A 55,378-nucleotide genomic window follows, 5' to 3' on the forward strand; every position below is an offset into this window, starting at 1 on the left:
GCGTTTACATTATCTTACAAGGGGTTCGCTTAATTTTAGCGGAAATCGTGCCAGCCTTTACAGGATTCTCTGAAAAACTGGTTCCCGATGCTCGCCCAGCGTTGGACTGCCCGATTGTGTTCCCTTATGCCCCTAATGCGGTGTTAATCGGCTTCCTTTCTAGCTTTGTGGGCGGTATTGTCGGCTTGGCGTTGTTAGGTCAACTGAATTGGGTGTTGATTTTACCTGGTGTAGTGCCACACTTCTTCTGTGGTGCAACCGCTGGTGTGTTTGGTAATGCCACTGGGGGCAGACGTGGTGCGGTAATTGGGGCATTTGCACACGGTTTATTAATTACGTTCTTGCCTGTATTCTTATTGCCAGTATTAGGCAATCTCGGCTTTGCCAACACCACGTTCAGTGATGCAGACTTCGGTGGGGTCGGTATTTTGTTAGGCTATATGGCACAATATTTGTCTAAAGAAATGATTATGGGCGTGATTGTGGCGATCTTTGTGGCGTTGGTGGCGTACAACTACGCTGTCAAACCCAGCAAAAAAGGGGCGTAAATGAACACGCAAGCAATGCAGGCGTTGGCGAAAGACATTCGCATCGCCTTGCTTAAATCACTCACGCATCTGGGTTTCGGGCATTTCGGCGGTAGTCTATCCATTGCAGATGTGTTAGCAGTACTCTATGGTGGCGTGATGAAAATTGATCCAAAACGCCCTGATTGGCAAGAGCGAGACTATTTCGTGTTATCCAAAGGACACGGCGGTCCTGCCCTTTATGCCATATTGGCACTGAAAGGCTATTTCCCTGAACAGGATTTATTGACCTTAAACCAAAATGGGACAAATTTTCCGAGCCACCCTGATCGCTTAAAAACCCTTGGGGTAGATGCCACCACAGGATCGCTCGGGCAAGGGATTTCCATTGCCACAGGTATTGCCTTATCGCACCAATTACGTCAACTGCCAAACCGCACATTTTGTATTGTGGGGGATGGCGAACTCAACGAAGGGCAATGCTGGGAAGCCTTTCAATTTATTGCTCACCGCAATTTAACCAATTTAACCGTTATTGTGGATTATAACAAACAACAGTTAGATGGTTCGCTTTGTGACATTATCAATCCTTTTGATTTAAGAGCAAAATTCAGTAGTTTTGGGTTTGCCGTGGAAACCGTAAAAGGGACGGATATTGAACGACTTTATCAAGTGCTAACACAAAAAATGGATCGACCATTAGCCTTGATTTTAGACAGCAAAAAAGGGCAAGGGGTACCTTATTTGGAGAATTTGCCAAATTGCCACCATTTGCGTTTAGATCAACAAAGTCGTGCAGAAATTGAAAACGCCATTCAACAGTTGGAGATGAGCCGATGAGTAAGCGAGAAAAAGATCCGCAAGAAATGCGGAAAATTTATGCGGAAACCATGCTCAATGCCATGCAAAACAATCCGAATATCGTGCAATTAGAAGCGGATTTGATGAGTTGTATGACAATGGATAAAGTGCAAAAAATCTTGCCACATCAGGTGATTAACTGCGGTATTATGGAAGCCAATGTAGTCGGTATGGCAGCAGGATTATCCTTAGCAGGTATGATCCCCTTTGTGCATAGCTTTACCGCATTCGCCAGTCGCCGTTGTTTTGATCAATTATTTATGGCAGTGGATTATCAAAAAGCCAATGTCAAAGTGATTGCTTCGGATGCAGGGGTAACCGCGGTGCATAATGGCGGTACACACATGTCTTTTGAAGATATGGGGATTGTGCGTGGTTTGGCTCATTCCACCGTATTGGAAGTGTCAGACGGCACAATGATGAAAGCTATCATTAATCAATTAGTTGATTTAAACGGCTTTTATTGGGTACGTACGATTCGTAAACAAGCAGTCAAACTCTATGCAGATGATGAACAATTTACTATCGGCAAAGCCAAGATATTACGCCAAGGCAAAGACATTACGCTCATTGCTAATGGCATTATGGTCGCCGAAGCCTTAGATGCCGCCGATAAATTGGCAGAACAAGGCATTGAAGCCACGGTGGTGGATATGTTCACCTTAAAACCGCTGGATGTGGATTGCGTGATTGATTGTGCTAAACGTACAGGCAAAATTGTCACTTGCGAAAACCATAGCATTACCAATGGATTAGGTTCAGCGGTCGCAGAAGTGTTGGCAGAACATTGCCCAACACCAATGCGAAGAATCGGGATTCAACAGCGTTATGGGCAAGTGGGAACGCAAGATTTCTTAATGCAAGAATATGGTTTAACGGCGGAGCATATTGTGCAGAAAGCATTAGAATTAATCTAATATGTAATCTTAAAAAGGGATTAAAATTTGATTTTAATCCCTTTTTTACTAACCAGTTTATTTATTATCACTAGGCATTTTTCAAAATATCTTTCAAAAATCTCGCCGTATGGGATTTTTTGTCTTTCACCACTTGCTCTGGTGTCCCCGCAGCGATAATCTCACCGCCACCGCTACCGCCCTCAGGCCCGAGATCCACAATCCAGTCAGCCGTTTTGATCACGTCTAAATTATGCTCAATCACCACAATCGTATTGCCTTGATCACGTAAGCGGTGTAACACTTCCAACAACTGTTTGATGTCAGCAAAATGCAAGCCCGTAGTGGGTTCATCCAAAATATACAAGGTTTTGCCTGTATCTCGCTTAGACAATTCGGTGGCTAACTTCACTCGCTGAGCCTCACCACCTGATAAAGTAGTAGAAGATTGCCCTAAGCGAATGTAAGACAATCCCACATCCATCAACGTTTGCAATTTACGGGCAATCACTGGAATAGCGTCAAAAAATTCCCGAGCCTCTTCCACCGTCATATCTAGCACTTGATGAATGGTTTTGCCTTTATAACGAATTTCCAACGTTTCACGGTTGTAACGTTTGCCTTTGCAATGATCGCATGGCACATAGACATCAGGCAAGAAGTGCATTTCCACTTTTAACACGCCATCTCCTTGACAGGCCTCGCAGCGTCCACCTCGTACGTTGAAACTAAAACGCCCCACGTTATAGCCCCTTGCTCGGGCCTCTGGTACGCCTGCAAAAAGCTCACGAATAGGGGTAAATAACCCCGTATAAGTCGCTGGGTTTGAACGTGGAGTACGTCCAATCGGGCTTTGGTTAATATCGATCACTTTATCGAAATACTGCAAACCATCAATGGATTCATAAGGGGCAAAATGAATATTATCTGCCCGATTTAACGCATTTTGTGCCAATGGGAACAAAGTATCATTAATCAAGGTGGATTTGCCTGAACCTGACACGCCTGTGATACAAGTAAACAAGCCAACGGGAATGTCTAAATTCACCGATTTTAGGTTATTGCCCGTCGCACCGTTTAAACGGAGGAGCTTATCGGGATCAAGTGCGGTGCGTTTTTTCGGAATTTCGATTGTTTCCGTTCCCGATAAATATTTCCCTGTAATGGAGTGGGGGTTCGCCATAATTTCTTGGGCGGAGCCTTGCGCAATGACTTCACCGCCGTGAACACCTGCGCCGGGGCCAATATCAATAATATGATCCGCCGCCCGAATCGCATCTTCGTCATGTTCCACTACGATCACCGTGTTACCTAAATTTCGCAGGTGAATCAAGGTGTTAAGCAAGCGTTCATTATCTCGTTGATGCAAACCGATAGAGGGTTCATCTAACACATACATCACGCCCACTAAACCTGCACCAATTTGACTGGCCAAACGGATCCGTTGGGCCTCACCGCCTGACAGGGTTTCAGCGGAACGGGAAAGGGAAAGATAATTTAAGCCCACATTGACTAAGAAAGACAAGCGTTCTTTGATTTCTTTGAGAATTTTCTCGGCAATTTGGGCTTTTTGCCCGACTAACGCCATTTTCTCGAAAAAGGCCAAGGCCTCGCCAATGCTCATCTCTGACACATCAGGCAAGTTAGTTTGTCCGATATAAACATGACGAGCCTCAGGGCGTAAACGAGATCCGCAACAATCCACACAAGGACGTGTGCTGATATTTTTCGCCAATTCTTCTCGTACTGACATGGATTCCGTTTCTTTATAACGGCGTGCCATATTGTTTAAAATGCCCTCAAAGGCATGACGGCGAACCACCGTATCACCACGATCATTTAAATAGGTGAACTCAACTTCTTCTTTGCCAGAGCCATGCAACACAATATCACGTACTTTTTTAGGCAATTTTTCAAACGGCATTTCCACGTCGAAATGATAATGTTTGGCCAAAGAGGTGAGCATTTGATAATAATAGAAGTTACGGCGATCCCAGCCTTTCACTGCTCCGCCTGCCAAGGAAATAGACGGATTTTGTACGACCCTTTTTTCATCAAAAAATTGTTGTACGCCCAAACCATCACAAGTTGGGCAAGCCCCCGCTGGATTATTGAAAGAAAATAACCGCGGTTCTAATTCTGGTACGGAATAACCACAATGTGTACAGGCAAAATTGGCCGAGAATACCAGTTCTTCAGCGTTATCGTCATCCATACTGGCCACAACGGCAACACCGCCAGATAGCTCCAACGCCGTTTCAAAAGACTCTGCCAAGCGAGTGGCTAAATCTGCTCGGACTTTAAAACGGTCGATAACCACTTCAATCGTATGTTTCTTTTGTAATTCTAAGGTTGGCGGATCCGATAAATCACAAATCTCACCGTCAATTCTGGCTCGAATATAGCCTTGTGCCACAATTTGATCGAGCAATTTAACATGTTCCCCTTTGCGGTTTCGCACCACGGGGGCAAGCAACATCATTTTGCTTTCCTCGGGCAAGCTCAACACCTTGTCCACCATTTGCGAAATAGTTTGCGCTGTCAGCGGTTCGTTATGGGTTGAACAGCGAGGTTCACCGACACGGGCAAATAATAAGCGTAAATAATCGTGAATTTCCGTGACTGTCCCCACCGTAGAACGGGGGTTGTGGGAAGTGGATTTCTGCTCAATAGAAATCGCTGGCGAAAGCCCCTCAATGCTATCTACATCAGGCTTTTCCATTAAGGATAAAAATTGACGGGCATAAGCCGATAGGCTTTCCACATAACGGCGTTGTCCCTCTGCATAAAGCGTATCAAAAGCTAGGGAGGATTTCCCCGAACCAGATAATCCCGTAATGACAATCAGTTTATCCCGTGGAATAGTCAGATTAATATTTTTTAAATTATGGGTTCTCGCCCCTCGGATGTCGATTTTGTTCATTGTGAGTATCAATAAAAAGTGAAATTTTGGAAAGCATATCACAAAATTAAGAATCTGTTAAAATAACCAGTAAAAAATCTAGATTTTTTTTTTATTTTAGGGCAAAATACAGAGTAATTTAATAGTCAATCGAGGAAATTATGGCTGGAGTAAACAAAGTTATTATTGTGGGTCGTTTAGGAAATGACCCTGAAATTCGGACAATGCCAAATGGTGAAGCCGTGGCAAATATCAGCGTCGCCACCAGTGAAAGTTGGAACGATAAAAACACCGGAGAACGCCGTGAAGTTACGGAATGGCACCGTATTGTGTTTTATCGCCGTCAAGCCGAAGTGGTCGGTGAATATTTACGCAAAGGTTCCCAAATTTACGTGGAGGGACGTTTAAAAACCCGTAAATGGCAAGACCAAAACGGGCAAGATCGTTACACCACGGAAATTCAAGGGGATGTCATGCAAATGTTGGATAGCCGTAATGCTAACCAAGGTGGATTTAATCAAGATAATGGCGGGTTTACTGGACAACAATCTGGTGGCTACTCACGCCCAACTCAAACACCACGCCAACCACAACAAATGCAAAAAGCCCCACCAGCCGCAGAGCCACCGTTGGATAGTTTTGATGATGATATTCCATTCTGAGTTACAATAGTGAATAAAGAAACGCTGGTTCGTGCTAGCGTTTCTTTTTTATTTAAACCAATACAATCATATGAACAGATTAGTCAATTTATTAAAATCCGAACAGGTCATTGCTTACCCAACCGAGGCAGTGTTTGGTTTAGGTTGTGATCCCTTAAGCCAAAGTGCGGTGGAGAAGTTGCTAGTTTTAAAGCAACGCCCTGTCGAGAAAGGCTTGATTTTGGTGGCGCCAGAGTTGGATTTTCTTTTGCCATTTATTGAAACCAAAGATTTTACGCCACAACATTGGGCAAGATTACAAGCACAATATGCTCGCCCAACGACTTGGGTTGTGCCGGCTCATGCCGAAGTGCCCGCATTCCTCACGGGGAAATTTGACAGTATTGCTGTGCGTTTATGCCGTCATCCGGCGGTAGTACAATTATGCCAAGCGACGGGCTTTGCTTTAACGTCAACCAGTGCGAATTTAACTGGGTTGCCCCCTTGTAAAACAGCCGAAGAAGTGCGGTCACAATTTGGTGAATATTTTCCTGTGGTCGACATGCCGGTGGGTGGGGCTAAAAATCCGTCAGAAATTCGAGATTTATTGACGAATCAAATTGTTAGACAGGGATAAAATATGCCACAAAATACCGTTATTGCTCCTTATACTACCGCCGTTGATCGCTATGCGGTTTGGGGCAACCCTATTGTCCAAAGTAAGTCACCGCAAATTCACCACTTTTTTGCCCAACAAACGGGACAAATAATGCAATATGATGCGCTACTCGGTGATGAGGTTCAGTTTGAACAACAGCTCCTCGACTTCTTTGCACAAGGGGCGAAAGGCTGTAATATTACCGCCCCTTTTAAACAACGTGCTTATCAGCTTGCTCAGGTTTACAATGAACGAGCATTAACAGCGGGAGCTTGTAATACATTGAAAAAGTTGGAGAATGGCGATCTCTATGCAGATAACACGGACGGGGCGGGGTTAGTCAGTGATTTACAACGTTTAGGTTGGTTAAGACCCCATCAAACGTTATTAATTTTAGGTGCTGGCGGCGCAACCCAAGGGGTATTGTTACCGTTGTTGCAAGCCAAGCAACATATTGTGTTGGCCAACCGAACCTTGGAAAAAGCGCAGGATTTAGCCGATAAATTTGGCCAATATGGTCAAATAAGTGCGGTGCAATTAACCGACATTTCTGTGCAACCGTTTGATGTGATAATTAATGCAACGTCATTGGGCTTACAAGGAAAAACGGCCCCCATTGCACCAGAACTGTTGTCATTAGCGCATGCTGTTTATGATATGCAATATGCAAAACAAGGCGATACGCCCTTTTTGGCATGGGCAAAATCCCTTGGTGTGAAGAACATGAGCGACGGTTTTGGGATGTTAGTGGGACAAGCCGCTCATTCGTTCGCCTTGTGGCGAGGTATCATGCCAGAAATAAATAGATTAATAGAACAAGAGATAATCTAATGGAAAATATACAAGCATTATTTTTAGCGGTGATTAATTCATCACATTTCATTATTTTAATGAAATTATGCGTTGCCATGTGTCTCGGCGGCATTATCGGTTTAGAGCGGGAATTGAAACGTAAACCTGTCGGGGTCAAAACCTGTGTGATTATTTCGATTACCACCTGTATTTTGACCATTGTGTCGATTCAATCGGCGGAATATTATGCGGAAGTGTCACAAAATATTCGTACGGATCCGATGCGATTAGCGGCACAAGTGATTAGTGGTATCGGTTTCCTCGGGGCGGGGGTAATTTTGCGTAAAAGCAATGATGCGATTTCTGGCTTAACGACGGCGGCAATTATTTGGGCAGCGGCGGGGATTGGTATTGCCTCGGGGGCGGGTTTCTTTTTTGATGCAATTTTGGCTACCATGATGATCTTCATTGCGATTCGCTTAAGTCCGATTGTGCAGCGTTATGTACAACGTCATCGTCCTGCTGACATTAAAGCGACCCTCACTGTTCACTTGAATGATATGGCGGGTATTAATAAAATCAAAGCCTTATTTGCACAACAGCATTGTGATATTGAAGATATGAATATCAAAGATTTATATCATGGGGAAATTAAATTGGTGTTACGAGCAGATTTAGAGGATAAAGAAATCTTGCATCATCTTTATGGTGAAATTAAACTGATCCCTGAAGTCTTAGGGGTGGATTTGGAAAGTAAATAAAATACGCCGTGATTATTTTAACGAGGGAACATTATGTCAACACAACTTATTCAGCAACTTCATCAAATTGTCGGTAAACATTATGTGATCACCGATCCGGCCAAAAATGAACAATATCGTAGTGGCTATCGTTTCGGATCTGGCAAAGCCATTGCCGTCGTTCGTCCCGCTACGTTAGTGGAATTTTGGCAGGTACTCAAAGCCTGTGTAGAGGCAGATGTGATCGTGATTTCACAAGCCGCCAATACAGGACTGACAGGCGGTTCAACGCCGAGTGGTGATGATTATGATCGGGATATTGTGATTATCAATGCCATGCGGATTAGTGGCATTCAGTTGATTAATCAGGCAGAACAAGTGGTCTGTTTACCTGGTTCAACCTTGAATGAACTGGAATTATTACTTAAGCCTCATCAACGTGAACCGCATTCCGTGATTGGTTCTTCTTGTATTGGCGCCTCGGTGATCGGGGGAATTTGTAATAATTCTGGTGGGGCGTTGGTGCAACGAGGTCCGGCCTATACTGAAATGTCCCTGTTTGCTCAACTGGATGAAAAGGGTGAGCTAACTTTACATAACCATTTAGGGATTGATCTGGGTAGCACACCAGAAGAAATTTTACAAAATTTACAAACGGGACAATATCAACCTGAACAAGTACATCAAACGGAAAAACGGGGTCATGATCATGCTTATTGCCATCATGTGCGTCAGGTCAATGAAGATAGTCCTGCCCGTTTTAATGCGGATCCTAACCGCCATTATGAAGCCTCGGGTTGTGCGGGCAAATTAGCGATTTTTGCAGTGCGACTTGATACTTTTCCCTTAGAAAAAGACACCGCCGTTTTTTATATTGGCACCAATCAAACCCAAGTGTTAAATGATATTCGTCGCCATATGCTCGCTGAATTTCAACAACTGCCTATTTCGGGCGAATATATCCATCGAGATGCCTTTGATGTGGCAGCAGAATACGGTAAAGATACATTTTGGGTGATTAAAAAATTCGGCACGCATCGTCTCCCAGGGCTATTTGCGCTGAAAGCCAAAGTGGATCGGTTGGCGAAAAAAATAGGATTACAGGACTTTAGCGATAAACTCTTGCAATTCGGCTCAAAATTTATTCCACAGCATTTGCCTGATAGTTTGCGTCAATACCGTGATAAATATGAACATCACTTGATTGTGAAAATGGGCGGCAAGGGGATTCAAGAGGCACAAGAATATTTAGCCCGCTATTTTGCAGAAAGCGACAAAGGCGGTTATTTTGAATGTAATGCACAAGAAACACAAGCCGCTATGTTGCATCGTTTTGCTGTCGCCTCTGCGGCCATTCGTTATCGTGCAATTCATGCGGATGAGGTAGAAGATTTAGTGGCGTTGGATATTGCATTACGTCGTAATGATGAACAATGGTTTGAAACCTTGCCTGAGGAGATGAACCAGAAAATTAGCCATAAGCTCTACTATGGTCATTTTATGTGCCATGTTTTCCATCAAGATTATATTGTGAAAAAAGGCCATGACTGCCATCAATTAGAAGAAGATATGTTAACGCTACTCGATCAACGTGGTGCAAAATATCCAGCGGAGCATAATGTGGGACATTTATATGAGGCCAAACCGGCTCTCCGTCAATTCTATCGTGAGTTAGATCCAACCAATAGTTTCAATCCGGGCTTAGGTAAAACCTCAAAGAAAAAATATTGGGCATAAAGCAAATAGGAAAAAATAAGCAAAAGTGCGGTGAAAAAAATGTCTTTTTTCACCGCACTATTTTTGTTCTATTTTATCAGCAAAGTACATTTCAAATCACTTCAACGGCTAAAAAATAAAAAGCTCACTAAACGTGAGCTTTTTAGGTATTAATTTTAGATTATTCCGCAGCAACTTCAGCTGTTACTTCAGGGCGATCTACTAACTCAATGTATGCCATTGGAGCGTTATCACCTGCACGGAAACCACATTTCAAGATACGGGTGTAACCACCAGCACGTTGAGCAAAACGTGGACCTAATTCATTAAATAATTTTGCAACAGTTTCAATGCTGCGTGTACGAGCGAAAGCTAAACGGCGATTTGCTACGCTGTCTACTTTTGCTAATGTAATTAACGGCTCAACTACACGACGTAATTCTTTTGCTTTTGGCACAGTTGTTTTAATGATCTCGTGACCAATTAATGAACTTGCCATATTGCGGAACATCGCTTGGCGATGACTACTATTACGGTTTAGTTGACGACCACTCTTACGATGGCGCATGACCTTATCCTTCTCAGAAAAATCTTAACCTAACTGACCATTAATCTTCAGCAATACTTGCTGGTGGCCAATTTTCAAGGCGCATACCAAGTGATAAGCCACGTGAAGCGAGGACATCCTTAATTTCGGTAAGTGATTTCTTACCAAGATTAGGTGTTTTTAATAACTCAACTTCGGTACGTTGGACTAAGTCACCGATATAATGAATTGTTTCTGCTTTCAAACAGTTAGCAGAACGAACTGTCAACTCTAAGTCATCAACAGGACGGAGTAAAATCGGATCAAATTCCGGTTTCTCTTCCTTGACTTCTGGCTGACGAACATCTCGCAAATCAACGAATGCATCAAGCTGTTCCGCTAAAATTGTTGCAGCACGACGAATTGCTTCTTCTGGATCAATAGTGCCGTTGGTTTCTAACTCGATAACTAATTTATCTAAGTCAGTACGCTGTTCAACACGTGCAGCTTCTACATTGTAAGCAATACGGTCAACAGGGCTATAACAAGCATCTACTAACAGACGACCAATTGGACGTTCTTCATCCTGAGCATGTACACGAGCGGAAGCAGGCACATAGCCTCGACCACGTTGTACACGAATACGCATATTAACAGACGCATTTTCATCGGTTAAATGACAAATTACATGTTCAGGATTTACGATTTCTACATCACCATCGTGGGTGATGTCAGCTGCAACAACAGGGCCAATTCCAGATTTGTTTAGTGTCAGAAATACATCATCTTTATTCTGAACTGTAACCGCTAGGCCTTTTAAGTTTAGAAGTACTTCAAGAATATCTTCCTGAACCCCTTCTTTACTACTGTACTCATGCAATACGCCTTCAATTTCTACTTCAGTGACAGCACAACCTGGCATTGAAGATAAAAGAATACGACGCAATGCATTACCTAGAGTATGGCCGAAACCACGCTCTAACGGTTCTAAGATCACTTTAGCGTGTGTTGAGCTAATTTGCTCAATATCCACTAAGTGTGGCTTTAAAAATTCTGTAACAGAACCCTGCATTTTATCCTCTCTTTGCTTGTAAGCTTAACTATTATTTAGAGTAAAGCTCAACGATCAGATGTTCGTTAATGTCTGCTGATAAATCAGAACGTTCAGGAACACGTTTGAACACACCTTCCATTTTTGCAGAATCAACTTCTAACCATGTTGGTTTTTCTTTTTGTTCTGCTAATTCCAATGATGCTTTGATACGAGCTTGCTTTTTAGATTTCTCACGCACAGCAATCACATCATCAACGGAAACTTGGAAAGATGGAATGTTTACAACACGACCATTTACTACAATCGCTTTGTGGCTCACTAATTGGCGAGCTTCTGCACGAGTGGCAGCAAATCCCATACGATAAACAACGTTATCCAAGCGACCTTCTAATAATACTAAGAGGTTTTCACCTGTATTACCTTTTAAGCGGTTCGCTTCTTTATAGTAATTACGGAATTGACGTTCTAAAATACCGTAGATACGGCGAACTTTTTGTTTTTCACGTAACTGACTACCATAGTCAGATAAACGTGGTTTGCGAGCACCGTGTTGACCAGGTGCTGTATCAATTTTACATTTAGAATCGATAGCACGCACGCCTGATTTAAGAAATAAATCAGTGCCTTCACGACGGCTTAGCTTGAGTTTTGGACCCAAATATCTTGCCATTTTCTTTCTCCAATTATCCTAACGTCAGATTAAACACGACGTTTTTTCGGTGGACGACAACCGTTATGAGGAATCGGAGTCACATCTGTAATGTTCGTGATTTTAAATCCCGCTGCATTTAATGCACGGATTGTTGATTCACGACCAGGACCCGGACCTTTAACCATAACTTCCAAGTTCTTTAAGCCAAATTCTTTGACGACTTCAGCACAACGTTCAGCAGCGACTTGCGCAGCAAACGGAGTTGATTTACGAGAACCACGGAAACCTGAACCACCTGCGGTTGCCCATGCAAGAGCGTTACCTTGACGGTCAGTAATAGTTACGATTGTGTTATTGAAAGATGCGTGAATGTGAGCTACGCCATCTACAACTTGTTTTTTTACACGTTTACGTGCACGAACTGGTGTTTTAGCCATTAATCTTTACCCCGACTTATTTTTTGATCGGCTTACGTGGACCCTTACGGGTACGCGCATTAGTTTTAGTACGTTGACCACGTACCGGTAAACTACGACGGTGGCGTAAACCACGATAACAACCTAAGTCTAATAGACGTTTGATGTTAAGTGTTACTTCACGGCGTAAGTCACCTTCAACGGTAAATTTACCAACTTCGTCACGCAGTTTATCAATCTGCTCTTCAGACAATTCTCTGATCTTAACGCTTTCAGCAATACCTGTTGCAGCACAAATAGCTTGTGCGCGGGTTTTACCGATACCATAAATTGCTGTTAAAGCGATTACAGTATGTTTATGATCAGGAATGTTAATGCCTGCAATACGGGCCACTATGCACTCCTATTTTTTTAACTAATTGGTATATTGATCTTGAAAAGCCCGTTTCAGGATACTCAAACAATATACCAAGGACATAAATGAGCTGAGCAGTATAACTGCTCAACTGGTTCTTTGCAAGAAAAATTTATCAATTAACCTTGACGTTGTTTATGTTTAGGGTCAGTACATAATACACGTACTACACCTTCACGTTTCACAATTTTACAGTTACGACAAATTCTCTTTACGGAAGCACGAACTTTCATTGCTTATCCTTTCTTTATAAAATGGACAACTTATTGTCCAAAACCTTTAAGGTTTGCCTTTTTCAACGCAGATTCATATTTGGTTGACATTAAATGACTTTGAATCTGCACGATGAAATCCATAATTACCACTACAACGATTAACAAGGATGTCCCACCAAAATAGAATTGGACGTTCCAAGCTGACATCATAATGTAAGGAACTAAACATACGAAGACAATATAAAGACCACCCACTAATGTGAGGCGAGTCATAATTTTATCTATATAACGAGATGTCTGTTCACCTGGTCTAATTCCTGGGATGAATGCTCCAGATTTTTTCAAATTATCGGCTGTATCACGAGGATTAAATTGCATTGCAGCATAGAAAAAGCTAAAGAACATAATTGCTGCCGCATAGACGATCAAATAAATCGGCTGACCTGGTTGTAACATTAACGATAAATTCGTTAACCATTCCAAACTAGAACCCTCACCAAACCAAGATGTAATTGTTGCTGGGAACAAAATAATACTGGAGGCAAAGATAGCTGGAATAACACCGGCCATATTGACTTTTAACGGTAAATGGGATGAACCCCCACCTAATATTTGACGACCTTGCTGGCGTTTAGCATATTCTACTTTCACTCGACGTTGTCCTCGTTCAACGAACACAACGAAATAAGTGACTGCAAACACAATGACGGCAATCAATAAAAGAACTAACGGATGCATCTGCCCTTGACGCGCCTGCTCAATGGTTTGACCAATCGCTGCTGGAAGACCAGCGACGATACCTGCAAAGATAATTAATGAAATACCATTACCAATTCCACGTTCTGTAATTTGTTCACCTAACCACATTAAGAACATGGTTCCTGTGACAAGGCTAATGACTGCTGTGAAATAGAAACCAAAACCTAAGTTAGGTACAAGGCCTGGTAACATACTTGGTAAACCGGTTGAAATCCCAATTGCTTGTAATGTCGCAAGTCCTAACGTTGCATAACGTGTGTACTTACTCATTTTACGGCGACCAGATTCACCTTCTTTCTTTAATTCATTTAATGCAGGATAAACCGTGGTCAATAATTGAATGATAATAGAGGCCGAAATATACGGCATAATACCTAATGCAAAAATTGACGCACGGCTTAATGCACCACCAGAGAACATGTTAAACATCTCAATGATGGTGCCTTTTTGTTGTTCAATTAACTGAGCTAATACGGCAGCATCAATACCAGGAACCGGAATGAAAGAACCAATACGGAAAACGATTAGTGCACCTAATACAAAAAGCAATCTACTTTTAAGTTCACCTTTACCGCTTTGAGTACTTCTACTTTGATAACCTGGTTGCTTAGCCATCTGTTAATTATTCCTCGATTGATCCACCAGCAGCTTCAATCGCTGCTTTAGCACCTTTAGTTACACGTAAACCACGAACTGTGACGGCACCTTTCACTTCACCTGCTAAAATGATTTTAACAAATTGAATATCTTTGGTGATTAAGTTCGCTGCTTTAAGTGAATCTAACGTGACAACATTGTCTTCGACTTTAGTTAAATCATTCAAACGAATTTCAGCGGTGACCGCTGCTTTCATTGATGTAAAACCAAATTTCGGTAAACGACGATATAAAGGCATTTGACCACCCTCGAAACCACGACGAACACCGCCGCCAGTACGAGATTTTTGACCTTTATGACCACGTCCACCCGTCTTGCCTAGACCTGAACCAATACCACGACCTAAACGCTTAGCACTGTGCTTAGCACCTTCAGCCGGAGATAGAGTATTTAAACGCATTCTCTTACTCCTCCACTTTAACCATATATGAAACTTGGTTAATCATACCACGTACAGATGGTGTATCTTCCAACTCAACAGTATGACGAATATGGCGAAGACCTAAACCTTTCAAGGTGGCTTTATGCTTCGGTAAACGAGCAATTGAGCTACGAGTTTGAGTTACTTTAATAGTTTTAGCCATAATTCATTACCCCAAAATTTCATCAACGGTTTTACCACGTTTAGCGGCAACCATTTCTGGTGATTTCATATTTGCAAGAGCATCAATTGTTGCTCGAACAACGTTAATTGGGTTAGTTGAACCGTATGCTTTAGATAAAACGTTACGTACACCTGCCACTTCTAATACGGCACGCATTGCACCGCCTGCGATGATACCTGTACCTTCGCTAGCTGGTTGCATAAATACACGAGAACCCGTATGAACACCTTTAACAGGATGTTGTAATGTACCTTCATTTAAAGCGACGTTGATCATGTTACGACGTGCTTTTTCCATTGCTTTTTGGATCGCTGCTGGAACTTCGCGTGCTTTACCATAACCAAAACCGATACGACCGTTACCATCACCTACCACTGTTAAAGCAGTAAAGCTCATAATACGACCACCTTTTACGGTTTTTGATACACGGTTTACCGCGATTAGCTTCTCTTGCAGTTCACCAGCTTGTTTTTCGATGTTTGACATCTCAATTTCCTCTATTAGAACTGTAGACCAGCTTCACGAGCAGCGTCCGCTAAAGATTGGACACGACCATGATATTTAAAACCGGAACGGTCGAAAGCCACTTCTTTCACGCCTTTCGCTAATGCACGTTCAGCAACAGCTTTACCTACTACTGCAGCGGCATCTTTGTTACCGGTATATTTTACTTGCTCACTAATTGCTTTTTCTACTGTTGAAGCAGCGGCAAGCACTTCTGAACCATTCGGTGCAATTACTTGTGCATAGATATGACGTGGAGTACGGTGAACCACTAAACGAGTGACACCTTGCTCTTTCATCATATAACGAGCACGAGCTGCACGACGGACACGAGCTGATTTCTTATCCATAGTGTTACCTTAATTATTTTTTCTTAGCTTCTTTAGTACGTACAACTTCGTCTGAATAACGAACCCCTTTACCTTTATAAGGTTCAGGTTTACGGTATGCACGAATATCTGCTGCCACTTGACCGATTAATTGCTTGTCAGCACCTTTCAACACGATTTCGGTTTGAGATGGACATTCTGCAGTAATACCTGCTGGTAAAGTGTGCTCGACAGGATGTGAAAAACCTAAGCTCAAGCCAACAACGTTGCCTTTTACTTGTGCTCTATAACCCACACCGACGAGTTGTAATTTTCTTGTGAAACCTTCGGTAACACCAATAACCATTGCATTGACTAACGCACGTGCAGTACCTGCTTGTGCATTCGCACCCACACTACCATCACGTGGTGCGAAAGTTAATGCACCATTATCTTGTTTAACTTCAACTGAGTTATGAATGGTACGAGTTAACTCGCCATTCTTACCTTTCACTGTTAATAGCTGGCCGTTAAGTTTTACCTCAACACCGGCAGGAACAGTTACAGGTGCTTTTGCAACACGAGACATTTTTCCTACCTCTCCATTAAGCTACATAACAGATGATTTCGCCGCCTAAGCCCGCTTGACGAGCTGCACGATCAGTCATCACACCTTTAGATGTAGAAACCACAGCAACACCTAAACCACCCATTACTTTTGGTAATTCGTCTTTACGTTTGTAAATACGAAGACCAGGACGGCTTACACGTTGAATACTTTCTACAACTGGTTTACCTTGGAAATATTTTAACGTAATTTCCAATTCAGGTTTTACACCTTCTAAAACGTTTACGCTTTCAATGTAACCTTCTTCCGCTAATACATTGGCAATTGCCACTTTTAGCTTGGATGAAGGCATACTGATCGCAACTTTGTTCGCAGCTTGACCGTTACGAATGCGGGTCAACATATCTGCGATTGGATCTTGCATACTCATTTGCTTTTACTCCGATTCCAAAATAAAGTGGATATTACCAACTTGCTTTCTTAAGACCAGGGATCTCACCACGCATGGCTGCTTCACGGACCTTAATACGGCTCAAACCAAACTTACTTAATACGCCGTGAGGACGACCAGTTTGGCGACAACGGTTACGTTGGCGACTTGGGCTTGAATCACGCGGTAAAGTTTGTAACTTTAACACCGCACTCCAACGATCTTCATCAGAAGAATTGACGTCAGAAATGATTTTTTTCAACTCTACACGTTGAGCGTAGAACTTCTCAGCCAATTTAACGCGTTTTACATCGCGTGCTTTCATTGATTGTTTAGCCATTGATAACCTGCCTTATTTACGGAATGGGAAATTAAAGGCAGCAAGTAGTGCTTGGCCTTCTTCATCATTCTTCGCTGTTGTGGTAATAGTAATATCTAAACCACGAACACGATCAACTTTATCATAGTCGATTTCAGGGAAGATGATTTGCTCACGCACACCCATACTGTAATTACCACGACCATCAAATGATTTCGCACTTAAACCGCGGAAGTCACGAATACGTGGAACAGCAATTGTAATTAAACGTTCAAAGAACTCCCACATACGTTCACCACGTAGTGTTACTTTACAACCGATTGGATATCCCTGACGGATTTTAAAGCCAGCAACAGATTTGCGTGCTTTTGTTACTAAAGGTTTCTGACCGCTAATCGCTGCTAAATCCGCTACTGCGTTATCTAGCAATTTTTTATCGGTCAATGCTTCACCCACACCCATATTCAGGGTAATCTTTTCGATTCGTGGGACTTGCATGACAGATGCGTAGTTGAATTTATTTTTCAATTCATTCACTACTTGATCTCTGTAATAATCATGCAGTTTCGCCATCGCATTACTCCAGTTTGTTAAATAATTTCATTATTAGATTTGAAGAAACGGACTTTTTTGCCATCTTCAAATCTAAAACCTACACGGTCAGCTTTGTTAGTTGTTGGATTGAAGATCGCTACATTTGACGCATCAATTGGCGCTTCTTTCTTCACTAAACCACCCTCTTTACCTAAAGCAGGTACAGGTTTTTCATGTTTAGTAATGATTTTAATTCCTTCAACAAGAACTTTACCGTTTGGTAACACTTGAGTTACCTTTCCACGTTTGCCTTTATCTTTACCGGCAAGAACGATTACTTCATCATTTTGACGAATTTTTGCAGCCATTTCTTATCTCTCCCTTATAGTACTTCTGGTGCTAAAGAAATGATCTTCATAAACTTCTCAGAGCGAAGTTCACGCGTCACAGGTCCAAAAATACGGGTACCGATAGGTTGCTCCGTGTTATTATTTAAAATTACACAAGCGTTACCATCGAAACGAATGACTGATCCGTCTGGGCGACGAACACCCTTTCTAGTGCGCACGACAACTGCTTTTAACACATCACCTTTTTTCACTTTACCACGAGGAATTGCTTCTTTCACAGTAATTTTGATGATATCACCAATAGCAGCATAACGACGGTGCGATCCACCTAGAACCTTGATACACATTACGCTACGAGCGCCTGAGTTATCAGCAACGTCTAGCATAGTCTGTGTCTGGATCATATTAGTGCTCCGTTTAAGTTAAAAAACACCCTTGCGGGACGAACCTACTTACCTTAGGATAAGTAGGTCGGTGAGTTTATCAAAAAGACAAGATAAAATCAACTGGATTTTCAAGGAAATATTCGCTATCAGAAACTTTGTAGAAATAAACCGCACTTTGTTTTAAGTAACAAAAAGTGCGGTTAAAAAATAAGAGATTTTGACTTTAATTTTTCTATTTTAACCCCCATTGCTTTAACGTCATATCAAGATCATTGGACTTAAAAAACGCACTCCCCGACACCACCCAATCAATATCATAATCTTGCAATTGTGTCGCCAGCTCCAACGTCATTGAGCCATCAATCGCAATGAGCTTAGATTGATGATGTTTATCAAGTAATAGATGCAATTGTTGGATACGCTCAAACAGTTGCGATGGATTCATTTTAACGCCTGTCCTTGGATCAAGCACTAGCAATTGAATCACATCAGTCCACTGCAAATAGGGAATCAGTTGCTCCAATGGCGTATCAGGGCAAAGGCTAATGCCCACAACGGATTCCGTTTGTGAATGAATCCATTGAGCCGTTTCTAGCAATGACAGCTTGCTTTCCAGTTGTAACGTAATAATATCTGCTCCAAGAGCAACACATTCTTGTACCAATGCACTGGGATCTTTCACCATCAAATGCACATCTTTTAGAAATGGCTCACCAAAGGGTTTTAATGCCATTGTACCAACGGTAAAAAGTGGTGACCAATTACCATCAGCAATATCAAAATGCAATAAACAAATATGATGACCTGCTAAAGTGGCTAAGGTTTCGGGGAATTTCATCCAATCCGATGACAAAATTCCCACGCTCACTTTCTGTTGTTTTAACGCTTGAATACGTTGTTGTCTATTCATCGCTGATGCTCTCTGGATAAATCCATTTAAACAATTTCTTTTGGCGAGGTTGCGTCATTAACGGCTCAAGTTCCGCCACACAACGATGATAATGTTCCGTTTGACGGTGGGCATCCAATGCAGCTTCGTCTTTGTAGACTTCATAGGCATAAAATCTCGTGCTAATGTCGGGATCTTGTAGCACATCAAAACGTAAATTGCCTGGGTTCTTGGCAAGTGCCGAGGTGGTTACGTTGGAAAACTTGCAAGAATTCCTGCTCTTTTCCTGCTTTAATATTAATTTCAACGAGCATGGCAAACATAATATTCTCCTTAAAATTCTCTTGAAGAACACCGCACTTTTTGTTGATTTTCCGCCAAAAAGTGCGGTAAATTTTTAACGATTTTTTTCATCTAAATAAAGTTGGTACGCCCGTTGAGCGTTCTCACCTTGATGAACCACGGCGTGTACGGCTTTTAACATAGCAATCGGAGCTTCGGATTGGAAAATATTACGCCCCATATCCACACCCGATGCCCCTTGGTCAATGGCTTGATAGCACATTTCCAAGGCATCTTGTTCAGGCAATTTTTTACCGCCAGCAATCACAATCGGCACAGGGCAACCTGCGGTAATTCGCTCGAAACCCTGTTCTACATAATAGGTTTTGATAATGCTGGCACCCATTTCGGCGGCAATGCGAGTGGCTAAGGAAAAATAACGTTGATCCCGTTGCATATCCTTGCCCACGCCTGTCACTGCCATCACGGGCATACCATAACGCATACCCTGATCCACTAATTGAATGATATTTTTAATGGATTGATGTTCGTGTTCCGAGCCGATATACACCTGTGCTGCCACGGCATTCACATTGAGACGTAAGGCATCTTCTATGCTGACTGCCACCGCTTCGTTGGACAATTCGGTCAAAATAGAATTTGCCCCTGATGCTCGCAAGACCACCGGTTTATTGGTAGCAGGTGGCACGACTGAACGCAAAATCCCACGAGTACACATTAACACATCGGTGTATTCAAAAAGCGGTGCAATATGTAAATCAATTCGCTCAAGCCCTGTGGTTGGCCCTTGGAAATAGCCGTGATCAAAGGCAAGCATAATGGTTTTGCCTGTTTTGGGATTAAAGATATTGGCAAGACGGGATTGCATTCCCCAATCTAACGCCCCACTGCCTTTTAAATAAAAAGCGTGATTTTGTTGTGGTTTGCCAATGCCAAAGTCTTTGCCATCTCGAATATCATCTAAATCTGCCATATTGTACTCCTATTAGAAATTATATTGATCAATATTATCGGCGGTGAATACCACACGTTCAGGTAACAGTACTATGCCGTTGCCTTTGGCTTCATAGTCGTAACCTTGCACTTTATTTGGTGAAACTTCTACCGTTCCTACGCCTTGAACATCCAATTTATCCCCAACATTTAAGGTTTTCCCTTTCAATAATTCGCTTGCTACGGCAACCGAAATTTTGCCTTGTTGCGTTACATCCCATAAACCGAATTGTTTCACAGTGCCACGTTTGACATAAGGTCGCATCACATTCGGTGTGCTAAAGCCGACAATAGTCACGCCGTTCACTTTCAAATTTTCTGCAGCTTGTGCGGCGGCTGGTAAGGCATTGGCATCAGGGGCAATAATCGCATCTAAATCGGGATAGGCTTTCAAAATACCTTCGGCGGTTTGCAACGATTTAATCGCATCGTTATAACCAAATTGGGTAGTCACAATTTCCCATTCAGGATGATCTTTAGCAATCTTCTGTTTTGCCACATTGACCCATTGATTTTGGTCGGTCACGGTTGGACTAGAATAAAAGAATGCGACTTTCGCTTTGGGTTTGCTGATTTGATTCGCTGCCATATCCACAAGCATTGCTCCAAGCTGATCTGGTGTGCCTTGATCGATGTAATGGCTACGACATTCAGGTTTGGTATCAGAATCCCACGTCAAGATTTTCACGCCCCGTTTCATTGCACGTTGCAATGTGGAACATAAGCCATCTGGCGAAACCGCCGCGACGACAATAGCGTTATAGCCTTGATTGACGAAGTTATTAATCAATTGCACTTGATTGGAAACACTCGGTTCAGTTGGACCGTCATAGGTAACGTCAACTCCTAAGGTTTTCCCCATTTCTACCGCACCTTGTCCACCGCTGGTAAAGTAGCCTACGCCCACCAGTTTAGGAATAAAGGCGATACGATCTGTCGCTTGTGCTGCACTGATGGAAGATAAGCCCAATGCCACCGCAAGTGCGGTTGTTTTGATTACATTTTTCATAATAATACTCCTTAGTTGAGTTTTGAAAGAAACACACCAAACAGCCAGTATGTTGATTTTAGTTTTTTAACCATTGCTGTTTTAACCAATGGCGAATCTGTCCAGAATATTGACTGAGCGATTTACCGATTAACACAATAATCAGCAATGCGCCTGATAACGCACTGGAAATTTCATTAGCAATCCCCACCATTTGTAACCCCTGTTGTAAATAGCCGATGAGCAAGGCGGCGATTGCCGTACCAATAATCGAACCTGCCCCACCATAAATATTCGCTCCACCCAATACCACAGCGGTAAGCACGGGCATTAATAAAGAACTGCCGAGATCAGAACGGGCGGAACCAAAATAAGACACCAGTAAGACGGCAACAAAGGCGGCTACAAAACCGATTAACGCATAGATAATAAATAGAGTTTTGTTGATTGGCACGGCACTATAACGTGAAGTTCGCTCACTTTGCCCAATAAAGAAAATGCTGCGACCGACGGTGGTTTTGTGCATTAATAACCAAAATACCAAGGTCATTAGGGCAAAATAAATCATCGGGGTTGGAATGGAGAACAACGTTTGATTAGCAAAATCCAATAGGCTATCAGGAAATCCGCCAATGCCTTCATAACCCGTTGCCCCAGCGAATCCTGACAACAATAATGCACCGCCGCCATATAAATACATCGTGCCTAAGGTAATGACTAAGGGATTGACTTTGGTATAAATCACTAACAACGCATTGAGCAAGCCACAAAGTCCACCCACCACAAAAGTCAGCGTGATTGCCAACGGCAACGGCATCCCTACTTTAAAAAGCAAGCCTAATACAATGGCACAAAGTCCCACGGTAGAACCAAAGGATATATCCATTCCACCGCTTACAATAATTAAGGTGAGTGGCAAAGCAAGCATACCGATATAGATAAAATCGCTGGTACTATAAAGTAATACATTGAGTTCCAACATTCGTGGATTAACAAGACCAAACCCCAAAATTTCTACGACCAGCAAAATCAATAAGGCACTTTCCCAACCATATTTTTTGAAAATCATCTTTTCCCCCTAGGCTTTTTCATCATCTTTTAGAAAACGGGCATAACGCTGTTGCGTGATATTTTTCGCAATCATCACTCGCAACCGTCCATCAAAAATCAACACGAGCAACAACACCAAGCCAGCTACAAAGTTATTCCAATAGGCTGGCACTTTGAGCAACACTAAAATACTGTCAACTTGAATCAAGAAATACGCCCCGAGTACTGCCCCGATCACATTGCCTGAGCCGCCCAGTAAGCTAATCCCCCCGAGGACACAAGCGGCAATGGCTTTCATTTCTAATCCTGCCCCTGTGGAATTAGGCACAAAGCCAATTTGGGAGGCGAATACAATCCCTGCGAGTGCTGCCATTGTGCCGTTAAGGGCAAAAGCCAATAATCGCACTTGATTAATTTTCACCCCCAGTTGCAACGCTCCTTGTAAGTTATCGCCCACGGCATAGAAATGACGACCAAAGGCAGATTTGGCTAATAACAAGTAAGTCAAGCCAATGAATGCCATAATCAGCCAACCAATCGGCGAGATCCCAGCAAAAATCGGTTCAGATAAAGTTTTCAGGGATTGTGGTAAGCCTTCAATCCATTTACCGCCTGTGATGAGCAACATAATGCCTTTGTATAAGCCCAATGTGCCTAAGGTGGCAACAATGGCTGGAATCCGCAACAATGACACCAACACCCCATTAAATAAGCCAGCGAAAAAGCCTAACATCACGGTAAGCAGCACCGCCGTAGACAACGCAAAACCGGCGTTAAGCAACGTCCCCACCACCACGGCACATAAGCCCATTGTTGATCCCACCGACACATCAATATTGCGAGTTAAAATGACAAAGGTTGCCCCCATCGCCAGTAAAATCACAATTTGTGCCGAACTAAAAATCATCGTGAGCGTTTGCCAATGAAATTGCCCATCGCCAAATGCCAGTACCAAAAACAGCAAGGCAATGGCGGATAAAATGGTTAATTCACGATTATTTTGAATAAATTTCCACATCATTCACTCCTTTATTCATCACCGTTGAACGCTTTGTGCATAATGTTTTTCTGATTAATATCCGCCCCCATTAAAGGCTGACTCAATTCCCCATCGTGCATCACCAACACCCGATCCGACATCTTCTCAATTTCTTCCAAATCCGAGGAAATAAACAAAATCGCCACATTTTGTGTGGCAATGCCACGAATCAATTGATAAATATCCGCTCTCGCCCCCACATCCACGCCCCTTGTGGGTTCGTCCACAATTAACAAGGCAGGATCCGCATCCAAGCATTTGGCAATTAACACTTTTTGTTGATTACCACCAGACAGTGTGCGAGCAGGTTGATTTTCATCACTAAATTTAATCCCAATGGCTCGATGATAACGTTCCAAAATGGCACTTTCTTTGGCTGAATTGAGCCAAAAATCACCTTGGTGATAGGTGAATGCACAACTGTTCCACGTCAATGGCGAATCCAAATACAACCCCGAGGCTTGTCTGTCTTCGGGCAAATACACAATGCCTGCTTGTAACCGTTGTTGAATGCTGGTGTTGTTCATTTCTTCAGAATTAAAGAGAATTTCACCGCACTTTTCTTGGCGTAAGCCATATAGGGTTTCGGCAAGTTCCGTGCGACCAGCTCCCACCACACCTGCCAGCCCTAAAATCTCCCCAGGGTACAACTCAAAAGAAATATTCTTAAAACCTTCGCCCGTGAGATTTTTCACTTGTAAAATCGGTTTAGTACTGTCTTTAATGCGGTGATGACCAGGTAATTCCAGCCAAAGTTTTTGCGACTCCGACATCACTGTTTCTTTAGCCTTTGGCGTAATCGCCGTAATCACATCGTCTTTGTTTAATGCGTGAGTTTGCCCCGTTAAGGCAATATAACCATCTCGCATCACACTCACCCGATGGGAGATTTGCCACACTTCGGGCAATTTATGGGAAATAAACACAATGCCCACGCCTTTTTCTAACAGCGAATGAATTTTATGAAACAGATTCTCTGTTTCTGCTGGCGTAAGGGAAGCGGTGGGTTCATCTAAAATTAAAATGGACGCATCACGCATTAACCCACGCATAATTTCAATCAGTTGCTGATCTGCCACATCCAAAAGACCTGCTTGCATTTCAAGGTTTAAATGCGAGTTCAATTCCTGTAAAAGTGCGGTCAATTTTTCGTTTAAATTTTGCGTTTTCACCAAGCCAAACAGAATATTCTCCTTGACCGTTAAACTCGGAAAAAGCAAGGGTTCTTGTGGCACCAAATAAATCCCTAACTGATGAGCTTTGGTCGGGGATAATTTGCTATAAGGTTGCCCCTTGATTTCGAGTATCCCCGTATCTGGATTTTCAATACCTGCAATGATTTTCATCAAGGTCGATTTACCTGCCCCATTTCCGCCTAATAAGGCGTGGACTTCACCAGCGTATAAAGAAAAATCAATGCCCTTTAACACGCTGACGCCTGAGAAAGACTTGCTGACTTGATGTACCGCCAGTAAACAGTCGGATTGATCATATTGTTCTGTCATCATAACGCTCCTTGGAGAGTGATCAAATGTATTTATAAAATATCATTTGATTCGTATTGTATAGAATAAATAACTGAAAAAATGTGATCTAGTTCACAATTTTGAAAATTTACTGCCAATTTTTCTCAAATTTGTGATCGAGATCACAATTTTAAGAAAATCTTAAATGAACATTTGATTATTTTATAAAACAGATGAATAATATAGACATATTATAAAGGGAAAGCAGAATGAACGATATCGATTTAGAAATTCAAGCTCAAGCCATGAGTGAAGAAGAGCTGTTAGCTCGCATTGCTTGGTTTTATTACCACGACAACTTAACCCAAAATGACATTGGCGAACGCCTGAATATTCCCCGTTTAAAAGTTTCTCGCTTATTGGAAAAAGGGCGACAAATGGGCATTATTAAAGTGGAAATTCACTCCGCCTTTACGGGTTGTTTTGAATTAGAAGAAGCCCTGCAACATCATTTTCAATTAAAGCATATTCGGGTGTTGCCAGCCTTGGAAAGCCACGATGTCAATGAACGCCTTGGCAATGGGGCTGCACAGTTATTGGCTTCCCTGTTGAAACCGCAACAATTACTCGCCATTGGTTTTGGTGAAACCATTATGCAAACCATTAAATTCAGCAATGAATTTATCACCAACAACAACATTAAATTAATCACTTTATCAGGCGGTGTCGGTCCTTATATGAAAGGCATTGGGCAGCTAGACGGATCTTGTTCCGTGAGTATGATTCCAGCTCCGTTGCGTGCGTCATCGGTTGAAGCAGCAAAACTCTTTAAACGAGAATCCTGTGTCAAAGATATTATGTTAGCCGCCACGGGGGCGGATGTCGCCATTGTGGGCATTGGGGCAACCTTGCAAAAAGGACAAGCCACGCTATTACGCACGGGTTATATTAGCGAACAAAAACAACAAGAAATCCGTCAGCAAGGGGCTGTGGGCGATATTCTCGGTTATTTTATGCAAAAAGATGGCACCTTATTGCCGAATATGCCCTTACACGATGAACTCATTAGCTTGCCTTTATCCGATTTAACCAAAATCCCGAATGTGATCGGCGTGGCGGGTGGCGAAGATAAAGTGGAAGCAATTTTAAGTGCATTACAAGGAAAATACATTAATTCATTAGTCACAGAGGAAAGAACCGCTCGTCTGATGTTGGCACAGTTGGTTTAGGGCGTAATTTTCTCTCACAAGGAGAACAATATGGAAAATTCAACGGCTTATTTAATGGCTCTCGATGCGGGAACTGGCAGTGTGCGTGCGGTGATTTTTGATCTCAACGGCAATCAGATCATCAGCTCACAACAAGAATGGACGCATTTATCCGACCCAAATATTCCAGGTTCAATGGAATTTGATCTCCAGCATAACTGGCAATTGACCAGCGATTGTATCCGTGATGCACTTGTACAATCGCAAATCCCAGCGGAACAGATTGCCGCCATTTCCACTTGCTCTATGCGAGAAGGCATTGTGCTGTATGATCAAGCGAAAAACCCCATTTGGGCTTGTGGCAATGTGGATGCCAGAGCCAGTGAAGAAGTGAGTGAACTCAAAACCTTAAATGATCATCAATTTGAACAGCAAGTTTATGCGGTGTCTGGACAAACCTTGGCATTAAGTGCCATTCCACGGCTACTTTGGCTCGCTCATCATCGTCCTGATATTTACCGCCAAACCAAAGCCATTTCAATGATCAGCGATTGGCTTGGTTTTATGCTAAGTGGTGAATTAGCCGTTGAACCGTCCAATGCTGGCACCACTGGCATATTAAATTTGCACACTCGCCAATGGCAACCTGAATTATTAGAGATGGCGGGATTACATTCCGATATTCTCACGCCGGTGAAAGAAACGGGCGAATTATTGGGCTGTGTGCAAGCCGACATTGCTCAACAAACGGGATTAAAAACGGGTACGCCCGTGATTGTGGGCGGTGGCGATGTGCAACTGGGTTGTATTGGTTTAGGTATTACTGAAGCCTCACAAGCGGCGATTATTGGCGGCACATTTTGGCAACAAGTCGTCAATCTTCCGCATCCCGTTACCGATCCGCAAATGAACGTGCGAGTCAATCCACACGTTATTTCGCCCATGGTGCAAGCGGAATCCATTAGTTTTTACACAGGTTTAACTATGCGGTGGTTTCGTGATGCCTTTTGTGAAGAAGAAAAAATCTTGGCAAAACGTCTTGGCATTGATACTTATACCTTACTTGAACAAATGGCAGAAAATGTTCCCGTGGGAGCAAATGACGTGATCCCGATTTTCTCCGATGCCATGCACTTTAAATCTTGGTACCACGCCGCCCCGTCTTTTATTAATTTGTCCATTGACGCACAAAAATGCAACAAAGCCACCTTGTTTCGTGCCTTAGAAGAAAACGCCGCCATTGTGTCTTCTTGCAATCTCGATCAAGTCAAACAATTTTCAGGGGTAAATTTAAGCGAAATCGTCTTCGCAGGCGGTGGCTCAAAAGGGCGGTTATGGAGTCAAATTCTAGCCGATGTCACGGGCTTAACCGTAAAGATCCCCGTCGTTAAAGAAGCCACGGCATTAGGCTGTGCCATTGCCGCAGGTGTGGGCGTGGGGCTTTATTCTTCACTTTCCGAGGCAGGCAAAAAACTGGTGAAATTTGAACGCACGCATCAACCCAACCTTGAAAATCACCAGCTTTATCAAGCCCACAAAGCCAAATGGGAAAATGCTTATTCAGCACAATTGAAATTGGTGGATAATGGTGTAGTGAACTCACTTTGGAAAGCACCAGGGTTGTAAAACTGCGGTGAAAAATCATAAATTTTCTAACAGAAAATCCTAGCAATCGCTGGGATTTCTGAACTAGTTATCATCAAACGGATTAAACAACTTCACCCTCAATACTAGGGCGTGTTCCTAGAAAATAAGTGCGGTAAAAAATAGCTATTTTTTCATTCTACTTAAGGATCTTGATACATAAAAATCAACATCTTCTTCCGAATAGCCTAACAGTAAACCGATCTTCTTTTCGTTTTCTGGAATAAATTCTCGAATTTTAATCAATTCAGCTAATAAATCCGCCTCTTTCTCCGCTTCTGGCTTATAAACAATTTGAGCGGTAAAATCAAATTCAGGGGAAGGCAAAATCAAGACTTCTTTTAGCCGAAATATACCTGATTTTATATAGGGAATGAAACACTCGGGGAATTCATAATCGCTAAAAAAAAAGGGCGATATTTTTCTGACCATTTCGCATTAACTCAAATTCTTTGCCTTCGTGGGGGCCGATAGTACCTTTCATTTTCATCTCTTTTACCGTTCTCTAACAAAAAAGCTCAGCAATCGCTGAGCTTTTCTTTATTTTGATTATCGAAGATTAAGCAACAACTGCTTTTTCAACGACACGAACCAATGTCCAAGATTTGGTTTTTGAGATAGGGCGAGATTCTTTGATCTCAACCACATCACCAATTCTTGCTTCGTTATTTTCATCGTGAACGTGTAATTTAGTAGTGCGGCGGATAAATTTACCCAATAGTGGGTGTTTCACTTTACGCTCAATGGCGATAGTGAAAGATTTATCCATTTTATCGCTGATTACACGACCTTGAACTGTACGAATTTTATCAGTCATTACTCACCCGCCTTTTCGGTTAACACAGTTTTAATTTGTGCAATACTACGACGCACTTGTTTTAACTGATGGGTTTGTTGAAGCTGACCGGTGGCTGCTTGCATACGCAATTTGAATTGTTCACCTAAAAGGTTCACTAACTCAGCATTCAGCTCTTCAACGTTTTTGTTTCTTAGTTCTTGAGCTTTCATTACATCACCGTCTTAATTACGAACGTTGTTTTAATTGGAAGTTTCGCCGCTGCTAATGCAAATGCACTGCGAGCGATTTCTTCTGAAACTCCGTCCATTTCATAAAGTACTTTACCTGGTTGGATAAGCGCTACCCAGTATTCCACGTTACCTTTACCTTTACCCATACGAACTTCTAATGGTTTTTCAGTAATTGGTTTGTCTGGGAATACACGAATCCAGATTTTACCTTGACGTTTAACTGCACGTGTCATCGCACGACGAGCCGCTTCGATTTGACGCGCTGTTAAACGACCGCGACCAACCGCTTTTAAACCGAATGTACCGAAGCTGACTTCAGTACCTGCGGCTAAACCACGGTTGCGTCCTTTGTGGACTTTACGGAATTTTGTACGTTTTGGTTGCAACATTTAGCAGTTCTCCTTACTTACGACCTTTGCCACGTGGTGCCTTTTTAGGCTGGGCAGGTTGTTGTTCTGGTTGTTGTGCAATTGCAGCCATTCCACCTAAAATTTCACCTTTGAAGATCCACACTTTTACGCCGATTACGCCGTAAGTTGTATGTGCTTCTGCAGTGTTATAATCGATGTCCGCACGCAGTGTATGTAATGGCACACGGCCTTCACGATACCATTCTGAGCGTGCAATTTCTGCACCACCTAAACGACCGCTTACTTCAACTTTGATACCTTTAGCACCTAAACGCATGGCGTTTTGTACTGCACGTTTCATCGCACGGCGGAACATTACACGGCGTTCTAATTGAGAAGCAATGCTGTCTGCAACTAATTTTGCATCTAATTCAGGTTTTTTCACTTCAGCAATGTTGATTTGAGCAGGCACACCAGCGATTTTCGCTACTGCGTTGCGTAATTTTTCAACATCTTCGCCTTTTTTACCGATAACGATACCTGGGCGAGCTGTGTGAATAGTAACACGAATGCTTTTTGCAGGACGCTCAATAGTGATGCGTGACACTGAAGCACTCGCTAATTCTTTATTCAAGAATTTACGTACGTTGAAATCGCCTTCTAAATTATCGGCGAAGTCTTGTGTATTCGCGAACCAAGTAGAGCTCCAAGGCTTAACAATACCTAGGCGAATACCATGTGGATGGACTTTTTGACCCATTTGCTATTCCTCTACGATTAACGATCTGACACAACCACAGTGATGTGGCTTGTACGTTTTAAAATGCGATCTGCACGGCCTTTGGCACGTGGCATAACACGTTTCATACTAGGACCTTCGTCAACGAAAATCTTAGCGACTTTGAGATCATCGATATCTGCACCGTCATTGTGCTCGGCGTTAGCAATCGCAGACTCAAGAACTTTTTTCACTAAAGCCGCGGCTTTTTTGTTAGTGTAAGTTAAGATCTCAAGTGCAGCTGCTACTTTCTTACCACGGATTAAATCCGCAACTAAGCGAGCTTTTTGAGCTGAAGTGCGAGCGTAACGATGTTTTGCGATAGTTTCCATCTTTTACCTCTTACTTCTTAGCTTTTTTATCCGCAGCGTGACCGCGGTATGTACGAGTCGGTGCAAATTCGCCTAATTTATGTCCGATCATTTCATCGGAAACATAAACAGGAACGTGCTGACGACCATTATGGACTGCGATGGTCAAACCAATCATTGATGGAATGATCATTGAACGACGGGACCAAGTTTTAATTGGTTTTTTATCCCCGCTTTCCACCGCCTTCTCTACCTTCTTCAACAAGTGTAGGTCAAGGAAAGGACCCTTCTTGAGAGAACGTGGCATGGCTTATCCTCTTTAGTTAATAAAATTATTTGCCACGACGACGTACGATGAATTTATCAGTACGTTTGTTGTGACGAGTTTTCTTACCTTTGGTCTGAACGCCCCAAGGAGTAACAGGGTGTTTACCGAAGTTACGACCTTCACCACCACCATGTGGGTGATCTACTGGGTTCATTGCAGTACCACGAACGGTAGGACGGATACCTCTCCAACGGCTTGCACCTGCTTTACCAAGTACACGCAACATATGTTCAGAGTTACCGACTTCACCGATGGTCGCTACACATTCTGCTAATACTTTACGCATTTCGCCAGAACGTAAACGCAATGTCACGTAGTTACCTTCACGAGCGATGATTTGTACATAAGCCCCTGCAGAACGGGCGATTTGACCGCCTTTGCCAGGTTTTAATTCAACGTTATGTACAGTCGAACCAACTGGAATATTACGCATTGGTAATGAGTTACCCACTTTAATTGGTGAGTTTACGCCAGCTTGGATTTGATCGCCTACTGATAAGCCTTTTGGTGCTAAGATGTAACGGCGTTCACCGTCTTTATAAAGCACTAATGCAATATTGGCAGAACGATTTGGATCATATTCAAGACGCTCAACAACCGCTGGAATATCCAACTTATTACGTTTAAAATCAACTAAACGATAATGTTGTTTATGACCACCACCGATATGACGAGTAGTGATACGTCCTAAATTATTACGACCACCCGTTTTAGATTTGGTATCTAATAACGGTGCATAAGGTTTACCCTTATGTAATTCAGGGTTCACGATTTTAACAACGTGACGACGACCAGCGGAGGTCGGCTTACATTTAACGATAGCCATTTCTAATTTCTCCTCCTAATTACTCTGTCGCACCTTCAGCGAAGTCCAAAGATTGTCCTTCTTGAAGTGTAACATAAGCTTTTTTCCAGTCGCTACGGCGACCCACTTTCGCACCACGGCGTTTAGTTTTACCTTTAACAACCACAGTACGCACTGAATCTACTTTCACTTCGAAAAGTTGAGCAACTGCGTTAGCAATTTCAACTTTATTGGCATCTAATGCCACTTTGAAAACGATAGTGTTTGAGCCTTCAGCATTATTTGTTGCTTTCTCAGAGATAAGCGGTGCTTTAAGCACACTTAGCAAACGTTCTTGTTGAATCATGCTAACATCTCCTCAATTTGTTTTACTGCATCCACAGTAACTACCACTTTATCGAAAGCAATTAAGCTCACCGGGTCGATACCTTGAACATCACGCACATCAACTTTGTATAAGTTGCGTGCCGCTAAGAATAGATTTTCATCTAAACTTGCAGTAATGATTAATGCGTCTGTTAACGCTAAATCTTTTAATTTTTGAACTAATGACTTCGTTTTTGGTGCATCAATTTCGAATTTTTCCACCACAACCAAACGGTCTTGACGAACTAATTCAGAAAGAATGCTTTTAATTGCACCACGGTACATTTTTTTGTTCACTTTTTGGCTGTGATCTTGTGGTTTCGCAGCAAATGTGATACCACCAGAACGCCAGATTGGTGATTTAATATCACCAGAACGTGCACGACCTGTACCTTTTTGACGCCAAGGTTTTTTACCTGAACCAGACACTTCAGCACGAGTTTTTTGTGCACGAGAACCCTGACGAGCACCTGCTGCATAAGCAACAACCACTTGATGAATTAACGCTTCATTAAACTCACGTCCGAAGGTAGTTTCAGAAACGCTGAGTGCGTTAGCACCGACAACTTGTAATTCCATCTCTATCTCCTGACTTACGCTTTAACCGCTGGTTTCACGATAACATTACTATCAGTTGCACCTGGAACGGCACCTTTGACTAATAATAATTTACGCTCAACATCAACACGAACAACTTCAAGTGATTGAACAGTTACACGTTCAGCACCTAAGTGTCCAGCCATTTTTTTACCTTTAAACACACGACCTGGGGTTTGGTTTTGACCAATAGAACCAAGTACACGATGTGATAAAGAGTTACCGTGAGTTGCATCTTGAGTACGGAAATTCCAACGTTTAACACCACCTTGGAAACCTTTACCTTTAGATGTACCAGTAACATCAACTTTTTTAACATCTGCAAAGATGTCAACATTAATTTCTTGACCTAAAGTGAATTCTTCACCTTCAGTACGAAATTCCCATAAACCGCGACCAGCTTCAACACCTGCTTTCACGAAATGACCAGCTTCTGGCTTAGTTACACGACTTGCTTTTTTAGAGCCAGTAGTAACTTGAACAGCAGAATAGCCATCGTTTTCAAGAGTTTTCACTTGAGTCACACGGTTGGATTCAATTTCGATAACGGTAACTGGAATTGACACACCGTCTTCAGTGAAGACACGCGTCATACCAACTTTACGACCGACTAAACCAATCATTGTAATAACCTCTTAAATTAACCTAGGCTGATCTGCACGTCAACGCCGGCAGCCAGATCTAAACGCATAAGTGCATCAACAGTTTTTTCTGTTGGCTCAACAATATCAACTAAACGTTTGTGCGTACGGATTTCATATTGATCACGTGCGTCTTTATTAACGTGTGGTGAAATCAATACGGTAAAACGTTCTTTACGAGTTGGTAAAGGAATTGGACCACGAACTTGTGCACCAGTACGTTTAGCTGTTTCTACGATCTCCGCCGTAGATTGATCGATCAAGCGATGATCAAATGCTTTTAAGCGGATACGGATTCTTTGGTTCTGCATTAGACCAGAGCTCCAATAATTTTTAGCTAATAAAAAACTGACACCATCACCTTTAACTTCTTAAATAAAGGGAAGTGCAGCAGACCTATTTTAGTCCCCAAATCGGGAACATTTTATCTGTTACCTATTGTAACAGTACGTTTAATAAATGATTACATTAAACGACTTTCGGATTGAAAGTGCGGTGGATTATACAAGAGTGGCTTTGAATATGCAAGTTTTTTATTAAATAAAAGGGATTTAAATCCCTTTTATCCTCTTTCACTTACATCTGTTACAGAATCAACTCTCGCTTAACCCTAACAAAATAGTGTAAAGTTCAAAATTGGTAATGAATAGACTCTTTATAATCATTATAAAGTTCCTTATTTTTTTCATCTCCACCGTCTAAATTTGCAGAGTAAAAAATAGGCGGTGAAGTTACACCAAGTTCAACCAAGCGGCGACAAGTTTCAACGACAACAGTATTTAATATGGTAGCACCTATTACCGTAGAAGTTGGACCAACTTTTTGTTCTATTCCTTGTATCTTGCAAGTGGCATCGCCAATATCGCCGTGGTTATCTAAAACCACATCAGCTAATTCAAATAACCGCTGACCACTAACGTGCCGACTCGATACCGATTGAGAATAAGCAACATTAGTTAAAGCAATAATATTTACACCTTTTTGTTTAGCTGCTAAGGCTAAATCTAAAGCAATGGCATTACGTCCTGATACCGAATGAATAATTAAAATATCATCCTTATAGAAATTAACCGTACTCGCAATGGCTGTGCCATAACCCTCTAAACGTTCCATTTGGCTAGTAAATGTAATTGGCTCTCTGTCCAATAATACTTCACGAGCAAAAATTGGATTAATAAGCATTAATCCACCTGCACGATAATAAAGCTCTTGGGTTAAAATTCCTGCATGACTTGCACCGAAAATGTAAAGAGAACGCTTTTCGGTAATAGCTTGAACAAAAAGTTCAACAGTTTGTTCTATCGCCATTCTTTCTTTTTCTTCAATTAAGGTTAAAATTGCCCTTATTTTCTCTATGTAATCAAACATTAAAAACCACCAAAGAGACGAGCGATACTACCCCATAAGGAAAAATCATTGCCACCAAAAATCAATAACCAACTTTGAATAGTGGTACTAAATAGAACAGCTGATATTCCCACCAGAATAACCATTACCACGGACGCTACCGCTGTACCAATAATCGCCCCTTTTAAACCACCTTGTCCTTCACCAATTACCGCTGCACCACCGGCCTCAAAGAAACTGGTAATCACTAATGGCACGATAAGCACACCGAAAATATTAAAGGTATTGGCTAAAATGAGTAATAACGTAGATGTAATCATTGCCACAACAAAGCCAATAATCACCGCATTTGGACGATAATTAAAGATAATAGGCACATCAAATGCAGGTTTTGCACCAGGAACAAGTTTTTCAGCAATACCTTGGAAAGCAGGAATAATTTGATTAATCAATAAACGCACCCCATAAAGCATTACCAATAATCCAGCCCCAAAAGTGATCCCTGCACTGATAGAAAACATAATTAGATTATTTCCATCAGGGGTTAATGTCGGAATAAAAATACCTACAATTAAGTTGATTAAAAAGAGAACGATACCGCCTGTAATAGAAATTTCACGGAAAAAAGACAGGCTTTCAGGCACTTTAATATCTTCCGTTGATTTTTCTTTATTACCAAACCATTTGGCAACATAACCAGAAACTAAAGATAAAATACCTGTTGGGTGTCCTATAAGAAAAGAATCATCTCCCGTGGCATCCCATACAAATTTACGCATTATCCAAGGCATCAATGACCAATAAAGGGCAGAAAAAATTGCAGCAAATGTAATTAGTACCCAACCCGTTAAACCATTTTCAACGCCTGCGGCAACAAAAACAAAAGGAAACCACCAGAGCATATGTCCTGTTAAGAAAATGGTTTTTACAGGGGTAAAACGAGCAATTAACAAGTGCAAAATTAGCCCGACAAACATCGCCAAGCCTACTGTTCCACCATAATTTTGCGTAAAATTATCCCCTAATAAACCTTGAGAAACCTCAAGACCTAAATGATTTTGAAAGGCAGTATTAATAGGCACAATAGTACCCGACATTAAATTGACGCCAGTGGTTAGGATTACCATACCAAAGGCGGCGGTCAATGTGCCTTTAATAATATCGGATATGGATTTCTTTTGTAGAGCTAAACCTAAAAAAGCGATTAAACCTAACAATACAGGGGGATTTTTTAAAATATGATTACTCAAAAAATCTAACATAATTTATCCTTTTAAACTATTCAAATAGGTTTCAAGCTGTTGTTTAACTTCCACTTTATTCATATAAATTTTAATCGGATAAACTGGATTTTTAACCGAAGAACTTAGCTCGGAAAGTAATTCATGGCTAGTAAAATAAACATCCGCTGACATTGATTTCGCTGATGAAAGATCGGTATTATCCACGACCGCATCAATACCCAATTCTTTAGCAACCTTTTCTAAGGTCATTCTCAGCACCATAGAACTACCAACACCAAAACCACAAACGGCTAATATTTTGATCATAAACGACCCTCCAATAAATTCTTGACTATTAAAAATTCCTAACTTTATAACACACTATTTAGATACTACTTCTTTACTAAATGTGGACATCGCTGATTTACTCCACTTCACAGGGAAGAAAGATACATCTGTTTTACCCGATTCGCTGCTTAGTGGACGAACGCCAAATTGTTCATTAAGTTTTTTCTGGGATTCAGGAGATGTAATCCAATTGATAAAGACTAGTGATGCTGCAGGATGAGCCGTGTTTTTTGCAACCCCGACCACATTACCGCCAGCTGGCATACCAAATTTTGGTACATAGAATTTCAAACGTGGTGTAACTGCCCCTTGTTTTTGCATACTATATAAATGATCTTGCCACGCAGAAACTAAATCTAATTCTCCATCATTTAAACGAGTTAAACTGTCTGCATTGGAAGAAGTGCGAGTCATTTTTGCTTTATTTTCAGCAAACCATTGCCATGTTTTATGCCAAGTATTAATCTGTGCATCATTAATTTCTTGATTAGCATAATCATAATCACCGCTCACATTAATTAATGCTCGTTCAATAAAGGCCTTACCTGAAGAACCACCACTTGGATCAGCATAACCAAACTTTTTCGGATTCGCATTGATATAGCTTTCTACATCGGTCCAGCTTTGTGGTAATTTATCTTCGCTAATGCGTTGCGGATCATAAGCAAAGCCTGTTTGATTACCCCAAAAACCTAAGGCCTCATTGCCAAAAGGAATCCCTTGTAATAAGTGATTACCGTTGGTGAAGTTCGGAATAAATTCAATGTTATCAAACACATTTCCTTTTTGAATAGTTGGGTAGCTATCTGATGCGATAGCAACTACGTCCATTTTGCCTTTTTCTAGGCTTTTTTCAGCGAGCAATTTGCTGATATTACCCTCTGCTGTACCCTCAGGAATTTTGACTTTAATACCATATTGATTTTCAAAGTCTTTCACAAAAGTACGAAATTGTGGTTGTAAATACCACACGCTAACGACCACTTGCCCCTCTTGTTTAGCTTGAGCTTCTATTTCTTGCCAAGATTTTTGACTCAGATCATTTGCCATCACGGAACTAGCGAAAAATACGCTAGAAAGTGCGGTTGAAAAAGTAAGTAATTTACGCATAATATTTCTCCTATTAATTTAGGCTTTGCCTGTGGATTGAGATAAATAATTTCCTTTTAACAATTTCTCGATTAACATCATTAAAATAATATTCGGCACAAGCAAGATGATAGAAACCACGGCGGCATTGGGGCGAATAAATGAGTAACCCAAGAAAGAATATAGAATGGTCGGCACAGTGATAAAATCAGGAGAACCAATCACAAAGGAAATGGAAAATTCTTCAATACTTTTTACCAAACAGAAAATAATCGCTGCAAGAAAACTCGGTTTCAGCATAGGCAAATAGACATCCTTAAAGGTGGTGAGTTTGGATGCCCCCAAATCTCGGCTAGCATCAATTAAATCCTGTGGAACAGCAGAAAACCCTGCGGATAAAATCCGAATAGCATAAGGCAAAGTCATTACCGTATGCCCCACCACAATGCCGATAAAAGGATTGGTAATGTTTAAACTGAGCAACATTTGGCTGAAAAACAACGCAATGATCATCCCAGGGATCACCAATGGAATTAACGTAAGTAATTCGGCAAATTTTTTGCCACGAAAGTCCATTCGTCCAAAAGCATAAGCGGTTGGCATTGCCAAAGTAATTGCAATTAACGCTACCGACGGTGCAATAGTGTAGCTATTAAGCATCGCTTCAGGCAAAGAGGTGTTCTGCCATACATTAACCCAACGTTCAAAAGAGAGCGATTGGGGCAAAATATCGGGGTAACTCCACGGATGATCAGGATCAACTAATGACCAAAGTCCTGCCATAAAAAATGGCACAACCAACCAAATTAAATTGGCGACAGCAAAGAAAATCAATGAGATACGGCCAATTAATTTACCATTTTTAGTTTGCACGGCGTCATTCATTTGATTTCTCCTTTTTTACGACTAAGCGGTTTAATCAACATCGACACGACAATAGTGAAAAAAGCAGAAGTCAGCATAATCATCATCGCCATCACCGCACTTTGATTCCATTCATCATATTGGTAGGCTGTCATTTGCATTAAACGTGCTAATGAATAGGTATCTCTCGGACCTGCCACGCTGTAAAAGGCAAAGTCCCCCAACGCACCGATAAAAATCAAAATAAATGAAACCTGTACAGCTCCCAAACTGAGCGGAAACACAACATAACGAAAACGTTGCCACGGATTTGAACCTAAATTTGCTGCCGCATCAAGTAAATCGGATTTCAGTGAGTTCACCGCTCCGCCAATCAGAATCAGAGCAAAGGGAATATTTTTCCACATTTGCAGAATCACCACGCCCCAACCAAATTCATCATTTTGCAAAGTATGGGGTTGATCCCAAATACCCAAATACACCAAGGCCTCATTTAAAATACCATGGTAAGAAATCATATTCACAAATAAGAAAGCGGCAACCAATCCTGGTACAAGCATTGGTGCCCGTAACATGGTAATAATGGTGACTTTGGCAGGTAATGGTTTGCGTAACCACATTGCTATTGGGTAGGCGACAATAATAGAAAGAATGGCTCCTAGCAATGACACTTTAATGGAATAAAACAGTGCTTTTTGGAATACTGTATCGGATAACACGGTTTGCCAATGTTCCAAAGTAAAAGCCACTTCATCACCAAAACTGCTGTGTAACCCGAAACTCTGTAAAACCACAATATAAAAAGTTGATCCCATTAAGACTAAAATCGTACCCAGCCCCGTACTCAGCAATAACCAAGCCTTTAAATTTTCTCGCCATTTATTCATACAGCCTCCAAGAAATGGATCGCCGTTTGTGGCAAATGAAAAGTTAATTTATTATCTTCGGGAATATGGGGAAATTTGGTTAACTGCAGACGAATCTTATAATCGGGCTGTTGGGGCAAGGTGGCTTGTACTTCGGTTAAATTTCCCATAAAGGCAGTTTGTTTCACTTCAACAGTAAACTGATTTTCGCCACCATTAGCATCGCATAATTCCGCATCTTCAGGACGGAAACAAATATAGACTTTTGATGATTCGGGAGCTTTTTCAGAATAAGCAATAAACTCGCCAAAAATCGACCGCACTTTATAACGGTTATCACCCAATGATTCTACGTCCGCCTGCGTAATATTCGCCACCCCGATAAAATCTGCGACAAAACGGTTAATCGGTTGATGATAAATTTCTTGCGGTGTACCAATTTGCTCGATACTGCCTTTGTTCAACACAATGATTTTATCAGACATTGCCAAGGCTTCTGCTTGATCATGGGTGACATAAATGCTGGTTAAATTATATTGACGGGAAAGCTGTTTGATTTCAAAACGCACGCTTTCACGCAATTTGGCATCAAGATTGGAAAGGGGTTCATCAAATAAAATCACGTCAGGACGAGTCACCATTGCCCGAGCCAACGCTACCCGTTGTTGCTGACCGCCCGAAAGCTGATTCGGCATTTTGAGCTTGTGCATTTCCAAATCCATTTGTTTTAAGGCGGTATTTAAACGAGAAACCTGTTCGGCTTTCTCTATCTTTTTTTGCTGTAATCCATAACAAATATTATGGGAAACATTCAAATGGGGAAATAGGGCATAAGATTGGAAACACATTGCGGTGTTACGTTTTTCTGGTGGAACAAAATTGACATTTTCACCACCGATTAACACTTCACCCTCATCAGCTCGATAAAACCCTGCTATCAATTTCAATAAGGACGTTTTACCGCAACCACTCGGACCGAGCAAGGTAACAAATTCCCCCTCTTCTGCGACAAAAGAAATATCCCTAGCGGCATAAAAATCCCCGAATTTTTTGGTTACATTTTTAATTTCAAGTTTTGCCATTTTCTCCCCCTACTCCATTAGGTTACATCACCCCAAAGGCATAAAATAACCGCTGTAATTTACTGAAAAATTATGTATAATTGCAAAAATTAAGATTTAAAATATAGAAATCATCATCTCTTATCAATAAAGAAAAAGTGTTTTCTATCCACCAAAACCTTTATATACACACAGAAAAAAGAGTATCTATGAAAATCAATGACAAAATCCGATTACTTCGTGAAGAGCATTTGCTTTCTCAGGAACAGATGGCAGAAAAAATGCACTTATCTACCAATAGTTACGGTAAAATTGAACGAGGTGAAACGAAATTGACGTTGAATAAACTAGAACAAATTGCAGATATTTTTGATTTGGATGTGGTGGAATTGATTCAAAATTGCGATGAAAAGAATATTTCTTACCAAGTTAATCATTACGGTTCGAATATTTTTAGTACAGCCAGTAATATTAAAGACATACTCAACGAGAATGAGAAACTCAGCTTGATTATTGCTCACAAAGATGAAACTATTCAACAATTACAAGAAGAAATTAAACTATTAAAAGAGATGTTGAGTTTTTTAAAGGTAGCATAACAATTAAACTACTCCCGAAACGGATTAAAAACCAATAAATCTTTCATGTCAAAATCTTTAATATTACGAGTAACCAATGTCAACTGATGTTGCAAGGCTGTGGCTGCGATCCAAGCGTCATTTTCAGGGCGTTTGTTGGGAACATGTAATTTGGCACAGATTTCTGCAGTCTGTGAATCAATAGGTAAGATTCGCCCCTGAAATTGACGTTTTACCGTATTTTCAAACCAAAATTGAATGATTTTTGCTTGAGTGGGATCTCGTCTGTATAAGGCTAAAATACCACGTTCAATTTCCATGATAGAAACCGCAGAAATAAAGGTCTGATCTTCCGTGACGTTCTTTGCCCACGCAACGACCCCAACATTGGCATAACCCAAGGGAATTTTACGTATTTCGCTAATAATATTCGTATCAATTAAGAACATCATCAGAACTCCACATCTGGACGTTGATGATCCACTTCACGATCTGGCAAGATTAAATCAATTTCTGCAATTTGTGGGTTGCTACTCGCAAAAATATCATATAATGATCGAGAAGATGAAAGCTGAGTTAAGCGTTGATATTCCGTATAATTTAATACAACAATATCAGGCGTACCATGTTTGGTAATCAACACGGGTTCTATTTTTGCAATTTTGTGGGCTTTTCCTGTATTTTGGTAAAATTCCCGACTGGTAATCACATTCATATTCCCTTTCCTTTCCATTGTAAATATTAGCTAATGCTACTACATTAGTTATATTGTTACAACAAAAATAAACAGATAACAAAAAAGATCGAATTTCTTCGATCTTTCCTCTTACAATAAACTCCCTAAAAATTCACCGCACTTTTCAACTTCTTCAACGCATTAGTTTCCAACTGACGCACCCGTTCAGCAGAAATATTATACTTAGCCGCCAAATCGTGCAATGTTGCTTTATCATCATCTAACCAGCGGGCTTTAATAATGTCTTGGCTCCGTTCGTCCAAGGTTTCCATGGCATTGCTTAATTGCTCAACGGCTTGGTTTTCAAAGTTTTCATTTTCTAATTCCGCCGCGAAATTGGAGCTTTTATCTTCCAAATACATCACAGGAGAAAAGCTACTTTCTTCGCTATCTTCATTGGGCAAATCAAAACCAACATCGGCCCCCGTCATGCGACTTTCCATTTCGATCACGTCTTGTTTAGACACGCCGAGCTCATTGGCCACTAAATCCACTTCGTTTTCATTAAACCAACCTAAACGTTGTTTAGTTTTACGTAAATTGAAGAATAATTTGCGTTGTGCTTTAGTGGTTGCCACTTTCACAATACGCCAGTTACGGAGCACATATTCGTGAATTTCTGCTTTGATCCAATGCACTGCAAAAGACACCAAACGTACGCCCACTTCTGGATTAAAGCGTTTGACGGCTTTCATTAAGCCAATATTGCCTTCTTGAATTAGGTCCGCTTGCGGTAAGCCGTAGCCTGAATAACCACGTGCCACATGAATCACAAAGCGTAAGTGTGACAAAATCAACGCTTTTGCGGCTTCTAAATCTTCTTTGTAGTACAAACGTTCCGCCAATTCCTTTTCTTCTTCTGCCGTGAGCATTGGGTACTCATTAGCGGCACGAATATAACCCTCGAGATTACCTTGCGGAACTAACATCATTTGTGCTTCTTTATTCATCGCTTTCCTTCTTCAAATGTAAGACGAAATAGTTTCTGTCTTTATAACATAAAACAGCAAAAGATCAACTGCTTTCGATTTTATGTTAAATTAGACCGCACTTTTTTCATAAAAGTTCCGCTATTTCATAAAATATTTAGCTAAGAATCCGCTTTAATTGATAGTTTAAACCTTTTTGTCAATTTTACCGAGTTTCTATTTGAGAATCAACATCGGTTTTTCACTATGGCGTGCGACTTTAACGGTGTTAGAGCTTAATCCCTTGGCTTTCGGTTTACTGCTCGCCAACATGACGATTAAATCCACCGATTTTTCTTGTGCAATACGGTTCACTTCTTCATATACGGTACCATGGGCGACGATATGTTGCACTTTCGCACCGGCGGGAAAATTCGCTTGAGTGAACTCGTGTAAGGCTTTATTGGCTTCTTCGACCACGGATTTATCAAAATTTTTCGGTAAAAACGCAGAGATAAAGCTGTCATCCATGGGTTCAATAATAGATACCACACGATAAACTGCATCAGGCTTATGCGCCGTCAGTTTTAAGCAAGTGTCCACTACATATTTGGCACTTTGCAAATTATTTAAATCAATCGCAATGAGCAAGTTGTTATACATAAAATATCCTTTTTAAAGGCTGGCGGGTTGCCAGCCATACATTAATTCGTGATTTGAGATTTCCGACGACGTTGATTCCACCACACCCCGAATGCCAATAATAGGGCTGGGATAAACATCCATTCTTTTGGAATCGAATGAGTGGGTAAATCCAACTCAAGAATCGTTTGATCCCAGTTTAATCCTGCTTTAGCCGCTGGAGAATCCATTTCTACGTTATCAATTAAGATTTTCGGTGACAATTTGCCGTTAATTTCAATCTGTTCACCCGTATCTAACAGGGTTAAACCTAAGGCTTTCACCCGATCTTCGCCCGTTTCGCCGGCAGGCACGGCCAGTTGTGAATAGAATTGAATTTCTTTGCCGTAAGGGTTAATGCCAGATACTTTCAGCATAATATTTTGCCCGACAGGTGTTTGTCCCAACTCTTGCACAAATTGCGCAGGCTCCACGCTACGTGCGGTCGGGGAAACATATTCCATAAAGAACCCTGGACGGAATAACGTAAACGCTGCCAAAATTAACACCGCCGTTTCCCATGCTTTATTTTTCACCACAAAGAAATTCATGCTTGCCGCCGTGAAAATCATAATCCCAATGGTCGCAACACAGAATATCAGCAAGGCATGCCACCAAGTGACATCAATAAGCAATAAATCCGTATTGAAAATAAACAGGAACGGTAAAATAGCGGTTCTTAAACTGTAATAAAATGCGGTTACCCCAGTTTTAATCGGACTGCCCCCTGAAATAGCGGCAGCGGCAAAAGAGGCCAAACCGACGGGAGGCGTCACATCGGCCATAATGCCGAAATAAAAGACGAATAAATGCACCGCAATTAATGGCACAATTAAGCCGTTTTGTTTGCCCACTTCCACAATCACCAAGGCCATTAAGGAGGACACGACGATATAGTTGGCGGTGGTCGGCAAGCCCATGCCTAAGATTAAGCTGAACATTGCCACCAGAATCAACATTAATAAAATATTGCCCATGGACAAGAATTCAATAATGCCGGCTAATTGCACACCGAAACCGGTCAAAGACACCACGCCCACGATAATACCAGCGGTGGCAGTCGCAATCCCAATACCAATCATATTTCTGGCACCGACTTCAAGGCCATCAATGAGTTCATATAAACCTTGTTTAAACAGGGCTTTTTTGTCGCTTTTTTCCTGTCTGAACCAACTTAATAGAGGCCGTTGACTCACTAAAATAGAAGATAACGCCAAGATTGCCCAGAAAGCGGAAAGCCCCGGTGATAAACGTTCGATCATCAAACACCACATTAATACCACCACCGGCAATAAGTAATGTAAGCCTGCATTCACCGTCGGTTTTGCCGACGGCAATTTGACGATTTTGGAATTAGGATCATCAGGTTCTAAATCGGGGAACTGTGCCACACGACGAATTAAGCCTAAATAAACACAGCCGAGTAACGTCCCGATCACCATAAAGGAATAATCTGGAATCAACGTTTTAATCCAGCCTAAGCCAAAATGTAAAGCAAAGAAAATCACGCAAAGGGTCAAGAAAAAGCCTAGCGTACGGATCACGACCATTAAAAACGGACGAGCAGGATCAACTCGATCAAGCCCTTTTAAGCCCATTTTATTGGCTTCTAAATGCACGATGTAAACCAACGCAATATAAGAAATCAGCGCCGGTAAAAAAGCGTGCATAATTAATTGGCTGTACGGCATATTGACATATTCAATCATCAAAAATGCGGCAGCCCCCATTACAGGTGGCATAATTTGGCCATTAACGGAAGAGGCCACTTCTACGGCGCCCGCTTTCTCGGCTGAAAAGCCCACACGTTTCATCATGGGAATCGTGAATGTCCCCGTGGTCACCACATTCGCAATGGAGGAACCAGAAACCAATCCAGTGAGCGCAGAAGAGACCACAGCGGCTTTAGCGGGCCCGCCTTTTAAATGGCCTAAGTAGGCAAAGGCAGTTTTAATAAAATAATTACCCGCCCCCGCTTTATCTAACAACGCACCAAATAATACAAATAAGAACACATATTTCGTGGAGACGCCAAGCGCCACACCAAAGACCCCCTCAGTGGTGATCCATTGTTGGTTGACAATTTGAGCCAATGAGCCTGAACGGTGGCTAATAATCCAATCTGTTGGCATAAATTGCCCGAAGTAATTATACAGCAAGAACACCACCGCAATCACCACCAACGGCAAACCTAAACTACGTCTTGTGGCCTCTAATAACAGCAAGACACCGCAACAACCTGCAATAATATCTTGCAAATTTGGTGCACCAAATCGAGTGACTAAGCCCTCGTAGAAAAATAAATAATAAGCTCCTAAAAATGCACCGGCAATGGCTAAACACCAGTCGAATAAAGGAATCCGATGTTTAGGTGAACTAGCAAAGGCAGGGAACGAAAGAAACGCTAAAAATAACGCAAACGCCAAATGATAAGAACGGGCTTTCGTGTCGTCCACCACCACATTTAACGGAATGCCGAGATGCGTTAATTGCTCTTGCAACCAAAATGGAAACGGCGAAGTATAATAGAGCTGAAAAATCGACCAAACAATTGCGGTCACAATAATGAGTTTTTTGGCAAAGCCTCTTGGATTTCGACCGCCGGCATCATTGGATGCCACCATATCTTGCAAGTCATCATAATCCATCGCTTTTTCTTGTGCAGACATCGTAAAGTCCCCGAATAACGATAAAACAGACACCCTACACAGGCTGCGTAGGGTGTAATAGAAAAGGACAAAGCAGGATTAATTTATTTTAACCAGCCTTTTTCTTTGTAGTAACGAGCCGCCCCCTCGTGCAATGGTGCAGATAAGGCATTTTTAATCATTTCTTCTTCTTTTAAGTTCGCAAAAGCGGGGTGTAAACGTTTGAAACGGTCGAAGTTATCAAACACCGCTTTTACCACCGCATAGACTTTATCTGCGTCCACATCCGTTGAACTCACTAACGTTGCATAAGAACCGAATGTATCCACTGGATTATCAGTGCCTTTATACAAACCACCAGGAATCACAGCTTTCGCATAGTAAGCATGTTGCGCCACTAATTTATCAATTTCAGGGCCGGTTACTGGCACTAAGTGAGAATCACAAGACGCTGCGGCCTCTTTCAATGCACCATTCGGGTGACCCACGTTGTAAGTGATGGCGTCAAGGTTGTTATCACACATAGATGACGCCATTTCTGCTGGTTTTAATTCCGCAGCCACTTTGAAATCTTTGTCCGTCCAACCTTTTTCTTTCATGATAACGTTGATGGTGGCACGGGTACCAGAACCTGGATCGCCCACATTCACACGTTTACCTTTCAAATCATCAAAAGATTTAATGCCAGAATCATCACGTGCCATTAACGTAAAGGGTTCAGCATGTAAGGAGAACACCGCACGCAATTTGTCATTTTTCTTGCCCTCAAAAGAACTGGTGCCGTTATAGGCATGATATTGCCAGTCAGATTGTGCAATCCCCATATCCATTTCCTTGGCAGCAATCGCATTCAAGTTTGCAATGGAGGCACCAGTTGAGGGGGCATTACATTTAATGTGGGTTTTCGCCGTATCACGGTTCACTAACTGACAAATAGATTGACCAACCACATAATATACGCCCGTTTGGCCACCAGTACCAATGGTAATAAACTGTTCTTCTGCAGCTTGAGCGGAAAATGCCGACATTGCAACGCCAGCGACAAGGGAAAGTTTTAAGAATTTTTTCATAACAATAGTTCTCCTAGAAAGGGGATGAAGTTGTATATTTCCGTACCTATTAAAAAGGGACAGTTAAAAATATACCAATTTAGCTGTCGGTTGCAACATATTTTTTACATTACAACGAATTGAATATAAAAAATGCGACAAAGATCGCATTTTTTGCACCGCACTTTTGTTGGTATCACCTCTTCGTGACAAAAAGTGCGGTGTTTTTTTATCCTATTTTACATCGCCGCAACGTATTTCAACATCACCCCTGCAGCAATGGCTGAACCAATTACGCCAGCTACATTCGGTCCCATGGCGTGCATCAGTAAGAAGTTTTGATGATCGGCTTCCAACCCTACTTTGTTAGAAACACGAGCTGCCATTGGTACGGCTGACACGCCAGCAGAACCAATCAGTGGGTTGATTTTATTTTTGCTGAATTTGTTCATCAATTTCGCCATCAACACACCGCTACCCGTTCCGATACCAAACGCAATCACGCCTAACAGTAAAATACCAAGGGTTTGTGGTTGCAAGAATTTATCTGCCACCAATTTCGCCCCAACCGATAAACCTAACACGATGGTGACAATGTTAATCAAGGCATTTTGTGTGGTATCACTTAAACGATCCACCACGCCACTGACTTTCATTAAATTACCAAAACAGAACATACCGAGCAATGGGGCGGCATCAGGTAATAATAATGCCACCAATAATAACAAGATAATTGGGAACATCACTTTTTCTGTATTACTCACATTGCGAAGTTGCGTCATCCGAATCTTGCGTTCAGTTTCGGTAGTTAAGGCTTTCATAATTGGCGGTTGAATTAATGGGACTAACGCCATATAAGAATAGGCAGCCACTGCAATCGCCCCCAATAATTCGGGAGCAAGTTTGCTGGTTAAGTAAATGGCGGTTGGACCATCTGCCCCCCCAATAATTCCAATAGAGGCAGCTTGTGGCAAGGTAAAATCAATTACCCCTAACCAGTTTAAACCCAAGGCACCCAATACGGTGGTGAAAATCCCGAATTGTGCCGCCGCACCGAGTAATAAGGTTCTTGGATTGGCAATTAACGGACCAAAATCCGTCATGGCACCGACCCCCATAAAAATCACCAGTGGTGCAACACCATAGCCAATCGCTACTTTATAGAATAGGGCTAAAATACCTGCACTAAAGCCAAGATCGCCAGCGGTGACTTCAAGCTGTGCTTGCACAGAGGCTGGCAAGCTCGCAAGAGCGGTTTTAATTGCAACAGGATCTGCCACTACACCGATTTTTCCTGCAATCACAGCAAGTTGTTCAGGTGTGCCTGAATGTAACAAATTATCCAATGCCGTCATTGCCATGCCCGCTTCAGGAATATTCGATAACAAGCCACCAAAGCCAATCGGCAATAACAACAACGGTTCAAATTTTTTCACAATGGCAAGCCACAATAACAACAGGCTCACCAAAATCATCACCGCTTGCCCCCATTCAAGGTGCATAATACCTGTGCCTTTCAGTAGAGCAATAATACTTTCCATACTGCCTCCAAATTAAGCAATGGTCATGACGGTGTCGCCCACAGCCACTGAATCACCCGCTTTCACACAAATACCACGCACCGTACCAGCAAGGTTCGCCCGTACTTCGGTTTCCATTTTCATTGCTTCTAAAATAAACAACACATCACCCTCTGCGACAGTTTGCCCCTCGGTGGCGACCACTTTCCAGATATTGCCTGCCATTGGTGCGGTAACTGCGGTACCAGTACCACTTGCAGCAGGTGCTGGAGCAGTTTGAGCCACAGGGGCTGCCGCTGGAGCTGCTGTCGGTGCAATATGAGTAACATCGCCACCTTCAGACACTTTCACAACAAAGGCTTTACCCTCAAGTTCCACGGTGTAAACTGCTGAACCGCTTGCTGGTTTGGCTGGGGCTTTTTCTGCTGGTTTTTGTACCGCACTTTCTAACGTTGGTGCTGGCTCAAAGGCAGCAGGATTACCACGATTTTCTAAGAATTTCCAACCAATTTGTGGGAATAACGCCACAATTAACGCATCATCTACCGCATTTTCAGCCAGTTTAATGCCTTTTTCTTGTGCGGTTTGTTTCACTTCTGCTTCAATTTTCGCCATTTCAGGGGCAATATGATCCGCTGGACGGTCGGTAATTGGTTTGCCACCCTCAAGCACACGAGCTTGTAATTCTGCATTCACAGGGGCTGGAGTGCGACCATATTCGCCTTTTAAAATCCCTGCGGTTTCTTTGGCGATGGTTTTATAACGTTCGCCCATTAACACGTTGATAACAGATTGCGTACCCACAATTTGTGATGTCGGGGTGACTAACGGAATATAGCCTAAATCTTTACGCACGCGTGGAATTTCTTCCAACACTAAATCTAATTTATCGCTGGCATTTTGTTGTTTTAATTGACCCTCAAGGTTAGTCAACATACCACCTGGCACTTGTGCCACCAAAATACGGCTATCAATACCACGCAACTGCCCTTCAAATTTGGCATATTTTTTCCGCACATCACGGAAATACGCGGCAATTTTTTCTAAGCGTGGAATATCTAAGCCCGTATCAAATTCCGTACCTTGTAAGGTCGCCACAATGGATTCGGTAGCTGGGTGTCCATAAGTACCTGACATTGAAGAAATGGCTGTATCCACCCCATCAACACCTGCTTCAATCGCTTTTAATAATGCCATTTCTGCCATACCTGTGGTGGAGTGACAATGCAAATGTAATTGCACATCAAAGCGTTTTTTGATTTCGCCGACTAATTCGGCAGCCGCCATTGGGTTTAAAATCCCTGACATATCTTTAATCACAAGGCTATCAATACCAATTTCAAGCAATTGTTCTGTCACATCTAACCAAGTTTGCAAGGTATGCACGGGGCTGGTGGTGTAACTCAATGTCCCTTGTGCGTGACCGCCGTGTTTTTTCACCGCTTGCAAGGCTGCTTGCATATTGCGTGGGTCGTTTAACGCATCAAATACACGGAATACGCTCATGCCATTAGCGACACAACGTTCCACAAAACGATCCACCACATCATCGGCATAATGACGATAGCCCAATAAATTTTGTCCACGTAATAACATTTGCAACGGAGTTTTCGGGCAGGCTTTTTTCAACTCACGCAAACGTACCCAAGGATCTTCACCTAAAAAACGAATACAGCTATCAAAAGTCGCACCGCCCCACGCTTCTAACGACCAATAGCCCATATCATCTAATTCCGCCGCCATTGGCAACATATCATCTAAACGTAAACGAGTGGCAAATAAAGATTGATGAGCGTCACGAAGTACCACGTCGGTTATTTTAATTTTTTTAGTCATAATAAAATCCTTCTCTATTAATTTGAATGGGTCGCACGATGATGTGCAATGGCAGCAACAATCACTGGACGTAAACGATCTAAGTCGTTACTGACAGGCTGAAGTGCGGTGGAATTGGGTGCTGTTTTTGGAACAGCCACAGGTTCAGGGAAATATCGGGTAATCAGTTTTGACATCAGTCCAATCGCCCAAATTAAAATGAGCAAAAAGACCAACACAAAACCCATACCTGAAAACATCAGGTTAATCCCTTCGCCGAAAAGTTCTGCAGGGGTCATATTAATCATCCTTATATGAAATAGAACATTGTTGTATCTTACGACGTAATGAAAATAAAATCTTTGATAAAGATCACAAAGTGAGCAAATTATTTTATTTACACCACTTTTTGCACTAACGCAGAAATATCCTGTGCGAAGTGCATTTGCTCGGCCATTTCGACAATTTGCGAGTGCGAATATTTTTTACTATTATAGACCACTACTTGGCTGACATCGCCCACTTGCAAGAAATTCTTTTCACCAAATTCAGTGTAACGAGTGGCTCCAATACTGATGACAGCTTTGCTTGGAAAATTGGCTTGTTTGAGTAATTTGGCAATATCATTCATCGGATCCTGATCAGGCTGATGATTCATTTTATCCACAATCCAGTCTAATAATTGTTGATGAAAATAACTGTATTCCGCAGCGGGGCTGTCAATACCGTATTCCGTTAACACGCCATTACGTTGGTGGAAACAGGCAATATGATAATCATCAATATTACTGCCCGTGGCAAAGCCATTTAAAGCAATCCAATTGGCGGAAATCCCTTTGGAATCTGCCCCCCAGTTTTTCTTTTCACAAATTTTGTGGGCGTTAGGGCGACGAATGGAACAATCGTTGTAAGCAGCAAAATGGGTCGGTAAAAGTGCGGTGACTTTTTGACTGGTTTTATCATATTGCACGTCGCAAATTAACGCAATTTCTGGCTCAATTTGCAAATTATCGGCATTCTGTGGAAATTGCAAACGGTCATGAGAAATCGGGTAAACCGATAAAAAACCTTCGCTTTCGTCTAATTGCTGACTCGGTACATAAAAAGGGAAAATGGCCTTGGGTTGCACCGCACTTTCTGTTTTCACTTTCACAAAATCTGCCGCCTCACCCGCTTGTTCCAAATGACCGGCAAAATTACCGGCCACGCCTAAACCAATAAAATCGTGATTTAACATACTTTTCTCCTTGCTAATTAGCTGAAAAACCGGAAAATAAACCAAATTTTGAAAAATATAACACAAAAATGATCCTATTCTCCAATTTATCTTTAAAACGTGGGCAAAATTTACTGCTCGAAAATGCCACCGCGACCATTAATCCAAAGCAAAAAGTAGGCCTAGTGGGAAAGAACGGTTGCGGTAAATCTTCTTTGCTTGCTTTACTCAAAAAAGAAATGTCACCCGAGGGCGGTGATGTGAATTTTCCGTCTCATTGGGCGGTGTCTTGGGTGAATCAAGAAACACCTGCGTTAGACACGTCAGCCTTAGATTATGTGATTGAGGGCGACCGCCTTTATTGTCAATTACAAACCGAGTTAGCACAAGCTAACCAACGCAATGACGGCCATGCCATTGCCCATATTCATGCACAGTTAGACAATATTGATGCGTGGACCATTCAATCCCGAGCCTCGGCGTTGTTGCATGGGTTAGGTTTTGCTCAAGAAGAATTGCAACGCCCTGTAAAATCCTTTTCGGGCGGTTGGCGAATGCGGCTGAATTTGGCACAAGCCTTGTTGTGTCCGTCCGATTTATTGCTATTGGACGAGCCCACCAATCACCTAGATTTAGATGCGGTGATTTGGCTAGAACGCTGGTTAACCCAATATCAAGGCACCTTGTTATTAATTTCCCACGACCGTGATTTTCTTGATCCTATTGTCAATAAGATTTTACATATCGAAAATCAGCAACTGAACGAATACACCGGTGATTATTCGAGCTTTGAATTACAACGTGCAGAAAAACTCTCACAACAGACCGCACTTTTCCGTCAGCAACAAGAAAAAATTGCGCATTTACAAAGCTATATCGACCGTTTCAAAGCTAAAGCGACCAAAGCCAAACAGGCTCAAAGTCGCATGAAAGCCCTTGAACGCATGGAAAAAATTGCCCCAGCCCATATTGATAATCCCTTTACCTTTGAATTTAGAGAACCTTTGTCACTCCCGAGTCCTTTAGTGATGATTGAAAAAGCCGCTGCTGGCTATGGTGTGGGTGAAAGTGCGGTGGAAATTTTGCAAAAAATTAAACTCAACCTTGTCCCAGGTTCAAGAATTGGGTTACTTGGTAAAAACGGTGCAGGGAAATCCACGCTGATCAAATTATTAGCTGGCGAATTAACCGCCCTTTCAGGCAACGTGCAACTGGCCAAAGGCGTGCAACTGGGCTATTTTGCTCAACATCAATTAGACACCTTACGAGCCGATGAATCCGCCTTATGGCATTTACAAAAATTAGACGACAAACTGACCGAACAAGAATGCCGCAATTATTTAGGCAGTTTCGCTTTTCACGGCGACAAAGTTAACGAAGCCGTAAAGACCTTTTCTGGCGGCGAAAAAGCTCGCTTAGTGTTAGCATTAATTGTATGGCAACGCCCAAATTTGCTGTTATTAGATGAACCGACTAACCACCTTGATTTAGATATGCGACAAGCCCTAACCGAAGCCTTAGTGGATTATCAAGGCTCGTTGGTGGTCGTGTCGCACGACCGCCATTTATTGCGTAACACGGTGGAAGAATTTTATTTGGTACATGATAAACAAGTGGAAGAATTTCACGGTGATTTGGACGATTATGCGAAATGGCTGAATAATATCAATACGCAAGAACGTAAAGAATTAAATAAAAGTGCGGTGCAAACCAGCGATATTTCGGAAAATTCCCAACAAAATCGCAAAGATCAAAAACGCCGAGAGGCCGAATTACGGCAACAAACTGCACCATTACGCAAGAAACTCATTCAGCTTGAAAGCCAGATGGAAAAATTGTCTGTACAGTTGGCTGAGATTGAGCAGCAGCTTTCCGATAATGATCTCTATTCGCCAGAAAATAAAGAAAAATTGACCGCACTTTTGGCGGAGCAGGTGAATGTGAAAAAACAGTTGGAAGAGGTGGAAATAGAATGGTTAGGGATTCAGGAAACATTAGAAAGTTATAACACCTAGCCTGATTAAGACTAGGTGTTAATGCGTATTTTTCTAACGTTCTTGCATTGCTTGTTTCAAGCGCGTGATCGGTTTGATAAGATATTGGAACACGGTTTTTGTTCCCGTTTTAATATCTGCCGTTGCCGTCATGCCGGGGGTAATGTCCATTTTATTCCCGTTTTTATCGGTAATATTATTGCTCACCGTTTCCACCAATACACGATAATAGGCTTGGTCTGGGTTGAGTTTTAACTCACTTGGACGACGATCATCTTGTAAAGTATCTGGGCTGATAAGCGTGACTTTTCCCTCAATACCACCATAAATGGCATAATCATAAGCACTGATTTTAATTAAGGCTTCTTGACCAGTGCGGATAAATGCCACATCACGTGGCGCCACATAGACTTGCACCAACAATTTTTCATCAATCGGCACGATTTCCAAAATCGTTTGCCCAGCACTCACCACGCCGCCTACGGTGTTGATTTTAATATTTTTTACAATACCTTTCAGCGGGGCTTTAATTTGTGAATGCGCCACGGGGTCAGCACGCATAATGCGGTTTTCTTTGGCTTGTGCGAGATCCGCTTCTTTCGTTACCAATTCATTGTTGGCATCGGTGGCGTAACGGTTGCGGCGTTCGCTGATTTGCGTGGTTAAATCGGCAGATTGGCGTTTTAATCGCAACAATTCCACTTCAGGCATCACGCCTTTTGCCACCATCGGGGTCGTGATGGCGATTTCTCGATCCAACATCGTTTTGCTTTGTTGCATACCTGAAATCGCTTCCTGCATTGCTTTGCGGCGAGTGTTGTAGGCGGCGGTTTCACTTGCGATTAACTCATTAGGCGTATTTTCTGCAAATTTTAATGGCTGACCATAGGCTTCGGCTTTTAAGCGGTCAATGGTAGCTTGTAAGGTGCTGATTTTGGCTTCCGTTTCCTTTAAAATCGCCAAACTACGCGTATCATCAAGGGTGAGCAATACCTGCCCTTTTTCCACGATGTCCCCCTCTTTCACTCGCATTTCTTTCACTATGCCAGGGTCAAGGCTTTGAATGACTTGATCACGGCTGCTCGGAATCACTGAACCTTGTCCACGGGTCACTTCTTCCAATGGGCTGTTGTACGCCCAAATCACAAAGACTACGGCAAAGACAAACAATAGGATAATCATCGCAAATGATTTAGTATGTTTCTCTTTTTGCAGGGCGGCATTGAGATCATTAACGAGTGCTAAATCTTTTTCACTCAGCTGTTCTTTTTGGTTTTCTGCTTTCATTTTCTCTACCCTTTATTATGTTCTGGGTTGCTATTTTCTGCGGTCGCAGGGGCGGCTTTGGCTTGCACCTGCACTTGTGGGCGTGATTGAGCCTGTTCATTTTGTTGCAAACGTTGAATTACAGCGTCTCTTGAACCATCCATCACCACTTGACCGTTATCTACCACAATCACACGATCCACAATTTTCAACACCTGCATACGGTGTGTTACCACCACCATCGTACGACTTTTCGCCCAGTGAGCAATGGCATTGAGTACCACGTCTTCCGAGCCTGAATCTAAGCTGTTGGTTGGTTCATCTAGCAACACTACTTTCGGATTTTTCAACGTCATCCGAGATAAGGCCACGATTTGACGTTGCCCGCCCGACAAGCCCATACCATTTTCGCCTAATGGCATATCCAAACCACGAGGGTGTCCTTGAATCATACGATCTAAGCCGAAACGCTGTAAAGCCGCTAATAATTCCTGATCGGTCGTAAAACTGTCACTACGGGCGAGATTCATATTATCACGCAATGTGCCTAAAAATAGGCGTGGGTGTTGACCGAGCAAGACCACCTGACTACGCAAATAGTTCGGATCAATTTGCCGCACATCCACGCCATCAATGGTGACACTGCCTTTTTCAGGTTCAAACAAACCTGATGCAAGATTCAGCATCGTGGTTTTACCGCTACCGATTTTACCCAAAATGGCGACTTTTTCCCCTGGATTGATGGTAACGGACACATTTTGCAGGGCTGGCATACCCTCTTTCACATATTTAAAGCCCACCTGATTAAAGGCGATTTGACCGTGCATATGCTCAAGGCTAATGTAATTGCGGTCTTCGGCACGTTCACTCGGACGAGAAATAATATCTTCCACGCCTTTAAAGGCCAAACGAGCTTGTTGTAAACGGGTGGCAAGACCTGCGATTTGCCCCAA

General features: G+C 42.1%; 67 protein-coding genes and 1 pseudogene (2 of these 68 cut by a window edge). 12 read left to right on the forward strand and 56 right to left on the reverse strand.

Features of this window, described 5'->3' with window-relative positions; all coding sequences use genetic code 11:
* The 3 genes in view from ACTG7L_RS08065 to ACTG7L_RS08075 are tightly spaced (each overlapping or abutting the next) and all read left to right on the forward strand, a layout consistent with a single transcriptional unit that may run on beyond the window.
* Positions 1-548 carry the 3' portion of a PTS ascorbate transporter subunit IIC gene (locus tag ACTG7L_RS08065; protein WP_439328155.1) on the forward strand. It extends 808 nt beyond the left edge of the window, so only the last 548 of its 1,356 coding nucleotides appear in the window; its start codon lies beyond the left edge, outside the window; the stop codon is at positions 546-548.
* On the forward strand, positions 549-1,367 hold the full coding sequence (locus tag ACTG7L_RS08070; RefSeq protein ID WP_439328123.1) for a transketolase: 819 nt from the start codon (positions 549-551) through the stop codon (positions 1,365-1,367).
* Positions 1,364-2,305 (forward strand): transketolase family protein, encoded by a 942-nt coding sequence (locus ACTG7L_RS08075; protein ID WP_439328124.1) that lies wholly within the window; start codon positions 1,364-1,366, stop codon positions 2,303-2,305. The genes ACTG7L_RS08070 and ACTG7L_RS08075 overlap by 4 nt, the downstream gene beginning before the upstream one ends.
* Positions 2,306-2,375: 70 nt before the next feature.
* On the opposite strand, the gene uvrA is transcribed toward ACTG7L_RS08075, so the two are convergent.
* Complete coding sequence (gene uvrA, locus ACTG7L_RS08080) at positions 2,376-5,207, reverse strand: excinuclease ABC subunit UvrA (protein WP_439328125.1); 2,832 nt, start codon at positions 5,205-5,207, stop codon at positions 2,376-2,378.
* A gap of 140 nt (positions 5,208-5,347) precedes the next feature.
* Here uvrA and ACTG7L_RS08085 point away from each other — a divergent pair, with 140 nt between their 5' ends.
* The 5 genes from ACTG7L_RS08085 (at position 5,348) to dld (ending at position 9,754) form a co-directional block, all read left to right on the forward strand.
* Positions 5,348-5,848 (forward strand): single-stranded DNA-binding protein, encoded by a 501-nt coding sequence (locus ACTG7L_RS08085; protein WP_439328126.1) that lies wholly within the window; start codon positions 5,348-5,350, stop codon positions 5,846-5,848.
* Positions 5,849-5,918: 70 nt separating this feature from the next.
* Positions 5,919-6,464 carry a Sua5/YciO/YrdC/YwlC family protein gene (locus ACTG7L_RS08090; RefSeq protein WP_439328127.1) on the forward strand — a complete coding sequence of 182 codons (546 nt, stop codon included), beginning with the start codon at positions 5,919-5,921 and terminating at the stop codon, positions 6,462-6,464.
* A gap of 3 nt (positions 6,465-6,467) precedes the next feature.
* On the forward strand, positions 6,468-7,316 hold the full coding sequence (gene aroE, locus ACTG7L_RS08095; protein ID WP_439328128.1) for a shikimate dehydrogenase: 849 nt from the start codon (positions 6,468-6,470) through the stop codon (positions 7,314-7,316).
* The gene (locus ACTG7L_RS08100) at positions 7,316-8,038 is read left to right on the forward strand and encodes an MgtC/SapB family protein (protein ID WP_439242738.1); all 723 of its coding nucleotides are present in this window, start codon (positions 7,316-7,318) and stop codon (positions 8,036-8,038) included. The genes aroE and ACTG7L_RS08100 overlap by 1 nt, the downstream gene beginning before the upstream one ends.
* A 33-nt stretch (positions 8,039-8,071) precedes the next feature.
* On the forward strand, positions 8,072-9,754 hold the full coding sequence (gene dld / locus ACTG7L_RS08105) for a D-lactate dehydrogenase (protein WP_439328129.1): 1,683 nt from the start codon (positions 8,072-8,074) through the stop codon (positions 9,752-9,754).
* A gap of 160 nt (positions 9,755-9,914) precedes the next feature.
* On the opposite strand, the gene rplQ is transcribed toward dld, so the two are convergent.
* The 24 genes and pseudogenes from rplQ to lsrA form a co-directional block, all read right to left on the reverse strand.
* Positions 9,915-10,301, reverse strand: a complete 387-nt coding sequence (rplQ, locus tag ACTG7L_RS08110) for a 50S ribosomal protein L17 (protein WP_439328130.1) — start codon at positions 10,299-10,301, stop codon at positions 9,915-9,917.
* A gap of 40 nt (positions 10,302-10,341) precedes the next feature.
* Positions 10,342-11,331, reverse strand: a complete 990-nt coding sequence (locus ACTG7L_RS08115; protein ID WP_439242732.1) for a DNA-directed RNA polymerase subunit alpha — start codon at positions 11,329-11,331, stop codon at positions 10,342-10,344.
* A gap of 31 nt (positions 11,332-11,362) precedes the next feature.
* On the reverse strand, positions 11,363-11,983 hold the full coding sequence (gene rpsD / locus ACTG7L_RS08120) for a 30S ribosomal protein S4 (RefSeq protein WP_386687884.1): 621 nt from the start codon (positions 11,981-11,983) through the stop codon (positions 11,363-11,365).
* Between the two features lie 29 nt (positions 11,984-12,012).
* Entirely contained in the window at positions 12,013-12,402 is a 390-nt protein-coding gene (gene rpsK / locus ACTG7L_RS08125) for a 30S ribosomal protein S11 (RefSeq protein ID WP_132302881.1), read from the reverse strand.
* Positions 12,403-12,418: 16 nt separating this feature from the next.
* Complete coding sequence (rpsM, locus tag ACTG7L_RS08130) at positions 12,419-12,775, reverse strand: 30S ribosomal protein S13 (protein WP_386687887.1); 357 nt, start codon at positions 12,773-12,775, stop codon at positions 12,419-12,421.
* Between the two features lie 140 nt (positions 12,776-12,915).
* Complete coding sequence (rpmJ, locus tag ACTG7L_RS08135; RefSeq protein ID WP_012072236.1) at positions 12,916-13,029, reverse strand: 50S ribosomal protein L36; 114 nt, start codon at positions 13,027-13,029, stop codon at positions 12,916-12,918.
* Between the two features lie 30 nt (positions 13,030-13,059).
* The gene (secY, locus tag ACTG7L_RS08140; RefSeq protein WP_439242729.1) at positions 13,060-14,385 is read right to left on the reverse strand and encodes a preprotein translocase subunit SecY; all 1,326 of its coding nucleotides are present in this window, start codon (positions 14,383-14,385) and stop codon (positions 13,060-13,062) included.
* 7 nt (positions 14,386-14,392) lie between these two features.
* The gene (rplO, locus tag ACTG7L_RS08145; RefSeq protein WP_439242727.1) at positions 14,393-14,827 is read right to left on the reverse strand and encodes a 50S ribosomal protein L15; all 435 of its coding nucleotides are present in this window, start codon (positions 14,825-14,827) and stop codon (positions 14,393-14,395) included.
* A gap of 4 nt (positions 14,828-14,831) precedes the next feature.
* Positions 14,832-15,011: a 50S ribosomal protein L30 gene (gene rpmD, locus ACTG7L_RS08150; RefSeq protein ID WP_132302876.1), complete on the reverse strand. Its 180-nt coding sequence runs from the start codon at positions 15,009-15,011 to the stop codon at positions 14,832-14,834.
* 6 nt (positions 15,012-15,017) lie between these two features.
* The gene (rpsE, locus tag ACTG7L_RS08155) at positions 15,018-15,518 is read right to left on the reverse strand and encodes a 30S ribosomal protein S5 (RefSeq protein ID WP_132302875.1); all 501 of its coding nucleotides are present in this window, start codon (positions 15,516-15,518) and stop codon (positions 15,018-15,020) included.
* A gap of 14 nt (positions 15,519-15,532) precedes the next feature.
* Positions 15,533-15,886: a 50S ribosomal protein L18 gene (rplR, locus tag ACTG7L_RS08160; protein WP_439242725.1), complete on the reverse strand. Its 354-nt coding sequence runs from the start codon at positions 15,884-15,886 to the stop codon at positions 15,533-15,535.
* A gap of 13 nt (positions 15,887-15,899) precedes the next feature.
* Entirely contained in the window at positions 15,900-16,433 is a 534-nt protein-coding gene (gene rplF, locus ACTG7L_RS08165; RefSeq protein ID WP_439242723.1) for a 50S ribosomal protein L6, read from the reverse strand.
* Between the two features lie 16 nt (positions 16,434-16,449).
* The gene (gene rpsH, locus ACTG7L_RS08170) at positions 16,450-16,842 is read right to left on the reverse strand and encodes a 30S ribosomal protein S8 (RefSeq protein WP_439242721.1); all 393 of its coding nucleotides are present in this window, start codon (positions 16,840-16,842) and stop codon (positions 16,450-16,452) included.
* 34 nt (positions 16,843-16,876) lie between these two features.
* On the reverse strand, positions 16,877-17,182 hold the full coding sequence (gene rpsN, locus ACTG7L_RS08175) for a 30S ribosomal protein S14 (RefSeq protein WP_132302871.1): 306 nt from the start codon (positions 17,180-17,182) through the stop codon (positions 16,877-16,879).
* 12 nt (positions 17,183-17,194) lie between these two features.
* On the reverse strand, positions 17,195-17,734 hold the full coding sequence (gene rplE, locus ACTG7L_RS08180; protein WP_132302870.1) for a 50S ribosomal protein L5: 540 nt from the start codon (positions 17,732-17,734) through the stop codon (positions 17,195-17,197).
* A gap of 17 nt (positions 17,735-17,751) precedes the next feature.
* Positions 17,752-18,063 carry a 50S ribosomal protein L24 gene (rplX, locus tag ACTG7L_RS08185; RefSeq protein ID WP_386695003.1) on the reverse strand — a complete coding sequence of 104 codons (312 nt, stop codon included), beginning with the start codon at positions 18,061-18,063 and terminating at the stop codon, positions 17,752-17,754.
* A 14-nt stretch (positions 18,064-18,077) separates the two neighbouring features.
* The gene (gene rplN / locus ACTG7L_RS08190; RefSeq protein WP_132302868.1) at positions 18,078-18,449 is read right to left on the reverse strand and encodes a 50S ribosomal protein L14; all 372 of its coding nucleotides are present in this window, start codon (positions 18,447-18,449) and stop codon (positions 18,078-18,080) included.
* Between the two features lie 214 nt (positions 18,450-18,663).
* Positions 18,664-19,341, reverse strand: a complete 678-nt coding sequence (locus ACTG7L_RS08195) for a ribulose phosphate epimerase (RefSeq protein WP_439328131.1) — start codon at positions 19,339-19,341, stop codon at positions 18,664-18,666.
* A pseudogene (gene lsrG / locus ACTG7L_RS08200) lies at positions 19,334-19,643 on the reverse strand ((4S)-4-hydroxy-5-phosphonooxypentane-2,3-dione isomerase). Before lsrG ends, ACTG7L_RS08195 begins: the two are co-directional and overlap by 8 nt.
* Before the next feature lie 74 nt (positions 19,644-19,717).
* Positions 19,718-20,596, reverse strand: coding sequence for a 3-hydroxy-5-phosphonooxypentane-2,4-dione thiolase (lsrF, locus tag ACTG7L_RS08205; protein ID WP_439328132.1), 879 nt, complete (start codon positions 20,594-20,596; stop codon positions 19,718-19,720).
* A gap of 12 nt (positions 20,597-20,608) precedes the next feature.
* On the reverse strand, positions 20,609-21,625 hold the full coding sequence (gene lsrB / locus ACTG7L_RS08210; protein ID WP_439328133.1) for an autoinducer 2 ABC transporter substrate-binding protein LsrB: 1,017 nt from the start codon (positions 21,623-21,625) through the stop codon (positions 20,609-20,611).
* 58 nt (positions 21,626-21,683) lie between these two features.
* Positions 21,684-22,673, reverse strand: coding sequence for an autoinducer 2 ABC transporter permease LsrD (gene lsrD, locus ACTG7L_RS08215; RefSeq protein WP_439328134.1), 990 nt, complete (start codon positions 22,671-22,673; stop codon positions 21,684-21,686).
* Between the two features lie 9 nt (positions 22,674-22,682).
* Positions 22,683-23,672, reverse strand: coding sequence for an autoinducer 2 ABC transporter permease LsrC (lsrC, locus tag ACTG7L_RS08220; RefSeq protein WP_439242709.1), 990 nt, complete (start codon positions 23,670-23,672; stop codon positions 22,683-22,685).
* A gap of 11 nt (positions 23,673-23,683) precedes the next feature.
* Positions 23,684-25,198 (reverse strand): autoinducer 2 ABC transporter ATP-binding protein LsrA, encoded by a 1,515-nt coding sequence (gene lsrA, locus ACTG7L_RS08225; RefSeq protein WP_439328156.1) that lies wholly within the window; start codon positions 25,196-25,198, stop codon positions 23,684-23,686.
* A 230-nt stretch (positions 25,199-25,428) separates the two neighbouring features.
* Here lsrA and lsrR point away from each other — a divergent pair, with 230 nt between their 5' ends.
* Positions 25,429-26,388, forward strand: coding sequence for a transcriptional regulator LsrR (gene lsrR / locus ACTG7L_RS08230; RefSeq protein WP_439328135.1), 960 nt, complete (start codon positions 25,429-25,431; stop codon positions 26,386-26,388).
* 30 nt (positions 26,389-26,418) lie between these two features.
* Positions 26,419-27,993 (forward strand): autoinducer-2 kinase, encoded by a 1,575-nt coding sequence (gene lsrK, locus ACTG7L_RS08235; protein ID WP_439328136.1) that lies wholly within the window; start codon positions 26,419-26,421, stop codon positions 27,991-27,993.
* Positions 27,994-28,137: 144 nt separating this feature from the next.
* Here the strand turns inward: lsrK and ACTG7L_RS08240 are convergent, their stop codons facing one another.
* The 19 genes from ACTG7L_RS08240 to ACTG7L_RS08330 form a co-directional block, all read right to left on the reverse strand.
* Complete coding sequence (locus ACTG7L_RS08240) at positions 28,138-28,338, reverse strand: hypothetical protein (RefSeq protein WP_439328137.1); 201 nt, start codon at positions 28,336-28,338, stop codon at positions 28,138-28,140.
* 232 nt (positions 28,339-28,570) lie between these two features.
* Complete coding sequence (gene rpsQ, locus ACTG7L_RS08245) at positions 28,571-28,828, reverse strand: 30S ribosomal protein S17 (RefSeq protein WP_386695009.1); 258 nt, start codon at positions 28,826-28,828, stop codon at positions 28,571-28,573.
* Positions 28,828-29,019, reverse strand: a complete 192-nt coding sequence (gene rpmC / locus ACTG7L_RS08250; protein WP_078239930.1) for a 50S ribosomal protein L29 — start codon at positions 29,017-29,019, stop codon at positions 28,828-28,830. Before rpmC ends, rpsQ begins: the two co-directional genes overlap by 1 nt.
* Positions 29,019-29,429, reverse strand: coding sequence for a 50S ribosomal protein L16 (gene rplP / locus ACTG7L_RS08255; protein ID WP_386687911.1), 411 nt, complete (start codon positions 29,427-29,429; stop codon positions 29,019-29,021). The genes rpmC and rplP overlap by 1 nt, the downstream gene beginning before the upstream one ends.
* Positions 29,430-29,442: 13 nt before the next feature.
* Positions 29,443-30,150, reverse strand: a complete 708-nt coding sequence (rpsC, locus tag ACTG7L_RS08260) for a 30S ribosomal protein S3 (protein WP_132299970.1) — start codon at positions 30,148-30,150, stop codon at positions 29,443-29,445.
* Between the two features lie 17 nt (positions 30,151-30,167).
* Positions 30,168-30,500 carry a 50S ribosomal protein L22 gene (gene rplV, locus ACTG7L_RS08265; RefSeq protein ID WP_012072223.1) on the reverse strand — a complete coding sequence of 111 codons (333 nt, stop codon included), beginning with the start codon at positions 30,498-30,500 and terminating at the stop codon, positions 30,168-30,170.
* Between the two features lie 10 nt (positions 30,501-30,510).
* Complete coding sequence (gene rpsS, locus ACTG7L_RS08270) at positions 30,511-30,786, reverse strand: 30S ribosomal protein S19 (protein WP_005539416.1); 276 nt, start codon at positions 30,784-30,786, stop codon at positions 30,511-30,513.
* 25 nt (positions 30,787-30,811) lie between these two features.
* Complete coding sequence (rplB, locus tag ACTG7L_RS08275) at positions 30,812-31,633, reverse strand: 50S ribosomal protein L2 (protein ID WP_386687928.1); 822 nt, start codon at positions 31,631-31,633, stop codon at positions 30,812-30,814.
* Between the two features lie 19 nt (positions 31,634-31,652).
* On the reverse strand, positions 31,653-31,958 hold the full coding sequence (gene rplW, locus ACTG7L_RS08280) for a 50S ribosomal protein L23 (RefSeq protein WP_386687930.1): 306 nt from the start codon (positions 31,956-31,958) through the stop codon (positions 31,653-31,655).
* The gene (gene rplD / locus ACTG7L_RS08285) at positions 31,955-32,557 is read right to left on the reverse strand and encodes a 50S ribosomal protein L4 (RefSeq protein WP_386691562.1); all 603 of its coding nucleotides are present in this window, start codon (positions 32,555-32,557) and stop codon (positions 31,955-31,957) included. Before rplD ends, rplW begins: the two co-directional genes overlap by 4 nt.
* Positions 32,558-32,571: 14 nt before the next feature.
* Positions 32,572-33,198, reverse strand: coding sequence for a 50S ribosomal protein L3 (gene rplC, locus ACTG7L_RS08290; protein ID WP_386687933.1), 627 nt, complete (start codon positions 33,196-33,198; stop codon positions 32,572-32,574).
* Positions 33,199-33,215: 17 nt separating this feature from the next.
* A complete protein-coding gene (gene rpsJ / locus ACTG7L_RS08295; RefSeq protein WP_001181005.1) occupies positions 33,216-33,527 on the reverse strand; it encodes a 30S ribosomal protein S10 in 312 nt (103 codons plus the stop codon).
* A 319-nt stretch (positions 33,528-33,846) separates the two neighbouring features.
* A complete protein-coding gene (locus tag ACTG7L_RS08300; protein ID WP_439328138.1) occupies positions 33,847-34,584 on the reverse strand; it encodes a sugar isomerase domain-containing protein in 738 nt (245 codons plus the stop codon).
* Entirely contained in the window at positions 34,584-35,825 is a 1,242-nt protein-coding gene (locus ACTG7L_RS08305) for a PTS ascorbate transporter subunit IIC (protein WP_439236103.1), read from the reverse strand. Before ACTG7L_RS08305 ends, ACTG7L_RS08300 begins: the two co-directional genes overlap by 1 nt.
* Before the next feature lie 3 nt (positions 35,826-35,828).
* Entirely contained in the window at positions 35,829-36,113 is a 285-nt protein-coding gene (locus ACTG7L_RS08310) for a PTS sugar transporter subunit IIB (RefSeq protein WP_439258010.1), read from the reverse strand.
* A gap of 54 nt (positions 36,114-36,167) precedes the next feature.
* Complete coding sequence (locus ACTG7L_RS08315) at positions 36,168-37,244, reverse strand: extracellular solute-binding protein (protein WP_439328139.1); 1,077 nt, start codon at positions 37,242-37,244, stop codon at positions 36,168-36,170.
* 18 nt (positions 37,245-37,262) lie between these two features.
* A complete protein-coding gene (locus ACTG7L_RS08320) occupies positions 37,263-38,108 on the reverse strand; it encodes an ABC transporter permease (RefSeq protein WP_439328140.1) in 846 nt (281 codons plus the stop codon).
* Positions 38,105-38,974: an ABC transporter permease gene (locus tag ACTG7L_RS08325; protein ID WP_439328141.1), complete on the reverse strand. Its 870-nt coding sequence runs from the start codon at positions 38,972-38,974 to the stop codon at positions 38,105-38,107. The genes ACTG7L_RS08320 and ACTG7L_RS08325 overlap by 4 nt, the downstream gene beginning before the upstream one ends.
* Positions 38,971-40,035 (reverse strand): ABC transporter ATP-binding protein, encoded by a 1,065-nt coding sequence (locus ACTG7L_RS08330; RefSeq protein ID WP_439328142.1) that lies wholly within the window; start codon positions 40,033-40,035, stop codon positions 38,971-38,973. Before ACTG7L_RS08330 ends, ACTG7L_RS08325 begins: the two co-directional genes overlap by 4 nt.
* Before the next feature lie 188 nt (positions 40,036-40,223).
* Between ACTG7L_RS08330 and ACTG7L_RS08335 the strand changes: the two genes are divergently transcribed.
* Positions 40,224-40,613, forward strand: a complete 390-nt coding sequence (locus tag ACTG7L_RS08335) for a helix-turn-helix domain-containing protein (RefSeq protein WP_439328143.1) — start codon at positions 40,224-40,226, stop codon at positions 40,611-40,613.
* An 8-nt stretch (positions 40,614-40,621) separates the two neighbouring features.
* Here ACTG7L_RS08335 and ACTG7L_RS08340 read toward each other — a convergent pair whose 3' ends face one another.
* From ACTG7L_RS08340 to ACTG7L_RS08385, 10 genes are all read right to left on the reverse strand, one after another.
* Positions 40,622-41,041, reverse strand: a complete 420-nt coding sequence (locus tag ACTG7L_RS08340) for a type II toxin-antitoxin system VapC family toxin (protein WP_439328157.1) — start codon at positions 41,039-41,041, stop codon at positions 40,622-40,624.
* Positions 41,042-41,043: 2 nt separating this feature from the next.
* Entirely contained in the window at positions 41,044-41,307 is a 264-nt protein-coding gene (locus tag ACTG7L_RS08345) for a type II toxin-antitoxin system prevent-host-death family antitoxin (RefSeq protein WP_439328144.1), read from the reverse strand.
* A 125-nt stretch (positions 41,308-41,432) separates the two neighbouring features.
* Positions 41,433-42,278, reverse strand: a complete 846-nt coding sequence (rpoH, locus tag ACTG7L_RS08350; protein ID WP_439328145.1) for an RNA polymerase sigma factor RpoH — start codon at positions 42,276-42,278, stop codon at positions 41,433-41,435.
* A 195-nt stretch (positions 42,279-42,473) separates the two neighbouring features.
* A complete protein-coding gene (locus ACTG7L_RS08355) occupies positions 42,474-42,899 on the reverse strand; it encodes a universal stress protein (protein WP_439242682.1) in 426 nt (141 codons plus the stop codon).
* A 41-nt stretch (positions 42,900-42,940) separates the two neighbouring features.
* A complete protein-coding gene (locus tag ACTG7L_RS08360; protein WP_439328146.1) occupies positions 42,941-45,586 on the reverse strand; it encodes a TRAP transporter permease in 2,646 nt (881 codons plus the stop codon).
* Between the two features lie 83 nt (positions 45,587-45,669).
* Positions 45,670-46,635, reverse strand: coding sequence for a TAXI family TRAP transporter solute-binding subunit (locus ACTG7L_RS08365; RefSeq protein ID WP_439257998.1), 966 nt, complete (start codon positions 46,633-46,635; stop codon positions 45,670-45,672).
* Between the two features lie 218 nt (positions 46,636-46,853).
* Positions 46,854-48,155 carry a sodium ion-translocating decarboxylase subunit beta gene (locus tag ACTG7L_RS08370; RefSeq protein ID WP_439328147.1) on the reverse strand — a complete coding sequence of 434 codons (1,302 nt, stop codon included), beginning with the start codon at positions 48,153-48,155 and terminating at the stop codon, positions 46,854-46,856.
* 12 nt (positions 48,156-48,167) lie between these two features.
* The gene (gene oadA, locus ACTG7L_RS08375) at positions 48,168-49,970 is read right to left on the reverse strand and encodes a sodium-extruding oxaloacetate decarboxylase subunit alpha (protein ID WP_439328148.1); all 1,803 of its coding nucleotides are present in this window, start codon (positions 49,968-49,970) and stop codon (positions 48,168-48,170) included.
* 17 nt (positions 49,971-49,987) lie between these two features.
* Entirely contained in the window at positions 49,988-50,248 is a 261-nt protein-coding gene (locus ACTG7L_RS08380) for an oxaloacetate decarboxylase subunit gamma (protein WP_439242672.1), read from the reverse strand.
* A gap of 98 nt (positions 50,249-50,346) precedes the next feature.
* Positions 50,347-51,186 (reverse strand): DUF5718 family protein, encoded by an 840-nt coding sequence (locus ACTG7L_RS08385; protein WP_439328149.1) that lies wholly within the window; start codon positions 51,184-51,186, stop codon positions 50,347-50,349.
* A gap of 68 nt (positions 51,187-51,254) precedes the next feature.
* On the opposite strand from ACTG7L_RS08385, the gene ACTG7L_RS08390 reads away from it, so the two are divergent.
* Complete coding sequence (locus ACTG7L_RS08390; RefSeq protein ID WP_439328150.1) at positions 51,255-53,180, forward strand: ABC transporter ATP-binding protein; 1,926 nt, start codon at positions 51,255-51,257, stop codon at positions 53,178-53,180.
* 33 nt (positions 53,181-53,213) lie between these two features.
* Here ACTG7L_RS08390 and ACTG7L_RS08395 read toward each other — a convergent pair whose 3' ends face one another.
* Positions 53,214-54,446 (reverse strand): HlyD family efflux transporter periplasmic adaptor subunit, encoded by a 1,233-nt coding sequence (locus ACTG7L_RS08395; RefSeq protein WP_439328151.1) that lies wholly within the window; start codon positions 54,444-54,446, stop codon positions 53,214-53,216.
* Positions 54,447-54,451: 5 nt separating this feature from the next.
* Positions 54,452-55,378 carry the 3' portion of a type I secretion system permease/ATPase gene (locus ACTG7L_RS08400; RefSeq protein ID WP_439328152.1) on the reverse strand. The gene runs 1,278 nt beyond the window's last position, so 927 of the gene's 2,205 nt are visible here — the last part of the coding sequence; its start codon lies off the right edge, out of view — the gene reads right to left on this strand; it ends in the stop codon at positions 54,452-54,454.

The organism is Lonepinella sp. BR2357, from assembly GCF_051851525.1.
GTDB lineage: Bacteria > Pseudomonadota > Gammaproteobacteria > Enterobacterales > Pasteurellaceae > Lonepinella.

What these genes read in the sequence shown, in the direction of transcription:
- ACTG7L_RS08070 (WP_439328123.1), top strand. Translation starts at nt 549, where the DNA reads ATGAACACGCAAGCAATGCAGGCGTTGGCGAAAGACATTCGCATCGCC.
- ACTG7L_RS08075 (WP_439328124.1), top strand. Translation starts at nt 1,364, where the DNA reads ATGAGTAAGCGAGAAAAAGATCCGCAAGAAATGCGGAAAATTTATGCG.
- uvrA (WP_439328125.1), bottom strand. Translation starts at nt 5,207, where the DNA reads ATGAACAAAATCGACATCCGAGGGGCGAGAACCCATAATTTAAAAAAT.
- ACTG7L_RS08085 (WP_439328126.1), top strand. Translation starts at nt 5,348, where the DNA reads ATGGCTGGAGTAAACAAAGTTATTATTGTGGGTCGTTTAGGAAATGAC.
- ACTG7L_RS08090 (WP_439328127.1), top strand. Translation starts at nt 5,919, where the DNA reads ATGAACAGATTAGTCAATTTATTAAAATCCGAACAGGTCATTGCTTAC.
- aroE (WP_439328128.1), top strand. Translation starts at nt 6,468, where the DNA reads ATGCCACAAAATACCGTTATTGCTCCTTATACTACCGCCGTTGATCGC.
- ACTG7L_RS08100 (WP_439242738.1), top strand. Translation starts at nt 7,316, where the DNA reads ATGGAAAATATACAAGCATTATTTTTAGCGGTGATTAATTCATCACAT.
- dld (WP_439328129.1), top strand. Translation starts at nt 8,072, where the DNA reads ATGTCAACACAACTTATTCAGCAACTTCATCAAATTGTCGGTAAACAT.
- rplQ (WP_439328130.1), bottom strand. Translation starts at nt 10,301, where the DNA reads ATGCGCCATCGTAAGAGTGGTCGTCAACTAAACCGTAATAGTAGTCAT.
- ACTG7L_RS08115 (WP_439242732.1), bottom strand. Translation starts at nt 11,331, where the DNA reads ATGCAGGGTTCTGTTACAGAATTTTTAAAGCCACACTTAGTGGATATT.
- rpsD (WP_386687884.1), bottom strand. Translation starts at nt 11,983, where the DNA reads ATGGCAAGATATTTGGGTCCAAAACTCAAGCTAAGCCGTCGTGAAGGC.
- rpsK (WP_132302881.1), bottom strand. Translation starts at nt 12,402, where the DNA reads ATGGCTAAAACACCAGTTCGTGCACGTAAACGTGTAAAAAAACAAGTT.
- rpmJ (WP_012072236.1), bottom strand. Translation starts at nt 13,029, where the DNA reads ATGAAAGTTCGTGCTTCCGTAAAGAGAATTTGTCGTAACTGTAAAATT.
- secY (WP_439242729.1), bottom strand. Translation starts at nt 14,385, where the DNA reads ATGGCTAAGCAACCAGGTTATCAAAGTAGAAGTACTCAAAGCGGTAAA.
- rplO (WP_439242727.1), bottom strand. Translation starts at nt 14,827, where the DNA reads ATGCGTTTAAATACTCTATCTCCGGCTGAAGGTGCTAAGCACAGTGCT.
- rpmD (WP_132302876.1), bottom strand. Translation starts at nt 15,011, where the DNA reads ATGGCTAAAACTATTAAAGTAACTCAAACTCGTAGCTCAATTGCTCGT.
- rpsE (WP_132302875.1), bottom strand. Translation starts at nt 15,518, where the DNA reads ATGTCAAACATCGAAAAACAAGCTGGTGAACTGCAAGAGAAGCTAATC.
- rplR (WP_439242725.1), bottom strand. Translation starts at nt 15,886, where the DNA reads ATGGATAAGAAATCAGCTCGTGTCCGTCGTGCAGCTCGTGCTCGTTAT.
- rplF (WP_439242723.1), bottom strand. Translation starts at nt 16,433, where the DNA reads ATGTCTCGTGTTGCAAAAGCACCTGTAACTGTTCCTGCCGGTGTTGAG.
- rpsH (WP_439242721.1), bottom strand. Translation starts at nt 16,842, where the DNA reads ATGAGTATGCAAGATCCAATCGCAGATATGTTGACCCGCATTCGTAAC.
- rpsN (WP_132302871.1), bottom strand. Translation starts at nt 17,182, where the DNA reads ATGGCTAAACAATCAATGAAAGCACGCGATGTAAAACGCGTTAAATTG.
- rplE (WP_132302870.1), bottom strand. Translation starts at nt 17,734, where the DNA reads ATGGCGAAACTGCATGATTATTACAGAGATCAAGTAGTGAATGAATTG.
- rplX (WP_386695003.1), bottom strand. Translation starts at nt 18,063, where the DNA reads ATGGCTGCAAAAATTCGTCAAAATGATGAAGTAATCGTTCTTGCCGGT.
- rplN (WP_132302868.1), bottom strand. Translation starts at nt 18,449, where the DNA reads ATGATCCAGACACAGACTATGCTAGACGTTGCTGATAACTCAGGCGCT.
- ACTG7L_RS08195 (WP_439328131.1), bottom strand. Translation starts at nt 19,341, where the DNA reads ATGAATAGACAACAACGTATTCAAGCGTTAAAACAACAGAAAGTGAGC.
- lsrF (WP_439328132.1), bottom strand. Translation starts at nt 20,596, where the DNA reads ATGGCAGATTTAGATGATATTCGAGATGGCAAAGACTTTGGCATTGGC.
- lsrB (WP_439328133.1), bottom strand. Translation starts at nt 21,625, where the DNA reads ATGAAAAATGTAATCAAAACAACCGCACTTGCGGTGGCATTGGGCTTA.
- lsrD (WP_439328134.1), bottom strand. Translation starts at nt 22,673, where the DNA reads ATGATTTTCAAAAAATATGGTTGGGAAAGTGCCTTATTGATTTTGCTG.
- lsrC (WP_439242709.1), bottom strand. Translation starts at nt 23,672, where the DNA reads ATGTGGAAATTTATTCAAAATAATCGTGAATTAACCATTTTATCCGCC.
- lsrA (WP_439328156.1), bottom strand. Translation starts at nt 25,198, where the DNA reads ATGACAGAACAATATGATCAATCCGACTGTTTACTGGCGGTACATCAA.
- lsrR (WP_439328135.1), top strand. Translation starts at nt 25,429, where the DNA reads ATGAACGATATCGATTTAGAAATTCAAGCTCAAGCCATGAGTGAAGAA.
- lsrK (WP_439328136.1), top strand. Translation starts at nt 26,419, where the DNA reads ATGGAAAATTCAACGGCTTATTTAATGGCTCTCGATGCGGGAACTGGC.
- rpsQ (WP_386695009.1), bottom strand. Translation starts at nt 28,828, where the DNA reads ATGACTGATAAAATTCGTACAGTTCAAGGTCGTGTAATCAGCGATAAA.
- rpmC (WP_078239930.1), bottom strand. Translation starts at nt 29,019, where the DNA reads ATGAAAGCTCAAGAACTAAGAAACAAAAACGTTGAAGAGCTGAATGCT.
- rplP (WP_386687911.1), bottom strand. Translation starts at nt 29,429, where the DNA reads ATGTTGCAACCAAAACGTACAAAATTCCGTAAAGTCCACAAAGGACGC.
- rpsC (WP_132299970.1), bottom strand. Translation starts at nt 30,150, where the DNA reads ATGGGTCAAAAAGTCCATCCACATGGTATTCGCCTAGGTATTGTTAAG.
- rplV (WP_012072223.1), bottom strand. Translation starts at nt 30,500, where the DNA reads ATGGAAACTATCGCAAAACATCGTTACGCTCGCACTTCAGCTCAAAAA.
- rpsS (WP_005539416.1), bottom strand. Translation starts at nt 30,786, where the DNA reads ATGCCACGTTCTCTCAAGAAGGGTCCTTTCCTTGACCTACACTTGTTG.
- rplB (WP_386687928.1), bottom strand. Translation starts at nt 31,633, where the DNA reads ATGGCTATCGTTAAATGTAAGCCGACCTCCGCTGGTCGTCGTCACGTT.
- rplW (WP_386687930.1), bottom strand. Translation starts at nt 31,958, where the DNA reads ATGATTCAACAAGAACGTTTGCTAAGTGTGCTTAAAGCACCGCTTATC.
- rplD (WP_386691562.1), bottom strand. Translation starts at nt 32,557, where the DNA reads ATGGAATTACAAGTTGTCGGTGCTAACGCACTCAGCGTTTCTGAAACT.
- rplC (WP_386687933.1), bottom strand. Translation starts at nt 33,198, where the DNA reads ATGATTGGTTTAGTCGGTCGTAAAGTTGGTATGACGCGTGTCTTCACT.
- rpsJ (WP_001181005.1), bottom strand. Translation starts at nt 33,527, where the DNA reads ATGCAGAACCAAAGAATCCGTATCCGCTTAAAAGCATTTGATCATCGC.
- ACTG7L_RS08300 (WP_439328138.1), bottom strand. Translation starts at nt 34,584, where the DNA reads ATGTTTGATTACATAGAGAAAATAAGGGCAATTTTAACCTTAATTGAA.
- ACTG7L_RS08305 (WP_439236103.1), bottom strand. Translation starts at nt 35,825, where the DNA reads ATGTTAGATTTTTTGAGTAATCATATTTTAAAAAATCCCCCTGTATTG.
- ACTG7L_RS08310 (WP_439258010.1), bottom strand. Translation starts at nt 36,113, where the DNA reads ATGATCAAAATATTAGCCGTTTGTGGTTTTGGTGTTGGTAGTTCTATG.
- ACTG7L_RS08315 (WP_439328139.1), bottom strand. Translation starts at nt 37,244, where the DNA reads ATGCGTAAATTACTTACTTTTTCAACCGCACTTTCTAGCGTATTTTTC.
- ACTG7L_RS08320 (WP_439328140.1), bottom strand. Translation starts at nt 38,108, where the DNA reads ATGAATGACGCCGTGCAAACTAAAAATGGTAAATTAATTGGCCGTATC.
- ACTG7L_RS08325 (WP_439328141.1), bottom strand. Translation starts at nt 38,974, where the DNA reads ATGAATAAATGGCGAGAAAATTTAAAGGCTTGGTTATTGCTGAGTACG.
- ACTG7L_RS08330 (WP_439328142.1), bottom strand. Translation starts at nt 40,035, where the DNA reads ATGGCAAAACTTGAAATTAAAAATGTAACCAAAAAATTCGGGGATTTT.
- ACTG7L_RS08335 (WP_439328143.1), top strand. Translation starts at nt 40,224, where the DNA reads ATGAAAATCAATGACAAAATCCGATTACTTCGTGAAGAGCATTTGCTT.
- ACTG7L_RS08340 (WP_439328157.1), bottom strand. Translation starts at nt 41,041, where the DNA reads ATGTTCTTAATTGATACGAATATTATTAGCGAAATACGTAAAATTCCC.
- ACTG7L_RS08345 (WP_439328144.1), bottom strand. Translation starts at nt 41,307, where the DNA reads ATGAATGTGATTACCAGTCGGGAATTTTACCAAAATACAGGAAAAGCC.
- rpoH (WP_439328145.1), bottom strand. Translation starts at nt 42,278, where the DNA reads ATGAATAAAGAAGCACAAATGATGTTAGTTCCGCAAGGTAATCTCGAG.
- ACTG7L_RS08355 (WP_439242682.1), bottom strand. Translation starts at nt 42,899, where the DNA reads ATGTATAACAACTTGCTCATTGCGATTGATTTAAATAATTTGCAAAGT.
- ACTG7L_RS08360 (WP_439328146.1), bottom strand. Translation starts at nt 45,586, where the DNA reads ATGTCTGCACAAGAAAAAGCGATGGATTATGATGACTTGCAAGATATG.
- ACTG7L_RS08365 (WP_439257998.1), bottom strand. Translation starts at nt 46,635, where the DNA reads ATGAAAAAATTCTTAAAACTTTCCCTTGTCGCTGGCGTTGCAATGTCG.
- ACTG7L_RS08370 (WP_439328147.1), bottom strand. Translation starts at nt 48,155, where the DNA reads ATGGAAAGTATTATTGCTCTACTGAAAGGCACAGGTATTATGCACCTT.
- oadA (WP_439328148.1), bottom strand. Translation starts at nt 49,970, where the DNA reads ATGACTAAAAAAATTAAAATAACCGACGTGGTACTTCGTGACGCTCAT.
- ACTG7L_RS08380 (WP_439242672.1), bottom strand. Translation starts at nt 50,248, where the DNA reads ATGACCCCTGCAGAACTTTTCGGCGAAGGGATTAACCTGATGTTTTCA.
- ACTG7L_RS08385 (WP_439328149.1), bottom strand. Translation starts at nt 51,186, where the DNA reads ATGTTAAATCACGATTTTATTGGTTTAGGCGTGGCCGGTAATTTTGCC.
- ACTG7L_RS08390 (WP_439328150.1), top strand. Translation starts at nt 51,255, where the DNA reads ATGATCCTATTCTCCAATTTATCTTTAAAACGTGGGCAAAATTTACTG.
- ACTG7L_RS08395 (WP_439328151.1), bottom strand. Translation starts at nt 54,446, where the DNA reads ATGAAAGCAGAAAACCAAAAAGAACAGCTGAGTGAAAAAGATTTAGCA.